This window comes from Streptomyces sp. Root1304 (assembly GCF_001426405.1).
In the GTDB taxonomy this organism is placed as follows: domain Bacteria; phylum Actinomycetota; class Actinomycetes; order Streptomycetales; family Streptomycetaceae; genus Streptomyces.
Genome location: NZ_LMEP01000005.1, coordinates 57,389 through 114,528, shown reverse-complemented (window position 1 = coordinate 114,528; position 57,140 = coordinate 57,389). Strand labels below are relative to the sequence as shown.

General features: G+C 72.3%; 49 protein-coding genes and 1 pseudogene (1 of these 50 cut by a window edge). 17 read left to right on the top strand and 33 right to left on the bottom strand.

All coding sequences use genetic code 11. The annotated features are described in order from the left end of the window. The first annotated feature begins 110 nt into the window (after window positions 1-110). Window positions 111-1,664 carry an MFS transporter gene (locus tag ASD33_RS09385; RefSeq protein WP_056556456.1) on the top strand — a complete coding sequence of 518 codons (1,554 nt, stop codon included), beginning with the start codon at window positions 111-113 and terminating at the stop codon, window positions 1,662-1,664. A 130-nt stretch (window positions 1,665-1,794) separates the two neighbouring features. Here the strand turns inward: ASD33_RS09385 and ASD33_RS09380 are convergent, their stop codons facing one another. Genes ASD33_RS09380 through ASD33_RS09370 form a run of 3 tightly spaced genes read right to left on the bottom strand, consistent with a single transcriptional unit; the run spans window position 1,795 to window position 5,019 of the window. After that, a complete protein-coding gene (locus tag ASD33_RS09380) occupies window positions 1,795-2,703 on the bottom strand; it encodes an ADP-ribosylglycohydrolase family protein (RefSeq protein WP_056556453.1) in 909 nt (302 codons plus the stop codon). A gap of 12 nt (window positions 2,704-2,715) precedes the next feature. Continuing rightward, window positions 2,716-3,375, bottom strand: coding sequence for a histidine phosphatase family protein (locus tag ASD33_RS09375; protein ID WP_056556451.1), 660 nt, complete (start codon window positions 3,373-3,375; stop codon window positions 2,716-2,718). Window positions 3,376-3,408: 33 nt separating this feature from the next. Beyond that, window positions 3,409-5,019: an ABC-F family ATP-binding cassette domain-containing protein gene (locus ASD33_RS09370; protein WP_347232269.1), complete on the bottom strand. Its 1,611-nt coding sequence runs from the start codon at window positions 5,017-5,019 to the stop codon at window positions 3,409-3,411. Between the two features lie 93 nt (window positions 5,020-5,112). Here ASD33_RS09370 and ASD33_RS09365 point away from each other — a divergent pair, with 93 nt between their 5' ends. Next, complete coding sequence (locus tag ASD33_RS09365; RefSeq protein WP_056556444.1) at window positions 5,113-5,742, top strand: TetR/AcrR family transcriptional regulator; 630 nt, start codon at window positions 5,113-5,115, stop codon at window positions 5,740-5,742. Window positions 5,743-5,748: 6 nt separating this feature from the next. Here the strand turns inward: ASD33_RS09365 and ASD33_RS09360 are convergent, their stop codons facing one another. Together ASD33_RS09360 and ASD33_RS09355 are read right to left on the bottom strand one after the other, a co-directional pair. Continuing rightward, a complete protein-coding gene (locus ASD33_RS09360; protein WP_056556439.1) occupies window positions 5,749-6,354 on the bottom strand; it encodes a YdbC family protein in 606 nt (201 codons plus the stop codon). 74 nt (window positions 6,355-6,428) lie between these two features. Further along, on the bottom strand, window positions 6,429-7,163 hold the full coding sequence (locus ASD33_RS09355) for an arylamine N-acetyltransferase (RefSeq protein WP_347232268.1): 735 nt from the start codon (window positions 7,161-7,163) through the stop codon (window positions 6,429-6,431). A 237-nt stretch (window positions 7,164-7,400) separates the two neighbouring features. Between ASD33_RS09355 and ASD33_RS09350 the strand changes: the two genes are divergently transcribed. Then, window positions 7,401-7,931: a TerD family protein gene (locus ASD33_RS09350; RefSeq protein ID WP_056556434.1), complete on the top strand. Its 531-nt coding sequence runs from the start codon at window positions 7,401-7,403 to the stop codon at window positions 7,929-7,931. 146 nt (window positions 7,932-8,077) lie between these two features. On the opposite strand, the gene ASD33_RS09345 is transcribed toward ASD33_RS09350, so the two are convergent. Both ASD33_RS09345 and nrdR read right to left on the bottom strand, forming a co-directional pair. Beyond that, window positions 8,078-10,972, bottom strand: a complete 2,895-nt coding sequence (locus ASD33_RS09345) for a vitamin B12-dependent ribonucleotide reductase (protein WP_056556430.1) — start codon at window positions 10,970-10,972, stop codon at window positions 8,078-8,080. Between the two features lie 171 nt (window positions 10,973-11,143). After that, entirely contained in the window at window positions 11,144-11,653 is a 510-nt protein-coding gene (nrdR, locus tag ASD33_RS09340; RefSeq protein ID WP_056556428.1) for a transcriptional regulator NrdR, read from the bottom strand. 437 nt (window positions 11,654-12,090) lie between these two features. Here nrdR and lexA point away from each other — a divergent pair, with 437 nt between their 5' ends. Beyond that, window positions 12,091-12,879: a transcriptional repressor LexA gene (gene lexA / locus ASD33_RS09335; RefSeq protein WP_056556425.1), complete on the top strand. Its 789-nt coding sequence runs from the start codon at window positions 12,091-12,093 to the stop codon at window positions 12,877-12,879. A gap of 194 nt (window positions 12,880-13,073) precedes the next feature. On the opposite strand, the gene ASD33_RS09330 is transcribed toward lexA, so the two are convergent. From ASD33_RS09330 to ASD33_RS09310, 5 genes are all read right to left on the bottom strand, one after another. After that, entirely contained in the window at window positions 13,074-15,047 is a 1,974-nt protein-coding gene (locus ASD33_RS09330; protein ID WP_056556422.1) for an ATP-dependent DNA helicase, read from the bottom strand. Between the two features lie 50 nt (window positions 15,048-15,097). After that, complete coding sequence (locus tag ASD33_RS09325) at window positions 15,098-16,969, bottom strand: IucA/IucC family siderophore biosynthesis protein (protein ID WP_079044667.1); 1,872 nt, start codon at window positions 16,967-16,969, stop codon at window positions 15,098-15,100. Between the two features lie 66 nt (window positions 16,970-17,035). Next, window positions 17,036-17,722, bottom strand: coding sequence for a GNAT family N-acetyltransferase (locus tag ASD33_RS09320; RefSeq protein ID WP_056556419.1), 687 nt, complete (start codon window positions 17,720-17,722; stop codon window positions 17,036-17,038). Between the two features lie 177 nt (window positions 17,723-17,899). Beyond that, window positions 17,900-20,104, bottom strand: a complete 2,205-nt coding sequence (locus ASD33_RS09315; protein ID WP_242426884.1) for an IucA/IucC family protein — start codon at window positions 20,102-20,104, stop codon at window positions 17,900-17,902. 38 nt (window positions 20,105-20,142) lie between these two features. Continuing rightward, entirely contained in the window at window positions 20,143-21,690 is a 1,548-nt protein-coding gene (locus ASD33_RS09310) for a diaminobutyrate--2-oxoglutarate transaminase family protein (protein WP_242426883.1), read from the bottom strand. Between the two features lie 321 nt (window positions 21,691-22,011). Between ASD33_RS09310 and ASD33_RS09305 the strand changes: the two genes are divergently transcribed. Together ASD33_RS09305 and ASD33_RS09300 are read left to right on the top strand one after the other, a co-directional pair. After that, complete coding sequence (locus ASD33_RS09305) at window positions 22,012-23,190, top strand: hypothetical protein (protein ID WP_199863488.1); 1,179 nt, start codon at window positions 22,012-22,014, stop codon at window positions 23,188-23,190. 118 nt (window positions 23,191-23,308) lie between these two features. Continuing rightward, a complete protein-coding gene (locus ASD33_RS09300) occupies window positions 23,309-24,475 on the top strand; it encodes a hypothetical protein (protein ID WP_056556416.1) in 1,167 nt (388 codons plus the stop codon). Window positions 24,476-24,692: 217 nt separating this feature from the next. Here ASD33_RS09300 and hflX read toward each other — a convergent pair whose 3' ends face one another. From hflX to miaA, 6 genes are all read right to left on the bottom strand, one after another. Next, a complete protein-coding gene (gene hflX / locus ASD33_RS09295; RefSeq protein WP_056556412.1) occupies window positions 24,693-26,186 on the bottom strand; it encodes a GTPase HflX in 1,494 nt (497 codons plus the stop codon). A gap of 148 nt (window positions 26,187-26,334) precedes the next feature. Further along, window positions 26,335-27,825 (bottom strand): M1 family metallopeptidase, encoded by a 1,491-nt coding sequence (locus ASD33_RS09290; RefSeq protein WP_056556408.1) that lies wholly within the window; start codon window positions 27,823-27,825, stop codon window positions 26,335-26,337. A 240-nt stretch (window positions 27,826-28,065) separates the two neighbouring features. After that, the gene (locus ASD33_RS09285) at window positions 28,066-30,294 is read right to left on the bottom strand and encodes an HD domain-containing protein (RefSeq protein WP_056556404.1); all 2,229 of its coding nucleotides are present in this window, start codon (window positions 30,292-30,294) and stop codon (window positions 28,066-28,068) included. 205 nt (window positions 30,295-30,499) lie between these two features. Then, complete coding sequence (gene dapF / locus ASD33_RS09280) at window positions 30,500-31,369, bottom strand: diaminopimelate epimerase (protein WP_056556401.1); 870 nt, start codon at window positions 31,367-31,369, stop codon at window positions 30,500-30,502. Between the two features lie 123 nt (window positions 31,370-31,492). After that, window positions 31,493-31,996: a hypothetical protein gene (locus ASD33_RS09275; RefSeq protein ID WP_056556398.1), complete on the bottom strand. Its 504-nt coding sequence runs from the start codon at window positions 31,994-31,996 to the stop codon at window positions 31,493-31,495. 108 nt (window positions 31,997-32,104) lie between these two features. After that, window positions 32,105-33,043, bottom strand: a complete 939-nt coding sequence (miaA, locus tag ASD33_RS09270; RefSeq protein WP_056556395.1) for a tRNA (adenosine(37)-N6)-dimethylallyltransferase MiaA — start codon at window positions 33,041-33,043, stop codon at window positions 32,105-32,107. 154 nt (window positions 33,044-33,197) lie between these two features. On the opposite strand from miaA, the gene ASD33_RS09265 reads away from it, so the two are divergent. Both ASD33_RS09265 and ASD33_RS09260 read left to right on the top strand, forming a co-directional pair. After that, window positions 33,198-33,428 carry a hypothetical protein gene (locus ASD33_RS09265; protein WP_056556393.1) on the top strand — a complete coding sequence of 77 codons (231 nt, stop codon included), beginning with the start codon at window positions 33,198-33,200 and terminating at the stop codon, window positions 33,426-33,428. Window positions 33,429-33,477: 49 nt separating this feature from the next. Further along, on the top strand, window positions 33,478-33,735 hold the full coding sequence (locus tag ASD33_RS09260) for an antitoxin (RefSeq protein WP_056556390.1): 258 nt from the start codon (window positions 33,478-33,480) through the stop codon (window positions 33,733-33,735). Between the two features lie 134 nt (window positions 33,736-33,869). Here the strand turns inward: ASD33_RS09260 and ASD33_RS09255 are convergent, their stop codons facing one another. From ASD33_RS09255 to ASD33_RS09240, 4 genes are all read right to left on the bottom strand, one after another. Continuing rightward, the gene (locus ASD33_RS09255; RefSeq protein ID WP_056556387.1) at window positions 33,870-34,601 is read right to left on the bottom strand and encodes a hypothetical protein; all 732 of its coding nucleotides are present in this window, start codon (window positions 34,599-34,601) and stop codon (window positions 33,870-33,872) included. A gap of 271 nt (window positions 34,602-34,872) precedes the next feature. Then, the gene (miaB, locus tag ASD33_RS09250; protein ID WP_063991916.1) at window positions 34,873-36,396 is read right to left on the bottom strand and encodes a tRNA (N6-isopentenyl adenosine(37)-C2)-methylthiotransferase MiaB; all 1,524 of its coding nucleotides are present in this window, start codon (window positions 36,394-36,396) and stop codon (window positions 34,873-34,875) included. A gap of 339 nt (window positions 36,397-36,735) precedes the next feature. Beyond that, window positions 36,736-37,386, bottom strand: coding sequence for a response regulator transcription factor (locus tag ASD33_RS09245; RefSeq protein ID WP_056556384.1), 651 nt, complete (start codon window positions 37,384-37,386; stop codon window positions 36,736-36,738). Beyond that, window positions 37,374-38,633, bottom strand: a complete 1,260-nt coding sequence (locus ASD33_RS09240; protein ID WP_056556381.1) for a histidine kinase — start codon at window positions 38,631-38,633, stop codon at window positions 37,374-37,376. Before ASD33_RS09240 ends, ASD33_RS09245 begins: the two co-directional genes overlap by 13 nt. A 135-nt stretch (window positions 38,634-38,768) precedes the next feature. On the opposite strand from ASD33_RS09240, the gene ASD33_RS09235 reads away from it, so the two are divergent. Further along, the gene (locus ASD33_RS09235) at window positions 38,769-39,266 is read left to right on the top strand and encodes a hypothetical protein (protein WP_056556378.1); all 498 of its coding nucleotides are present in this window, start codon (window positions 38,769-38,771) and stop codon (window positions 39,264-39,266) included. Between the two features lie 686 nt (window positions 39,267-39,952). Continuing rightward, window positions 39,953-40,528 carry a hypothetical protein gene (locus tag ASD33_RS09230; RefSeq protein ID WP_157870015.1) on the top strand — a complete coding sequence of 192 codons (576 nt, stop codon included), beginning with the start codon at window positions 39,953-39,955 and terminating at the stop codon, window positions 40,526-40,528. 418 nt (window positions 40,529-40,946) lie between these two features. Here ASD33_RS09230 and ASD33_RS35735 read toward each other — a convergent pair whose 3' ends face one another. The 6 genes from ASD33_RS35735 to ASD33_RS09195 all read right to left on the bottom strand — a co-directional run bounded on the left by ASD33_RS35735 (window position 40,947) and on the right by ASD33_RS09195 (window position 46,942). Further along, window positions 40,947-41,843 (bottom strand): hypothetical protein, encoded by an 897-nt coding sequence (locus tag ASD33_RS35735; protein WP_199863487.1) that lies wholly within the window; start codon window positions 41,841-41,843, stop codon window positions 40,947-40,949. A 346-nt stretch (window positions 41,844-42,189) separates the two neighbouring features. Next, window positions 42,190-42,891 (bottom strand): HAD family phosphatase, encoded by a 702-nt coding sequence (locus tag ASD33_RS09215; protein ID WP_056556366.1) that lies wholly within the window; start codon window positions 42,889-42,891, stop codon window positions 42,190-42,192. Then, entirely contained in the window at window positions 42,888-43,988 is a 1,101-nt protein-coding gene (locus tag ASD33_RS09210; protein ID WP_056556363.1) for an ABC transporter ATP-binding protein, read from the bottom strand. The genes ASD33_RS09215 and ASD33_RS09210 overlap by 4 nt, the downstream gene beginning before the upstream one ends. A gap of 1 nt (window position 43,989) precedes the next feature. Continuing rightward, window positions 43,990-44,919 (bottom strand): ABC transporter permease subunit, encoded by a 930-nt coding sequence (locus ASD33_RS09205; RefSeq protein ID WP_079044666.1) that lies wholly within the window; start codon window positions 44,917-44,919, stop codon window positions 43,990-43,992. Then, complete coding sequence (locus tag ASD33_RS09200) at window positions 44,907-45,821, bottom strand: ABC transporter permease subunit (RefSeq protein WP_056556360.1); 915 nt, start codon at window positions 45,819-45,821, stop codon at window positions 44,907-44,909. Before ASD33_RS09200 ends, ASD33_RS09205 begins: the two co-directional genes overlap by 13 nt. Continuing rightward, window positions 45,821-46,942: an extracellular solute-binding protein gene (locus tag ASD33_RS09195; protein WP_056556969.1), complete on the bottom strand. Its 1,122-nt coding sequence runs from the start codon at window positions 46,940-46,942 to the stop codon at window positions 45,821-45,823. The genes ASD33_RS09200 and ASD33_RS09195 overlap by 1 nt, the downstream gene beginning before the upstream one ends. 296 nt (window positions 46,943-47,238) lie before the next feature. Here ASD33_RS09195 and ASD33_RS09190 point away from each other — a divergent pair, with 296 nt between their 5' ends. The 4 genes from ASD33_RS09190 (at window position 47,239) to ASD33_RS09175 (ending at window position 50,731) form a co-directional block, all read left to right on the top strand. Next, window positions 47,239-47,991, top strand: coding sequence for a GntR family transcriptional regulator (locus ASD33_RS09190; protein ID WP_056556357.1), 753 nt, complete (start codon window positions 47,239-47,241; stop codon window positions 47,989-47,991). Window positions 47,992-48,147: 156 nt separating this feature from the next. Continuing rightward, window positions 48,148-48,837, top strand: coding sequence for a DedA family protein (locus ASD33_RS09185; protein ID WP_079044691.1), 690 nt, complete (start codon window positions 48,148-48,150; stop codon window positions 48,835-48,837). A 68-nt stretch (window positions 48,838-48,905) separates the two neighbouring features. Then, window positions 48,906-50,096, top strand: coding sequence for a histidine kinase (locus tag ASD33_RS09180; RefSeq protein ID WP_056556963.1), 1,191 nt, complete (start codon window positions 48,906-48,908; stop codon window positions 50,094-50,096). Beyond that, window positions 50,087-50,731 carry a response regulator transcription factor gene (locus ASD33_RS09175; RefSeq protein WP_056556354.1) on the top strand — a complete coding sequence of 215 codons (645 nt, stop codon included), beginning with the start codon at window positions 50,087-50,089 and terminating at the stop codon, window positions 50,729-50,731. Before ASD33_RS09180 ends, ASD33_RS09175 begins: the two co-directional genes overlap by 10 nt. 19 nt (window positions 50,732-50,750) lie before the next feature. Here the strand turns inward: ASD33_RS09175 and ASD33_RS09170 are convergent, their stop codons facing one another. Next, window positions 50,751-51,836, bottom strand: a complete 1,086-nt coding sequence (locus tag ASD33_RS09170) for a CaiB/BaiF CoA-transferase family protein (RefSeq protein WP_056556351.1) — start codon at window positions 51,834-51,836, stop codon at window positions 50,751-50,753. A gap of 151 nt (window positions 51,837-51,987) precedes the next feature. Between ASD33_RS09170 and ASD33_RS09165 the strand changes: the two genes are divergently transcribed. Further along, on the top strand, window positions 51,988-52,404 hold the full coding sequence (locus ASD33_RS09165; protein WP_056556348.1) for an organic hydroperoxide resistance protein: 417 nt from the start codon (window positions 51,988-51,990) through the stop codon (window positions 52,402-52,404). 77 nt (window positions 52,405-52,481) lie between these two features. After that, complete coding sequence (locus ASD33_RS09160; RefSeq protein ID WP_056556345.1) at window positions 52,482-53,750, top strand: IS30 family transposase; 1,269 nt, start codon at window positions 52,482-52,484, stop codon at window positions 53,748-53,750. Here ASD33_RS09160 and ASD33_RS36190 read toward each other — a convergent pair. The 4 genes and pseudogenes from ASD33_RS36190 to ASD33_RS09145 form a co-directional block, all read right to left on the bottom strand. Further along, window positions 53,725-54,072 carry a LysR substrate-binding domain-containing protein gene (locus ASD33_RS36190; RefSeq protein WP_242426882.1) on the bottom strand — a complete coding sequence of 116 codons (348 nt, stop codon included), beginning with the start codon at window positions 54,070-54,072 and terminating at the stop codon, window positions 53,725-53,727. The two genes, ASD33_RS09160 and ASD33_RS36190, sit on opposite strands and share 26 nt — an antisense overlap. 202 nt (window positions 54,073-54,274) lie before the next feature. Continuing rightward, a pseudogene (locus ASD33_RS36185) lies at window positions 54,275-54,379 on the bottom strand (LysR family transcriptional regulator); the annotation flags it as partial. Between the two features lie 56 nt (window positions 54,380-54,435). Continuing rightward, window positions 54,436-55,056 (bottom strand): LLM class flavin-dependent oxidoreductase, encoded by a 621-nt coding sequence (locus ASD33_RS09150; RefSeq protein ID WP_242426894.1) that lies wholly within the window; start codon window positions 55,054-55,056, stop codon window positions 54,436-54,438. Between the two features lie 12 nt (window positions 55,057-55,068). Then, window positions 55,069-56,322: an MFS transporter gene (locus ASD33_RS09145; protein WP_056556342.1), complete on the bottom strand. Its 1,254-nt coding sequence runs from the start codon at window positions 56,320-56,322 to the stop codon at window positions 55,069-55,071. Window positions 56,323-56,548: 226 nt separating this feature from the next. On the opposite strand from ASD33_RS09145, the gene ASD33_RS09140 reads away from it, so the two are divergent. Continuing rightward, window positions 56,549-57,140 carry the 5' portion of a glutamate--tRNA ligase family protein gene (locus ASD33_RS09140; RefSeq protein WP_056556338.1) on the top strand. The gene runs 1,058 nt beyond the window's last position, so only the first 592 of its 1,650 coding nucleotides appear in the window; it begins with the start codon at window positions 56,549-56,551; the stop codon falls past the right edge of the window.

The window sequence follows — 57,140 nt, the reverse complement described above, 5'->3', positions numbered from 1 at the left end:
ATCGTGTCGTCGGCGGTGCACAGTGAACGGTTGCGTTCACTGTGGGGGACTCACTACCGTGGTGGACAGTGAACGGGTGCGTTCACTAATTCTTCCGTGGGGGATCCATAGTGACAACTTCTCCGGTGGACACACAGACCAAGGGCGGGCCAGCTCGCGCCGGAGGCCGGCCAGGCATCGCCCTGGCCGTCATCGCCGCCTGCCAGCTGATGGTCGTACTCGACGCCACCATCGTGAACATCGCGCTGCCGCACATCCAGGACGCGCTCTCCTTCTCGACCACCGACCTGTCGTGGGTGCTCAGCGCCTACACGCTCACCTTCGGCGGTCTGCTGCTCCTCGGCGGACGGGCGGGGGACATCCTGGGCCGCCGCCGGGTGTTCATGGCCGGCATCCTGCTCTTCACCTTCGCCTCGCTGCTCGGGGGCTTCGCCCAGGAGCCCTGGCAGCTGCTCGCGGCGCGCGCACTCCAGGGGGTGGGCGGCGCCATCGCCTCGCCCACCTCGCTCGCACTGATCACCACGACGTTCCCCGAAGGGCCCGAGCGCAACCGGGCATTCGGCGTGTTCGCCGCCGTCTCCGCCGGTGGCGGCGCGGTCGGTCTGCTCGCCGGCGGCATGCTCACGGAGTGGCTCGACTGGCGTTGGGTCTTCTTCGTCAACGTTCCGATCGGTCTGCTGATCGCGTTCCTCGCCCCGCGCTACATCGCGGAGTCCCAGCGCCACCCGGGCCGGTTCGACCTCGTGGGCGCCGCCACCTCGACGCTCGGCATGGCCGCCCTGGTCTACGGGTTCATCCGGGCGTCCGAGAGCGGCTGGAAGGACGGGCTGACCATCGGCTCGTTCATCGCGGCCGTCCTGCTTCTCGTGGCGTTCGCGCTCGTGGAATCACGGGCCAAGGAGCCGATCACCCCGCTGCGGATGTTCGCCGACCGCAACCGCTCGGGCACGTACGTGATCATGCTCAGCCTGGCGGCCGCCATGTTCGGCATGTTCTTCTTCATCGTGCTCTGGGTCCAGGGCGTCCTGGGCTACACACCGATCCACTCCGGGCTCGCGTTCCTGCCGGTCACGCTGGCGATCGGCTCCGGTGCTGCACTCGCGCAGAAGCTTCTGCCGGTCCTGGGCCCCAAGCCGTTCATGGTGAGCGGTGCGGCGATCACCGGCACCGGTCTGTTCTGGCTGACCTTCCTCTCGTCCGACAGCTCCTACGCGGGCGGCGTCCTCGGCCCGATGCTTCTGTTCGGCTTCGGCATGGGCCTCAATTTCGTGACGCTCACGCTCACGGCCGTCTCCGGTGTGGCCCAGCACGAGGCGGGCGCCGCGTCGGGCCTGCTCAACGCCACCCAGCAGGTGGGCGGTTCGCTCGGCCTGTCCATCCTGGTCACGGTCTTCGGCACCGCCAGCCGCGAGGAGGGCGAGAAGCAGCTGCCGGACTTCCTCGCGCACGCCACGCCCGAGCAGCAGGCCGAGGCCCTGAAGACCAAGGAACTGCCCGCACCCTGGGGCCACGAGGTCCTGACCTCGGGCATCTCCTCGGCCTTCACCGCCGGTGTCGCGATGGTGCTGATCGCGCTGCTCACCGCCGCGCTGGTGATCCGGGTCCGCAAGAGCGACCTGGAAGCACTCAGCGGCCGCGCCGAGGCCGCCGGGCCGGCGGCCTGAGGGCGAACGGTCCGAAGGCAGGCGAGCCACAGACACGCGATCCGGGGACCCGCCAGGCCGAGACCGGGTCTCCGAGAGGGCGCTGACGGCCCCCGAACCCCTCACCGGGTCCGGGGGCCGTCGTGCCGTATCAGGCCACCTCGACCGGGACCCACTCCGGAAGGTCCTCGGTCTGCCGCAGCCAGTCCGCCGGCGGCGCGCCGTTCGCCGCGGAGGCCACGACGCCTCCGGCGATGGCGCAGGTCGTGTCGACGTCCCCACCCACCTGCGCGGTCGTCCAGAACACCCGCTCGTAGTCGCCGAGGCCACGCGCCGCCGACCAGAGCGCGAAGGGCACCGTGTCGTGCGCGCTGGTCCGCCGACCGCTGCCGAGAACCGCGGCGACCGTACCCACGTCGCCGTAGTCGAGCATGTCGCGAGCCCGGCGCAGCCCTGCCCCCACCGCGCTGCGCGGCACGAGGGCGATGACCCCGTCGAGCAGCGCCTCGGGCGTGGGCGGCCCCGCCGGGTCGGCCGCCAGCGCGGCCGCGGCGGCCACGGCCATGGCGCCGACCACGGCCTCACGGTGCTGATGGGTGGTGTACGCGGAGATCTCGGCCTGGTGCGTCGCCTGCTCCGGGTCGTCCGCGTACCAGGCTCCGAGCGGGGCGATCCGCATGGCGGCACCGTTGCCCCAGGAACCCTGTCCCTGGAAGAGCGCGGCGGCCAGCTCACGCCAGTCGCCGCCCTCCCGGATGAGCCGGAGCATGCGGTTGACCGCAGGGCCGTAGCCCCGGTCGAAGTCGTGGTGGTGGGCGAAGGACAGGGCCAGGGCGTCCTGGTCGATCCGGTGGTGGGCGACGAGGACGGCGAGGACGGAGCACGCCATCTCGGTGTCGTCGGTCCACTGCCAGGGGCCGTCGGGCAGCTCGCGCCGCTTCAGCAGGGGATAGTGGGCGGGGACGAAGAACTGGGAGCCCAGTGCGTCTCCCACGGACAGCCCGCGCAGGCTGCCCAGGGCGCGGTCGAAGCGCCGGTCGAATGCGGAGTCAGCGGTCATCGGTCTGCCACTCTATCCGGTGGGGCCGTACGGTTCCGGGGTACGCCAGCGTTCGAACGGCCTGTCCAGGCGGTATCTCCCGTCCTCGTCGAGCAGGAGGACGCGGGTCTCGGCGTTGCCGGGATTCGAGAGCGACTCGAAGTCCGCGACCGTCCAGTGGAACCAGCGCATGCAGAACAGGCGCATGGTCAGCCCATGGGTGACGAGCAGGACGTTGGGCGGGTGGTCGGGCGCCTCGAAACTGCGGTACAGGCTCTCCAGGAACGCCCCGACCCGGTCGTACACGTCCGCCCCGGACTCTCCCTGGGCGAAGCGGTAGAAGAAGTGCCCGTACGCGTCCCGATAGGCCTTCTGCAGGCGTACGTCCTCCCGCTCCTGCCAGTTGCCCCAGTCCTGCTCCCGCAGCCGGGGCTCCTCGCGCACGCGGACCTGCTCGGCGGGCAGCCGGAAGGCGCCGAGCGTCTCGTGAGTGCGACGGTACGGCGAGACATAGACGCTGACCGCCTCGTCACCGAAGAGTTCCCGCAGCCGTTCCCCCGTCTCCTCCGCCTGCCTCCAGCCGGTCTCGGTGAGACGCAGCGCGTGGTCGGGCTCCCGTTCGTACACCGTGTCATCGACATTGCCCTCGGACTCTCCGTGCCGTACGAGGACGATGCGCCGCGGTCGTGCCATACCCCGACCCTAGATCGCCGGTCCCGGGCAGGCTCAGCCGAGGAGGCGCCCGGAGTCCATCCGGCGTATCCGCCCGGTGAAGCGGCGGCGCAGCGCACGGTCGTGCGAGACGACGACGAGGGCTCCCCGCCACTGCTCCAGGGCCTCCTCCAGTTCCTCGACGAGCCCTGGCGCCAGGTGGTTGCCCGGCTCGTCGAGCAGCAGGAGATCGGCGGGCCGGGCCAGGATCCGGGCGAGCGCCAGCCGGCGGAACTGGCCCGCGGAGAGCCCGCCGACCGGCACGCCGAGGTCGGCCGGCCGGAACAGTCCGTACGACAGGAGCAGTTCGGCCTGCTCCTCCTCGGGTATGCCGAGCCCCCGCCCGAACGAGGCGAGCAGTCGCTCCTCGGGGCGCCGGACGGTGGTGTCCTGGGCCAGGTACCCGATGCGTCCGGTCCGTCGGACGTCCCCCGTGTCGGGCCGGACGGCTCCGGCGATGACCTTGAGCAGCGTGGACTTCCCCGCACCGTTGCCGCCGTGGACGAGCAGCCGCTCCCCCGCTCCGACGGTGAGCGTCTCGACGGCGAGACGGTCGGCGACCCGCACGCCGGCGAGGGTGACGAGCTCCCCTTCGGCGGCGCCGGCGAGGGGGCGGGCGGTGAAGGAGAGGGGCGGAGGCGGCTGGAGAACCGGCTTCTCGCGGAGTCTTCTCAGCCGCTCCCCGGCATTGCGGACGCGCCCGGAGACGGAGGCCTGGACACGTCCGGCCGCCCGGTCGAACGCCATCTTGTTGTTGTCCTTCATCTCCCTGCCCGGTGCGACACCGCGGGCGGTGGTCGACACGTACGTCTCCAGGCGCTCCGTCTCCGCGCACCACTCCTCGTACGCCTCCTCCCATCGCCGTCGGGCGGCCTCCCGCGCCGCGCGATATCCGGCGTACCCGTCGCCGTACCGGACGAGAGCCCGCCGGTCTCCGTCCACCTCGACGATCGCGGTGGCGATCCGCTCCAGGAAGGTCCGGTCGTGGGAAACGGCCACGACCGTGCCGCGGTGCGCCAGGAGCGCCCCCTCCAGCCAGTCGAGCGCGGACGCGTCCAGGTGGTTGGTCGGCTCGTCGAGCAGGAGCACCTCGGGGCCCGCCGCAATCGCGCAGGCGATGCCGAGCCGGGCCTGCTCGCCGCCCGAGAGGCTGCCGAGCCGGCGGTCCCGCCCGGTCCCGGCGAGGCCGAGTCCGTACAGCGCTTTGTCGACCCGGGCATCCGCCTCGTACCCGCCCCGCGCTTCAAAGGCGGTGAGGAGGTCGCCGTAAGCGGTGAGCTCGATCTCGCTCGCCCCGTCGAGTCCCGCTTCGAGTGTGCGCAGCCGACGCTCCATGGAGCGGATGTCGGCGAGCGCGACGTCGACGGCGTCGCCGACGGTGGCCTCGGGCGGCAGCTCCGGGGTCTGCGCGAGCATCCGCACACCGCCTTCGGCGAGGGCGACGACGTTGCCCTCGTCGGGTTGCTCCGCCCCGGCGAGGAGGCGCAGCAGGGTCGACTTGCCCGCGCCGTTCTCCCCCACGATCCCGATCCGCTCTCCGGGGCGCACGGAGAGCGAGACCTGATCGAGGAGAAGTCGGTCGCCGCGGGTCATGACGATGTCGTGCAGTGAGATCTGAGTGGGCAAGGGCGCCTCCATGAAGGGATCATTCAAATGCAACCTGGGTAGCATTAATGCGAGTGTGACACACTCGATCACCTAACGCAACAGGAGTAGCAATTGAACGACTCGATCGAGGATGCGCCCGCCCCGGCCCCCGGGAGCGCCCGCCCCGGCGGGCGGACCGCCCGCACCCGGGCCGCCGTACGCGACGCCGTCCTGACCGGCCTGTCGGAGCACGGCTACCCCGCGCTCACCGTGGATTACGTGGCGGAACACTCCGGGGTCCACAAGACGACGCTCTACCGCCGCTGGGGCAGCGTCGAAGGTCTTCTCGCCGACGTGCTGGACCTGGCCGGCGAGGACACGTGGACGCCGCCGGACACCGGCAGCCTCGCGGGAGACCTGCGCGCCCTCGCGCATGAGGTCGTCGACGCGTTCGGAGATCCCGCCCAGGCCGCCGCGCCGACCGCGTTCGTCGGCGCCGCGTTCCAGTCACCACGGGCGGCCGAGGCCCTCCACGCCTTCTACGCCGAGCGGTTCCGCCGCTGTGAGACCGTCGTCACCCGAGCCGTCGACCGGGGCGAGGCACCTCGGGGCACCGACCCGGGTGCGGTGGTCCGGGCCGTCTCGGCACCCTTGTTCCTGCGGTTGTTCGTCACCCGGGAGCCGATCGACGGCGCGCTCGCGGACCAGGCGGCACGGACGGCGTGCGCGGCAGTCGAGTCGGGCGCGTTCATCCCGGCGTAGGAGGCCTCAGACCGTCCAGCCCGATTCGAGCTGCACCACGTCACCGGCGAGCGCCGCCACATCGGCCGCCGTACGGGCCCGCAGTCCGAGCCGTTCGATGCGCTCCACCCGGTACTTCCCGTGCTCCGCCGCGGACTTCCACATCGACAGCACCAGGAACTCGCTGCCCGGCGCCTCCCCGAACAGCCCCCGCAGCATGCCCGGGGACCCGGCCATCGCCGGGTTCCAGACCTTCTCCTGCATGAGCGCGAAGTGCTCGGCACGGTCCTCGTGGACACGACAGTGCGCCACCCGGGCCACGTCGGCGTCGGTGAACCGCGGCTCGAACCCCGTCTTCACATCGAAGCGGTGGTCGAACAGCTTGACCTGGGCATCCTTGAACGTGCCCGCCTGCGCGGCCGCGAGCCGGTCGTGCGAGCGCGCCATGAACGAGTCGTAGAACGCCCGGCTCTCCCAGAACGCGAAGACATGGGCGACGTCCGGACGAGACCGGCTCCACCCGCCGCCCTGCCCCCGGAAACCCGGCTCACCGAGCAGCCCCGCCCATTTCCGCTGCCCCCGCTCGAACCCTCGACGGTCCATCACGGTGCAGCGAATCCACTTGACCAGCACCGCGCCATCGTACGGGCCCGAGGAGCGCCCCGGCAGACCCTCTCGGCCCTCGCCAGGACCCCATCAGGCCCCCGTCAGGCTCCGGCGGGGTGCAGTCGCAGCAGCCCCGCGCGCTCGCCCTCGTCCAGTTCGATTCCGAATGCGGACTCCAGCACCGCGATCAACTCGCCCGCGCCCACGACCCTTTCCTCGACGGACCCGTCGGCACGCACGGTCGAGAGCGTCTCGCGCACCAGCGCTCTTCGTGCGTCCGCCCCGGGCTTCTGGGCCACGACCTGGCCGAGGAATCGCGACTGCGGGTGGCTGGAGCTGTAGTGGTTCATGACGGTGAAGTCGCCCGGGTAGAGGCTCTGCGGGGCGAACGCGTACAGATCGATCCAGCCTTCCGGCCGGCGGGAACGCAGCACGTGGACGCCCTCGTCCTCGACGTCGATCCCGAAGGTCCAGCCGCTCTGCTCGACCCGGACCCCGTCCCTCAGGGGCACGGGCTCCAGGGGCCCCTGCCAGCCGAACCCGACGTCGGCGAGCCACTGTTCGCCTTCGACCGTGACGACGAGCAGCGCGTGCGTGACGGGCGGCAGCGTCGCTCCTCGCGAACGGTTGCGGGCCCCGCGCGCGGACACCGTGAATCCGATCCGCTCAAGAGCGGCGGCGAACAGGGAGTTCTGCTCGTAGCAGTAGCCTCCCCGACGGCGCCCTACGAGCTTGGCCTGAAGGCTCTTCAGGTCCAGAGGTATCCGCCGCCCGAGGGCCACATCGAGGTTCTCGAACGGAACGGCACCGACGTGCGCCCGGTGAAGGTTCGTCAAGGTCCGTAGATCAGGGGCGAGTTCCCCTTCCCGTCCGGAGTCGTATCCGATTCGAGCCAGATATCCGTCGAGATCCAGCTCGTCACCACTCCACACGCCAATCTCCCCCTCAACCCCCGGGTCCACTGTCGGAGCCCCATGACACCATGAGTGATCGGCCCACGACCACGGGCTTTCGAGCGGTCGACGGTACGACGCGAGGCGTGCGCGGGGGCGTACGCGGAGAGGGGAAGCACCATGAGCGGACTCAGCAAAGGGGTCGGACGGGTCGAGGTCGAGCTCAGGTGGGACCCCGCGCCCGCCGGCGCACCCGCCCACGACCTGGACCTCGTCGCCGGTGTCTTCGCGGCGGACGATCCGACCGGAGCGCCGGTCCAGCTGGTGCACTTCGGCAGCCGCTCTCCGGACGGCACCATCACGCTCCACCGCGACAGCCGTACGGGGCAGGGGTTCGGCTACGACGAGGCCATGACCATCGAACTGGACCGGCTGGCACCGCGGTACGCGCGCGTGGTGGTGGGCGTCGCCATACAGCAGGGCGGCGGACGGCGGGCCTTCGGTGACATAGCGAACACGGGCATACGGATCCGCGAGGGCTACGACGACCTGCTGGTCCACGACTTCGCGGACGTGCCGGACGCGCTGTCGGCGACGGTCGTCGAGTTCGTCCGCGACGGGGCCGAAGGGTGGACGCACCGCCCCCTCAGCCGCGGCTTCGACGCCGACCCCCAGGCCTTCGCGACGGTACTCGGCTCCGCGCGTCCCTGACGTTCCGGTCGGGCCGTTCCGACGTCCCTGACCTGCCCGGAAACGACGTGGGGACCGGCCCGAGGCCGGTCCCCACGTGAGGCGCCGTGTCAGTCACCAGCGGGAACCGCGCCGGGGATCAACCCCCGGCGCGCTCCCGTCCGGTGTCAGCTGCAGCCGCTGGTCGAGCCGCAGCCCTCGCAGATGTAGCAGGAGCCGGCGCGCTGCATCTTCGTGCCGCAGGAGAAGCAGAGCGGGGCGTCGGCACTGATGCCGAGCTGCATCTCGACGAGTTCCGCCGAGGTGTGGGCCTGCTTCGAGGCCGGGACCTCGGTCTTCGGGGCCGGGGCGGCGACGGCCTTCAGCTCCTGGGCGCGGGGCGCCGACTGGGCGAGGGTCTCGATGTCGACCTCGTCCTCCTCGGACTGCTCGTACGAGCCGGTGTCCAGGTGGCGCTGGCGCTCCTCGGCCGAGTGGATACCGAGGGCGGAGCGGGTCTCGAAGGGCAGGAAGTCGAGCGCCAGGCGACGGAAGATGTAGTCGACGATCGACTGCGCCATCCGCACGTCCGGGTCGTCCGTCATGCCGGCCGGCTCGAAGCGCATGTTGGTGAACTTCGAGACGTACGTCTCCAGCGGGACGCCGTACTGCAGACCGACGGAGACGGCGATGGAGAAGGCGTCCATCATGCCGGCGAGCGTCGAACCCTGCTTGGACATCTTGAGGAAGACCTCGCCGAGACCGTCGTCCGGGTAGGAGTTGGCGGTCATGTAGCCCTCGGCGCCACCGACGGTGAAGGAGGTGGTGATCCCCGGACGGCCCTTGGGCAGACGCTTGCGGACCGGGCGGTACTCGACGACCTTCTCGACGGCCTCGCGGATCGTCGCCTCGGACTTCGCGGTGACCTCGGCCTTCTCGTCCTCCTTCTTCTTGGCGGAGAGCGGCTGGCCGACCTTGCAGTTGTCGCGGTAGATCGCGAGCGCCTTGACGCCCATCTTCCAGGCCTCGAAGTAGACCTCCTCGACGTCCTCGACCGTGGCCGTCTCCGGCAGGTTCACGGTCTTGGAGAGGGCGCCCGAGATCCACGGCTGGATGGCGGCCATCATGCGGACGTGGCCCATCGCGGAGATGGAACGCTCGCCCATGGCGCAGTCGAAGACCTCGTAGTGCTCGGCCTTCAGGCCGGGGGCGTCGATCACATTGCCGTGCTCGGCGATGTGGGCGACGATCGCCTCGATCTGCTCCTCCTGGTAGCCCAGGCGGCGCAGGGCCTGCGGAACGGTGCCGTTGACGATCTGCATCGAGCCGCCGCCGACCAGCTTCTTGAACTTGACCAGGGCGAGGTCGGGCTCGAGGCCGGTGGTGTCGCAGGACATCGCGAGACCGATGGTGCCGGTCGGGGCGATGACCGAGGCCTGGGCGTTGCGGAAGCCGTTCTTGGCGCCGAGGCGGATCACGTCCTGCCAGGCCTCCGTGGCGGCGGCCCAGATCGGCGAGTCGAGGTCGTCCACGCGGACGGCCTTGGTGTTCTCGTCGGCGTGCTGCTGCATGACGCGCTGGTGCGGCTCGGCGTTACGGGCGTAGCCGTCGTACGCGCCGACGACCGCGGCGAGCTCGGCGGAGCGCTTGTACGAGGTGCCGGTCATCAGGGAGGAGATGGCACCGGCGAGGGCGCGGCCGCCGTCGGAGTCGTACGCGTGGCCGGTCGCCATCAGCAGGGCGCCGAGGTTGGCGTAACCGATGCCGAGCTGACGGAAGGCGCGGGTGTTCTCGCCGATCTTCTCGGTGGGGAAGTCGGCGAAGCAGATGGAGATGTCCATCGCGGTGATGACGAGCTCGACGACCTTGGCGAAGCGCTCGACGTCGAAGGACTGGGTGCCCTTGCCGTCGTCCTTGAGGAACTTCATCAGGTTCAGCGAGGCGAGGTTGCAGGACGTGTTGTCCAGGTGCATGTACTCGCTGCACGGGTTCGAGCCGTTGATGCGGCCGGACTCGGGGCAGGTGTGCCAGTGGTTGATCGTGTCGTCGTACTGGATGCCCGGGTCGGCACAGGCCCACGCGGCCTCGGCCATCTTGCGGAAGAGCGACTTGGCGTCGACCTCCTCGATGACCTCGCCGGTCATACGGGAGGTGAGGCCGAACTTCCCGCCGGACTCGACGGCCTTCATGAACGTGTCGTTCACGCGGACGGAGTTGTTGGCGTTCTGGTACTGGACGGACGTGATGTCGTCGCCGCCCAGGTCCATGTCGAAGCCCGCGTCACGGAGGGCGCGGATCTTCTCCTCCTCCTTGACCTTGGTCTCGATGAAGTTCTCGATGTCGGGGTGGTCGACGTCGAGGATGACCATCTTGGCCGCGCGACGGGTCGCACCGCCCGACTTGATCGTTCCCGCGGAGGCGTCGGCACCGCGCATGAAGGAGACCGGGCCGGAGGCGTTGCCGCCGGAGGAGAGCAGCTCCTTGGAGGAGCGGATGCGGGAGAGGTTCAGGCCGGCGCCGGAGCCGCCCTTGAAGATCATGCCCTCTTCCTTGTACCAGTCGAGGATCGACTCCATGGAGTCGTCGACGGACAGGATGAAGCAGGCCGAGACCTGCTGGGGCTGGGGCGTGCCGACGTTGAACCAGACCGGCGAGTTGAAGCTGAAGATCTGGTGCAGGAGGGCGTACGCCAGCTCGTGCTCGAAGATCTCGGCGTCGGCGGGCGAGGAGAAGTAGCCGTGCTCCTCGCCGGCCTTCGTGTACGTCTTCACGATCCGGTCGATGAGCTGCTTGAGACCGGTCTCGCGCTGCGGGGTGCCGACGGCCCCGCGGAAGTACTTGCTGGTGACGATGTTGACCGCGTTCACCGACCAGAAGTCGGGGAACTCGACGCCACGCTGCTCGAAGTTGATCGAGCCGTCGCGCCAGTTGGTCATGACGACGTCACGGCGCTCCCAGGCCACCTCGTCGTACGGATGCACGCCGGGGGTGGTGTGGATGCGCTCGATGCGCAGGCCCTTGCCCGCAGCCTTCGTCCCCTTGGAACGAGAACCACGTGCCGGACCGCTCGCCGTCTCTGTCATGCCGCCTCCCATATACGGGCAAAACACACTTTGGCGCCCAGATAGTCCCAGGGCACCGTCTTCTGTACGTACTTCTGTACTGCTGCCACAAGCGCCACAGGGGTCGCTCGGGGCACGTCTGCCGGGCCGCACGGCGGCCGGTCGCCGGAGCCTGTCGGCCCGGACCGCCGATCAGTCGGCGGCGATGGCGGGAACGGGGACCTCGGGGGTCGCTCCGGTCCCACGGTTCTCAGCGGGAGGCCGCACGCGGAGTTCCACGATGGCGGCCTCGAAGTCTTCGAGGCTGTCGAACGCCTTGTACACGGACGCGAAGCGCAGGTACGCGACGAGGTCGAGCTCCTGCAGCGGGCCGAGAATGGCCAGGCCCACGTCGTGGGTGGTCAGCTCGGCACTACCGGTGGCGCGCACCGCCTCCTCGACCCGCTGGCCGAGCTTGGCGAGGGCGTCCTCGGTGACCGGCCGCCCCTGGCATGCCTTGCGCACGCCGGAGATGACCTTGGTGCGACTGAAGGGCTCGGTGACACCGGACCGCTTCACCACCATGAGCGAGCACGTCTCGACCGTCGTGAAACGACGGGAGCAGTCGGGGCACTGGCGACGACGCCGGATCGACGTCCCGTCGTCGGTGGTGCGACTGTCGACGACGCGGCTGTCGGGGTGCCTGCAGAAGGGGCAGTGCATAGGTTCCGACCCTCCTTCATGGCACGACTGGTGAACCTCACCCGGCCCCTGAGGGCCCTGCGAAGCGACCACCAGCATAGGCGATGCGAGCTGCCCCGGGAGACCGGGGACCACAACCCCTGGGTGGCCGCAGACATACAACCACTAGATCTTGGGTTGTGGGCGATTCCGGGCCCTGCGCGTGTCGCGGCGCGGCGGCTCCCGCGTTTCGGGGCTTCCGGGTGCGACACTGGGAGGGCGCACCGGATCCCGCGGCCCAGCGGCGAGGTTACCGTAATGACCGAATTGGGTCGGCGGAGTGAGAGTGCTCATACACCCCTCTACGGACAGGCGTAAGGCAATCTGCGAATTTTCACTCGAACGTGTGTTTGGCGCAACCTTTCGAAAGCTACTACCGTTGTGCCAGCGAGGGACACCATTCGAGAGGGGCCGACGACGTGACCACCACCGCAGACAGTGCCACCATCACCGCCCAGGACCGCTCCCAGGGCCGACTCGAGCCGGTGCATGCCATGAATGAGATCAGCATGAACGGCGAGGACCCCGGGCGGCCCGCCCGCGCCCTTCCCGGACGACCTCCAGGCATCAGGGCGGACAGCTCCGGCCTCACCGACCGCCAGCGCAGGGTCATCGAGGTCATCCGCGACTCGGTCCAGCGGCGCGGCTACCCGCCGTCGATGCGCGAGATCGGCCAGGCGGTGGGCCTCTCCAGCACCTCCTCGGTCGCGCACCAGCTGATGGCCCTGGAGCGCAAGGGCTTCCTCCGTCGTGACCCGCACCGCCCCCGTGCGTACGAGGTCCGCGGATCCGACCAGCCGAGCACCCAGCCGACGGACACCACGGGCAAGCCCGCCGCGTCGTACGTCCCGCTGGTCGGCCGCATCGCCGCCGGCGGTCCGATCCTGGCCGAGGAGTCCGTCGAGGACGTCTTCCCCCTCCCCCGCCAGCTGGTCGGTGACGGCGAGCTGTTCGTTCTCAAGGTCGTCGGCGACTCGATGATCGAGGCCGCCATCTGCGACGGCGACTGGGTCACCGTCCGCCGTCAGCCCGTCGCGGAGAACGGCGACATCGTCGCCGCCATGCTCGACGGCGAGGCCACGGTGAAGCGCTTCAAGCGCGAGGACGGTCACGTCTGGCTGCTCCCGCACAACGCGGCGTACCAGCCGATCCCCGGCGACGAGGCCACCATCCTCGGCAAGGTCGTGGCGGTCCTGCGGCGGGTGTGACCCCACCTCGTCGGCTCTGACCGGGCCCCTGGACCCACTGCGCCGGTCCAGGGGCCCTGCCGTGTCCTGGCGAAGGCGTCGCGAGGGGAGCCCGGGCCGCCGCGTCCAGCAAAGCGTCGTGAGGGAGCCCGAGGTGCACGAAGGAGCCCCCGGGATGTCCCGGGGGCTCCTTCGTCAGCGCAAGGCCTGAAACGTCAGGTGCCCGACGCCTTCGACGTCGCGTCGATCGCCGCCAGCGACTTCCGTACCTGATTACGGTCCGTCGTGAACCAGAAGTCGGGCAGCGAGGCCTTGAGGTAGCTCCCGTACCGGGCGGTGGCCAGCCTCGGGTCGAGCACCGCCACGACGCCCCGGTCCCCCGTGGCCCGTACGAGCCGGCCGGCGCCCTGGGCCATCAGCAGCGCCGCGTGCGTCGCCGCGACCGCCATGAAGCCATTGCCCCCGGCCTCTTCCACGGCCTTCTGCCGGGCGCTCATCAGCGGGTCGTCCGGGCGCGGGAACGGGATCTTGTCCATGACGACCAGCTGACAGCTGGGGCCGGGGACGTCGACGCCCTGCCAGAGCGACAGCGTGCCGAAGAGGCAGGTCTTGGGATCGGCGGCGAAGTTCTTGATCAGCTCGCCCAGCGTGTCCTCGCCCTGGAGCAGGATCGGCAGCTCCGGAATCCGGGTCCGCAGCTCCTCGGCCGCCTGCTGCGCCGCGCGCATGGAGGAGAAGAGACCGAGCGTCCGCCCGCCGGCCGACTGCATCAGCTCGGTCAGCTCGTCGAGCATGTCGCCGCGGTCCCCGTCCCGCGCGGGGCGGGAGAGGTGCTTGGCGACGTACAGGATGCCCTGCTTCGGGTAGTCGAACGGGGAGCCGACGTCGATGCCCTTCCAGACGGGCAGGTCGTCGCCCGTGGTGCCCTCCGGGGCCAGCCCGAGCGAGGCACCGACGCCGTTGAAGTCACCGCCCAGCTTGAGCGTGGCCGAGGCCAGCACCACGGAGCGCTCGGTGAAGAGCTTCTCCCGCAGCAGGCCCGACACGGTGAGCGGGGCGACCCGCAGCGAGGCGCCGAAACGGTCGTGGCGCTCGTACCAGACGACGTCGTATTCGGAGCCCTGGGTGATCCGCTCCGCGACTCCGTGGACGGTCTCCACCGAGGCCATGGCCTGCTTCCGCACCGCGTCCTCGTCCTGCACGGACCGGTCCCGGGTGGAACCCAGGGCCGTGATCACCGCGCGGGCCGCGTCCCGCAGCGCCATCAGGGCGTACGCGAGGTCCTCCGGGATCTCCTCCAGACGACCCGGCAGAGCCAGCTCCATCACCCGCTCGAAGCCCTCGGCCGCGGTCTGCAGCTGGTCGGCGACCTTCTCGTCGACGAGCTTGGCGCACCGCCGGACGGCGCGGTTGACCTGGCCGGGGGTGAGCTCGCCGGTGGCGACGCCGGTGACCCGGGACACCAGCTCGTGGGCCTCGTCGACGATCAGCACCTCGTGCTGCGGGAGCACCGGGGCGCCCTCGATGGCATCGATGGCGAGCAGGGCGTGGTTGGTCACCACGACATCGGCGAGCTTGGCGCGCTCGCGGGCGGCCTCGGCGAAGCACTCCGGACCGTACGCGCACTTGGTGGCACCGAGGCACTCCCGGGAGGAGACCGAGACCTGGGCCCAGGCCTTGTCGGAGACGCCGGGCGTCAGGTCGTCGCGGTCGCCGGTCTCCGTCTCGTCCGACCAGTCGCGGAGCCGGATGAGGTCCTGGCCCAGCTTGCTGGTGGGCGCGGCCGCCTCGAAGGGGTCGAACAGTCCTTCTTCCTCGTCCTGCGGGACCCCTTCGTGGAGCCGGTGCAGGCAGAGGTAGTTCGACCTGCCCTTGAGCATGGCGAACTGGGGGCGGCGGCGCAGCTGCGGGTGCAGCGCGTCCACCGTGCGCGGCAGGTCGCGCTCGACGAGCTGGCGCTGCAGCGCCAGGGTGGCCGTGGCCACCACCACCCGCTCGCCCTGGGCCAGCGCCGGCACCAGATAGCCGAGCGACTTGCCCGTGCCGGTACCGGCCTGGACGAGGAGGTGGGAGTTGTCGTCGATGGCCTCGGCCACGGCCTCGGCCATGGTGACCTGGCCGGGTCGCTCCGTGCCGCCGACGGCGGAGACGGCGGCGTGGAGGAGGTCGGGGAGGGATGGCTTCGTCATAGCCCTTCCACCCTACGGGGCGCCACTGACAGCCGGAGCACGCGCGCGCGTCACGCGAGCGGGTTGGGGACGGTCCCGTGTACGGCGGCATGGGGACGGTCGGGCCGGTCGCGGTAGCCGTCCAGGTGCAGACGGTTGCGGTTGAGGCAGAGCCGCTCGATGCGGGGGGTGAGGAGGTCGAAGAGCTCGAACCGTTCCTTCAGCTCGGGGAAGCGTGCCTGGTGGCGCAGGATCTCGGCGCGGACGAGGGACCAGAAGTCCTGCTCGGGTACGTCGAGTTGTTCCTCGCAGAGCGGGGCGAGGTAGCGGAAGACGCCGACGAAGAGCCCCGAATGGATGAACTGGACGAGGAAGTCTGGTTCCTCTGTCAGGAGGACGGCGCGGACGTCGTCGGGCAGGGTGTCGTGCTCGGGGAGGGGGTGGGCGCTGATGTTCACGTCGTCGACGAAGTCCTTGATCGCCAGGCGTACGGGGACGTCCTGGTCGTCGTGGACCACGATGGCGTTCTCGCCGTGCGGGGAGAAGACCGTGCCGTACTGGTAGAGGAAGTGCAGCAGCGGGGGCAGCAGCGCGGCGAAGAGGTGCTGGAGCCAGACGGCGGGCGCGAGTCCGGAGCGGTCGACGAGTTCGGCGACGAACGCCCGGCCATTGGGATCGGTGTGCAGCAGCGAGGCGAGGGTGCGGGCCCGCTCGCCCGGAGGGAGGCGCAGCGGTTCGCGCCAGATGGCACCGAGGAGCTCCTTGTACTGGTACGGGACTTCGGGGAGCCGGTCGTACAGCGGGTGCTCGACCGTGACGGAGGCGACCTCGCCCAGGAGGATCACCCCGCATTCGTCGCGCAGGAACGGGTCCGCGTCGCGCAGGCCGTGGACCCAGGCGGTGACGGCGGGGGCCGCGAGGGTGCGTTCGGTGGGCAGTCCGCGCCAGACGAGGGTGTTGAGCACCGAAAGCGGGAGTTTGACGGTGTGCCGGTCAGGGCGGCTGGTGTTGAGGAAGGTGCGGACCGACTGTTGCGGCAGCCGGAGGTCGCCGTCGGTGGAGAGCGGGACGACGGCCCCGGCCGCGATGGCGGGGGCGTAGAGGGGGAGCAGGATCTCGTCCCACTGCCAGGGGTGGACGGGCAGCAGGAGGTAGCCGTCGGGCTGGTGACCGCGGGCGGTCAGTTCTGCGCGGAAGGCGGCGTGGACCTCGGGGTCGAGCTCGCGGGCGTAGAGACTGTCGGGGGTGTCGAGGCCACTGACTCCCCGGTAGGCGGCGATGCGGTTGCTGACGGCGATCCATGGCAGCCGGGTGGCGCGGCGGGCCTCGGGGGCCCAGCGGGCGGTGTCGGTGGCAGAGAAGCCGATGCGGCCCTTGTTGAGGACCAGCCAGGGGTGGCCGGTCTGGTGGCCTTCGAGTTCGGCGTACGAGAGTTCGGCGAGCCGGTCGGCCGGGAGCGCGGTGTGGTCCAGGCGGGCGTCGGCGGCGAGGGTCGCGGAGAGCTCGCGGATGAGATGGCCGAGGGTGGCGCCGTCGAGGCCGAGGAGGTGGCGTGCGCGGACCAGGAAGTCGAGGGGGTCGGTCAGGGGCCGGCCCTCGTGGGCGATCGAGTCGGCGTCGACGTACCAGCCGTCGTAGGCGCCGCGCCGGGCCCGGAAGGTGAGGCCGGTGCCGTCGTCGAGCCGCAGCGCGTACTGATCGTTGTCACTCTCCGCGACGGGCGTGGGTTCGAGGATCTCCTCGTAGGCGAACTCGGCGAGGGCCTTGGCGAGGAGGCGCGAGGAGGCCCGGGTCCAGGCGGCGGCGTTCAGTTCGGGGGGCGCGAGCAGGGCGTATTCCTGGGCCGGATCAGGGACGGGACCAGCGGTGTTGGCGGATGCGGGGGCGGAAAGAACAGGGTTGACCTGGGCGGGAGGTGCGGAGTCGTGGGGTGCAGGGGACATCGACACAAAGACTCCTCGAAGTGGGAACCGCTGGGGAATCAGCGGCGTTCAGATGACAGAGAGTGTTCACAGAACGTGACGGAGGGCGCGGTCACGGAGCATGAGCGCCGCTTGTTTGTCGGGTAGGTCGACTTCCGCCGCGTAGCGGAAGCCGCCGCTGAGGAAGGCCGAGACGGAGGGGGTGTTGCGGATGTCGGGTTCCGCCACGACGCGGGTACAGCGGGGACGGTGGTCGAGGACGAGGTCGGCGACGGCGCGCAGGAGCGTGGTACCGACGCCCCGGCCCCGGTCGGTGACGCCTCCGATCAGCAGATGGATACCCGTGTCGTGGGGGCGGGCCGGGTAGTGCCGGGCGAGCGGGTCGAGGTCGGCGCGGTAGATCTCGAAGTAGCTCATGGGCGTGCCGTCGAGGACTCCGACGCAGGGGACGCTGCGGCCGTCGCCCTCCAGTTGGGCACGGATGTGGTCGGCGGTCACGGTGTCCGGGCCGGCGAGTTCCCAGAAGGCCGAGACGGCGGGGTCGTTCATCCACCGGGTCAGCAGCGGTAGGTCTCGTTCGAGCTGTACGGGGACGAGCCGGAAGATACCGACGGGGGTGTCGGCGAAGCCCCAGGAGGCCACGGAGTCCAGGAGGTCGCCGTCGAGCAGCTCGGCGTCGAGGTGACCGCTTTCGAGGAGGGCGACGAGGTCGTCGAGCCTCAGGTCGAGGGTGTCGTCCCCCGGCGGTTCGACCGGTGGGCGGGCGGGTGACACGGTGTCGCTCTCCTCTCGGCGGTGCGGTCGGGGTGGTCCCCGGGGAGGTGGGGCGGTTCGAGTGGGGTGGCGCGAGCCGGGGCGGTTCGGGCCTGTGTGGCTCGGGCCGGGCGGCTGAGGTCGCCGGAGTGACTCGGTCGCCCGGGCGGCTGAGGTCGCCGGGTAGGGCGGACGGGATCAGTTGCGGAGGGGGTTGGTGACGGTGACGTACACGGACTGGGTGTCGACGGGGCCGACGAGTTCGTCCATACCGTGGAGGCGGGTGAGCAGGTTGGCCTTGCTGCGCAGGGTCGCTGCTTCCAGGAGACGGTGCGGCAGGGGGGAGCCGAGGCCGGTCGCGGAGGTCAGGAAGCTGCGGAAGGCGGCCAGCAGCACCCGCTCGTCGGCGAGTTGCTGGGAGCCGAAGGCGCCGATGAGACCGAGGACGTTGTTGATGCCCAGGTAGTAGGCGAAGCGTTCGTCGGTGACCTGGTCGGAGACGAAGGTGTCGCTCTCGTCGCCGACGCCGGGGAGGCGGCTCTCCAGCTCGCTGCGGTGGGACTCGCGGAAGTAGTAGCCCTGGTTGTCGCGGTAGCGGCCGCCGACCGGCCAGCCGTCGGGGTCCAGGAGGACCAGGGTGTTCTGCTGGTGGGCTTCCAGGGCGATGCCGGCGTGTCCGTCGAGCCAAAGAATGGGGCGGACGACCTGGTCGAGGTAGCGGAGGAACCACTCGGTGGCGACGGCCGTGGTGGGGCGGGCGGTGCGCTCGGCGAGCCGGCCGATGATGTCGGCGAGCCGGGAACGCATCGCGGTGGTGCCGGGCCAGGGACGGGGGGCGGTCAGGGAGGCGATGCAGACGGCGTCGTCGCCGGGCCCGAAGGGGTTGTGGCGGATCATGACGTCGAGTCCGGTGACGGGGGCGCCTTCCGGGTTGTCGACGGCCAGCCAGGCGGGGTCGCGGACGATGTCGAATCCCGGGTGGACCGCCTGCCATTCGTCGACGAGGCCGGTACGGAGCAGCCGGTGGACCTCGACACCGCGGTGCAGCTCCTTGCGGAGGTTCTCGCGGCGCGAGTTGGTGATGCGCAGGCCGAGGGAGAGTTTGAGCATGGCCCGGGCGCCGGGGCGGTGCACGGTACGGACGGAGGAGGTGGGGTGCCAGGGGCTGCCGTGGAGACCGAGGTCGTGGAGGAGGCCGGCGTCGAGGAGGGCGCGGACCTCGGGGCGGTGCAGGAGTTCACGGGCCTGCCAGGGGTGTACGGGCAGGGGTGCGGTGCCGGGGGGGAGCGTGAGCCCCTCGGCGAGGGCCGCGACGATCTGTTCCGCGCTGACCGGACGGCCCTGTTCGGTCCAGGCGGAGTCGGAGGCGAGGAGGCAGTGGTCGACTGCGATCCAGTGCAGCGGGAAGGAGCCGTGCAGTTCGGGTGAGTAGAGCCGGGACTCCGACTCGGAGAGGCCTTCGCGGCTCTTGGGGGTCGGGTGCAGGGGGTGGCCGAGGAGGAGGGACTGTTCGGCGGCGAGGAAGAGGTCGGCGTCGGGGTGCGGGTGAGGCCTACGGCGACGCTCCTCCAGGAACTCGGCGGTGCGGCGGGTGGAGTCGGCGACCCTGCCGACGAGTTCGGTGCCCTCTGAACGGCTGGTCTCCCGGCTGAGCAGGGCTGCCGCCGTCACGGCGTCGACGGCGGGAGCCGAGGCGGGGAGTCCTTCGAGGGCGGGGGCGCCGAAGCGGTGCCAGCCGGTGGGTGACCAGTAGCGGACGGGGACGAGGAGGGCGGTGCCACTGGCGTCGAGGGGGACGCGCAGGGTGGTGGAGCCGGGGGCGGGCAGGTTCTTCTCCCGGACCCAGCAACGGAGCAGGTTCTCGACGGCCGCCGCGTCGGCGGCGCGCTGCGGGTCGGGGTCGTCCAGGGGGTCGACGGCCGCGACCGGGCGGTGCGGGCGGGAGTCGTAGGGCCCGATGTGCTGGCGCGGGACGGTGGGATCCGCGGGGTCGGGTACGGGGGTGCCCCACGCAACGGAATCGGCGGAGCCCAGGAGGGGGGTGTGAGGCGCGGCGTGTTCCACGGAGCGCGGAGTGACGGAGCCGGGGGCGGACGTGCGGGCGTATCCCAGGGAGCCCGGTGTGGCGGAGCCGGGCGCGGGGGTGCGGGACGCGGTGTCTTCCCCGGAGCGGTGGGCGGCGGAGCCGGGCGCGGGGGTGCGGGGCCCGGTGTCTTCCGCAGAGCCCGGTGTGGCCGAGCAGGACGCGGGGGTGTGGGGCGGCGTGGCCGCCTCGGTGGTGGTCGTGCCGGGAGTCGCGGTGCTGGTGGGGGGTGCTTCGGTGGGGGGTGGAGGGGTGTCGAGACGGTCGACGGCGAGGGGTGCCTCGGTTTCGGGTCCCGGGGAGGTGGGGGTGGCGTTCACGGGGGCTTCCTTGGGGTGGGGCCGGGGGCGGTCCGGGTTCAGTGGGACGGCCCGGTGTCGGTCCGGGGGGCCAGGGCCCGGGGAGTAACGGGCGGGTGGGGGGTGTGGGCCCGTTCGGCCGCGGCGAGGGCGTCGGCGAAGCGGTCAAGGACGGCGGTGGCCTGCTCGTCGGTGAGGGTGAGCGGGGGCAGGAGCCGGACCACGGCGGAGTGGCGGCCGCCGAGTTCGACGATGAGCCCGCGGGCGAGGCATTCCTGCTGGACGGCGAGGGCCAGCGCGGGGGCGGCCGGCGGGACGAGGTCGTCCGGGCCCGCCGCGTCGGGGTCGACGAGTTCGACGCCGATCATCAGGCCCCGGCCGCGGACCTCGCCGACGCAGGGGTGGTCGGCGGCGAGGTCCTGGAGCCGGCCGAGGATGCGGGCGCCGAGGGCGCCGGCCCGTTCGGCGAGCTTGTTCTCGCGGACGTACGCGAGGGTGGCGGTGCCGGCGGCCATGGCGAGCTGGTTGCCGCGGAAGGTGCCCGCGTGGGCGCCGGGTTGCCAGGCGTCGAGCTCGGACCTGTAGACGATGACGGCGAGGGGGAGGGAGCCGCCGATGGCCTTGGAGAGGACCATCACGTCGGGCACGACGCCGCTGTGCTCGACCGCCCAGAAGGCGCCGGTGCGGCCGACGCCGGTCTGGACCTCGTCGACGACGAGGGGGATGGAGCGGTCGGCGGTGATGCGGCGCATGCGGCGCATCCAGTCGTCGGGGGCGGGCAGGACACCGCCTTCGCCCTGGACGGCCTCGACGATCATTCCGGCGGGGGTGGCGACGCCGCTCTTGGGGTCGTCGAGGAGGTTCTGGGTCCAGTGGGCGGCCAGTTGGGCGCCGCGTTCGCCGCCGACGCCGAAGGGGCAGCGGTACTGCTGCGGGTAGGGCAGCCGGGTGACCCGGACGCCGGTGGCTCCCCCGGAGGCGTCGAGGGCGCCGGCGGTCATGCCGTGGTAGGCGCCGGTGAAGGCGAGGAGTCCGTCGCGGCCGGTGGCGGTCCTGACGAGTTTGAGGGCCGCCTCGACGGCGTCCGTGCCCGCGGGGCCGCAGAACTGGATGCGGGCGTCGTCGGCGAGTCCGCTCGGCAGGGTGGCGAACAGCTCGGTGGTGAAGGCGTCCTTCACCGGGGTGGCGAGGTCCAGGACGTGGAGCGGTGCACCCGAGTCGAGGACCTTCTTGACGGCTTCGAGGACGACGGGGTGGTTGTGGCCGAGGGCCAGCGTCCCCGCCCCGGAGAGGCAGTCCAGATAGCGGCGGCCGTCGGCGCCCTCGATGGTCAGGCCGCGGGCGCGCACGGGGACGATCGGCAGGGATCGGGCGTAGGTGCGGGCGGCGGATTCCCGCAGGGACTGGCGGCGCAGGATGCCTTCGTACCCGCCGCCTCCGCCTCCCGGAGTCCGGGGCTCCCGTTCCGGAGCACGGCCGGCCGCCGGGGTCCGGTCGTCGGGGCCGGCGGCATCAGTGCCGGCGGCGTCGCTGCCGGGGGCGTCGGTCGTCCGGGTCTGGGTCCGCGCGGCCGGTGGAACGGCCGGAGCTGATTCGGTCACGGCCACGGCTCGGTGTCCTCCCGCTGTAACAGTTGCGTTGCACATCGGGGCGTCGTGGAGCCGCCGCAAGGGCCGCTCCGCACGCCACCGTTGTGTCCCCCGTCCGTACCAACGACGCGGCCTGCCCGGGATCACGGGCCGGAGGGCAGGAACTTGGCGTGTCCCGGATCACGGCACGGCAACGGCCGAACGATGACCGGAACCGCCGACCGGCCGCGTACCGTCCCCTCCGGCACCGGCATAGTGGGGGCCGTCGGCCGCTGTCCGCGCGGGCACGGCCGCTGTTGACCCAAGCACAAGTAGACGTAGTCCCAGGGGGATCACGAGATGCGATCGATTCGTCCGCTGCTGACGGCGGCTTCCGCCGTCGCGGCGCTGGCGCTCACCGTTACGGCCTGTGGACCGAGTGAGGACAACGCGGGAGACAAGCCCAGCGCGCCCGCGACCGCCCAGAACCCGGTCGACAAGATCAAGATTCCGGAGGACCTGAAGGAGCGCCTGAAGGAGCACGGGATCGACGTCGACAAGTGGCGCGACGGCGAGTGGAGGAACTGGGACCGGGACAAGTGGCTGCGTGAGGCCAAGGACTTCGTCAACCCGATCATCGAGGACCTCTGGAACCCGGACCGGATGCGGGAGGCCGAGCGCCCCGACAAGCCGGTCGAGGAGGAGGACATCTCGGGCGACAAGGGCGTGACCGACCCGACGCCGGACCCGGTGCGTGCGAAGGCCGTGGCGGCGAAGTACCACGCCAACGCCCCGGAGTCCGGGAAGGTGTTCTTCGACGGGCCCGAGGGTTCGATGGTCTGCTCGGCCACGGTCGTGAAGGACCCGGCGCACCCCGGCAAGTCGAACATGGTGTGGACGGCCGGCCACTGCGTGCACAAGGGCAAGCAGGGCGGCTGGTACCGCAACATCGCCTTCGTGCCCTCGTACAACGACGCGGCGATGTCGACCTCCGACCTGGAGAAGGCGACGCGGGAGCAGATCGCGCCCTACGGCGTGTGGTGGGCGGACTGGGTGAAGACCTCCGACCAGTGGATCGCCCAGGGCGCGTCCACCGGCGGCGCGGGCGCTCCGTACGACTTCGCGGTCATCCAGGTGACCCCGGAGAAGGGCGGCTCGGGCAAGTCCCTGGAGGAGACCGTCGGTTCGGCGCTTCCGGTGGAGTTCAACGCTCCGGCGGTGCCGAAGATCGCGAGCCTGAAGGCGACCGGCTACCCGGCGGCGCCGCCGTTCGACGGCCAGAAGATGTTCCAGTGCGAGGACAAGCCGGGCCGGCTGTCCCTGAAGGCGGAGCAGCCGACGATGTACCGCATCGGCTGCACGATGACCGGCGGTTCGTCCGGTGGCGGCTGGGTCGCCCAGGGCGGTGACGGCAAGCCGGCGCTGGTGTCGAACACCTCGATCGGCCCGTCGACGGCGGGGTGGCTCGCCGGTCCGCGCTTCGGACCCGAGGCCAAGGCCGTCTTCGACGAGGTCAGCAAGAAGTACGCCGGCCGATAGGCGGGCGTCGGTACGGAGGCGGGTCCCTCGGGTCCCGCCTCCGTGCTTGTTTCGCACGACCGGCATACTGTGCACCGCTCATGACACGTCCATGGCAAATCCAACGGGGAATCGATTCATGCGTTCCATACGAATACTGCCCGCCGCCCTCGGCCTGGCCGCCGCGCTCGCGCTGACCGCCACGGCCTGCGGCCCCACCGAGACGCCCGCCGCCGACAAGCCCGCCGCCGGGGCGAGCAGCTCCGCGCCGGCCACCGACGGCGGTGACACCGACCTTTCCAAGGACCTCGCCGACAAGCTCAAGAAGCACGGCGTCGACCTGGACAAGTGGAAGGACGGCGAGTGGAAGAACTGGGACAAGGACACCTGGCTCCGTGAGGCCGAGGACTTCGTCAACCCGGTGATCGACGGGCTCTGGAACCCGGCGCGGATGCAGTCCGCGAAGAGCCCGGACCAGACGATCACCGCGCAGGCCGGTGGCGGCGGCACCGACCCGACGCCCCGTCCCGTCAGGGCGCAGCGCGAGAAGACTCCGTACCACCGCAACGCGGCCCCGGTCGGCAAGATCTTCTTCGACGCGCCGCAGGGCCACATGGTCTGCTCGGGCACGATCGTGAAGGACCCGCGCCGGCCCGGGAAGTCCAACCTGGTGTGGACGGCCGGCCACTGCGTCCACGCGGGCGGGAAGGGCGGCTGGTACCGCAACATCACCTTCGTCCCGGCCTTCAACGACCTGGGCAAGTCCCCGGCCGCGCTGAACAACGCGCAGCCGCACGAGATCTACCCGTACGGCCAGTACTGGGCCGACTGGGCCGTGACCTCGGGTGAGTGGATCAAGTCCGGCGGCACCAACCAGGCCTGGCCGTACGACTACGCCGTGCTGCACGTGCAGCCGCAGCGGGGCGGCAAGTCGCTGGAGGAGACCGTCGGCGTCGCGCTGCCGGTCGACTTCTCCGCGCCGGCCCCCGCGCAGTCCGGGACGGTGGGCGCCTGGGGGTACCCGCAGGCGCCCCCGTACAACGGCGTGATCATGCACAAGTGCCTCGACCGCGCCACGCGGCTGACCACGGCTCCGGCCACGCCGACCATGTACCGGATCGGCTGCACGATGACCGCGGGTTCCTCGGGCGGCGGCTGGTTCCGGGTGCTGCCGAACGGCAGGACGGCCCTGGTGTCGAACACCTCGATCGGCCCGGCCGGCAGCAACGGCTGGCTCGCGGGACCGCAGCTCGGCCGGGGCGCCAAGGCGGCCCACGAGATGGTCAGCAAGAAGTTCGCACGCTGAAGCCGGTGAGGCGGTGACGCGCCGAGTCCGGTGAACACCGGGCCGGTGACGGTCGATGCCGGTGCGCGCCGAGGCCGGTGCGCACCGAGCCACCGAGACCGGTGACGCGCCGAGGCCGGTGACCACCGGGCCGATGACACGTCGCGCCACGCCAGAGGGCGCTGTCCCCCTCCCGTCTCGGGAGGAGGACAGCGCCCTCTGTTCGTTCAGCGGCCGGTCAGTGCGCCGCGGGGACGTACGGCGCGAGCATCGCCGCCAGTTCCTCGTGCACCCGGGCCTTGAGCAGGGTGCCCTCCGGGGTGTGCTCCTCGGATTCGACCTCGCCCTCGGCGTGCACCCGCGAGACGAGCCCGCCCTGCGTGTACGGCACGAGGGCTTCGAGCTCGACCTGCGGGCGGGGCAGTTCGGAGTCGATCAGGGCGAGCAGCTCCGCAATGCCCTGGCCCGAGCGGGCCGAGACCACGATGGAGTGCTTCTCCGTCCGCAGCAGCCGCTGGAGCACCAGCGGGTCGGCCGCGTCCGCCTTGTTGATGACGACGATCTCCGGCACGTTCACCGCGCCGACGTCCCGGAAGACCTCGCGCACGGCGGCCAGCTGCTCCTCCGGGGCGGGGTGCGAGCCGTCCACCACGTGCAGGATGAGGTCGGAGTCGCCGACCTCCTCCATGGTGGAGCGGAACGCCTCGACCAGGTGGTGCGGCAGGTGCCGGACGAAGCCGACCGTGTCGGCCAGGGTGTAGACCCGGCCGGTGGGCGTCTCGGCCCGGCGGACGGTCGGGTCGAGCGTGGCGAACAGAGCGTTCTCCACGAGGACGCCCGCGCCCGTGAGCCGGTTGAGCAGGGAGGACTTGCCCGCGTTGGTGTAGCCGGCGATGGCGACCGACGGCACCTTGTTGCGGCGCCGCTCCTGCCGCTTGATGTCACGGCCGGTCTTCATCTCCGCGATCTCCCGGCGCATCTTCGCCATCTTCTCGCGGATACGACGCCGGTCGGTCTCGATCTTGGTCTCACCGGGACCACGGGTGGCCATGCCGCCACCGCCGCCGCCACCCATCTGACGGGAGAGCGACTGACCCCAGCCGCGCAGTCGCGGCAGCATGTACTGCATCTGCGCGAGCGCGACCTGCGCCTTGCCCTCTCGGGACTTGGCGTGCTGGGCGAAGATGTCGAGGATCAGGGCGGTCCGGTCGACCACCTTGACCTTGACGACGTCTTCGAGGGCGATGAGCTGGCCGGGGCTGAGCTCACCGTCGCAGACGACGGTGTCGGCTCCGGTCTCGACGACGATGTCACGCAGTTCGCGCGCCTTGCCGGAACCGATGAAGGTCGCCGGGTCCGGCTTGTCACGACGCTGGATGACGCCGTCGAGCACGAGGGCGCCCGCCGTCTCGGCGAGGGCCGCGAGCTCCGCGAGGGAGTTCTCCGCGTCCTGGACGGTCCCGGAGGTCCAGACACCGACCAGCACGACGCGCTCGAGGCGCAGCTGGCGGTACTCGACCTCGGTGACGTCCTCGAGCTCGGTGGAGAGGCCCACGACACGGCGCAGGGCCGCGCGCTCGGAGCGGTCGAACTGGTCGCCGTCCCGGTCTCCGTCGATCTCGTGGCTCCAGGCGACGTCCTCTTCCATCAGGGCATCGGCCCGAAGGCTCTCGGTACGGCTCGTCTCCGCGAAGCTCTGCTCGTCCTGGGAAGGGGAAGAAGAGGAGGTCATTTGATCCTTACGTCGATTGCTTCACGTCGATTCCTCGGTGAAGCGATGAGTCTGATGTCGTCACAACGTGTGAGGGCACCGGAAGATTCCCGGTTTCCCGCGGCCGCGTCGCCGACCCGACGATGGTGACACGGCCCGGCCGGGCCCGTCACCCGGGTTTCGGGGCGGTCCGCCCGGTCCCGGCCGGGCGGCTGCGCCAGTCCGGGTGCCCCGGCATCGCCGGGGTCTTCGCCTCGTACAGCCAGGCGTGGAAGAAGGCGGTGAGGTCACGCCCGGCGACCTCGCCGGCCAGGGCGGTGAAGTCGGCGGTGGTGGCGGTGCCGTCCCGGTGCTCGGCCACCCAGCGCCGCTCCAGGCGCCGGAAGGCGCCGGTGCCGATCTCCTGGCGGAGCGCGTAGAGGACGAGGGCGCTGCCGTCGTAGACGACGGGGCGGAAGAGGCTGATCTTGTGGGTGGGCGAGGGGGGCTCGGGCGCGGCCGGCGGGCCGCCGTCGGCGCGCCAGCCGTCGGAGGCGGCGTAGGCGGCCTTCATGCGCCGCTCCAGGGGCTTGCCTGCGGTCTCCTCGGCGTACAGCGCCTCGTACCAGCTGGCGTGCCCCTCGTTGAGCCAGAGGTCGGACCAGCGCCGAGGCGAGACGCTGTCGCCGAACCACTGGTGGGCCAGCTCGTGGACCATCACCGAGTCGACGTACCACTCGGGGTACGCCGGTTCGGTGAAGAGGCCGCGCTCGAAGAGCGAGAGGGTCTGGGTCTCCAGCTCGAAGCCGGTGTCCGCGTCGGCGATGAGAACCCCGTACGTCTCGAAGGGGTACGGGCCGACCTGCCGCTCCATCCACTCCAGGTGTCCGGGGGTCTTGCGGAGCCAGGGCTCCATGAGCTTCCGGTCGGCGGTGCGCACCACGTCGCGGACGGGCAGGCCGTGGGGGCCCTCCCGGTGCACGACGGTGGAGTCGCCGATGGAGATCTGGGCGAGCTCGGTCGCCATGGGGTGACCGGTGCGGTACGTCCAGGTCGTCGTGGGGCCGTGGGTGACCCGGCCGGTGGGCAGGCCGTTGGCGACGACGGTGAGCTTCTTGGGGGCGGTGACGCGGAAGGTGAAGTACGCCTTGTCCGCCGGGTGGTCGTTGGACGGGAAGACCCGGTGGGCGGCGTCGGCCTGGTTGGCCATGGCGAGGCCGTCGCTGGTCCGCACCCAGCCGCCGGTGTCGGCGGGGCCCGAGGGGTCGCTGGTGTGGGTGACGGTGACCTCGATCCGCTCCCCCGCGTCGACCGGCACGGCCGGGGTGACGACCAGGTCCTCACCGCTGCTCGCGTACGTGGCGGGCAGGCCGTCGACGGTGACGGCGGAGACCGTGCCGTGGGTGAAGTCGAGGTTGATCCGCTCCAGGTCGGCGGTGGCGACCGCGTCGATCCGGGTCACGGCGGCCAGCGGCTGGGTGTTCACGCCGGGGTAGGTGACGTCGAGGTCGTACGCGAGGACGTCGTACCCGGGGTTCCCGAGCTGCGGGAAGAGCGGGTCCCCGATGCCGAGGGGTTCCGGGGCGGGCAGCGCGGCGGCCACGAGCCCGGCCGAGGCGGCGACGAGGACGGCGGAGCGGAGCCACCGCGCGCGGGGCAAGGGGGTTCGGACGAGCGGCATGGGCCAGGCCTTTCCGGAGGACTGGCCCTACGGCTACCAGGGCTTCCCCCGCTCCCCCGGGCGGCGCGCTCGGCCACCACCCGAAGGGGGTCGTGCCGTCACACCCGGCGTAGTCCCGGCGCGCCGCGCGCACGGCGCACCCGTACCCCCGACTTCACGCCGGGCGCACCCGTACCCCCGTCCTCACGCCCGGCGCACCCGAACCCCGTCCTCACGCCCGGCGCACCCGTACCCCCGTCCTCACGCCCGCCGGGGCTCCTGGCTCGGGCGGTGGCGGGCGCGGCTCACGTCGTACACGCCGGGGACGTCCCGCATGGCGCGCATGAGGGCGGAGAGGCCCGCCGCGTCGGGCAGATGGAGGGTGTACGTGTGGCGGACCCGCTGTTCGCTCGGCGGTTCGACGGTCGCGGAGACGACGGCCGCCCCGGCGACGGCGATGGCCTCGGTGAGGTCGGCGAGGAGGCCGGGCCGCCCGAAGGACTCGGCGACCAGCGTGACCCTGCCGTGGGCGGTGTCGCCCCAGCGGACGGTGACGGGGTCGCGGCCCAGACCGCGCATGGTGTCGACGGCGGCGCAGCCCGAGCGGTGGACGGTGACCGATCCGCCGCGCACCTTGAACCCGGTGATCTTGTCGGGGGGCACCGGGGTGCAGCAGCCGGCCGGGCGGACGGCCGAGGGCCGCTCCCCCTCCAGGTCGGCGTGGAGTTCGGCGCCGGAGCGGCGGTCCGCGACGAGGCCGGCGGCGGGGCGCGGGCCGGCGGCGGCTGCCGGTGCGGCGCTCTCGGGATGGGCCGCGAGCCAGCCGCTGATCGCGATCCGGGCGGCGGGGGTCCGGGCGTGGTCGAGCCACTCGGGCGACGGGCCCGACACGGCGTCGTGGGCCAGGAGCAGCTGGACGGTGTCGCCGTCGCCGAGGACGGTGCTCAGCGGGGCGAGGCGTCCGTTGACGCGGGCGCCGAGGCAGCCGTGGGCGGCCTCGCCGTGCTGCGCGTAGGCGGCGTCGACGCAGCTGGCTCCGGCGGGCAGGCTGAGCGTGCCGGGGGCGCTGCCGTCGGCGCGGAAGACGGTGATCTCGTCGTCCTCGGCGAGGTCGGCGCGGAGCGAGGTCCAGAAGGTGTCCGGGTCGGGCGCCGCCTGCTGCCAGTCCAGGAGCCGGGAGAGCCAGCCGGGGCGGGTGGGGTCGACGCGCTCGCCGTCCTCGGCGGGGCCCGCCGCCGTGTCCTGGAGGTCCTCGGCGGCCGACGCGGGGGCGGCGCCGGAAGCGGGCTCGGTGCCGGACGGTGCCGCGGCCTCCTGTCCGACGTGCGGATTGCCGAGGGCGACGACGCCGGCCTCGGCGACCTTGTGCATCCGGTGGGTGCGGATGAGCACTTCCGCGACGGCGCCGTCGGGGGCGGCGACGGCGGTGTGCAGGGACTGGTAGAGGTTGAACTTGGGGGCCGCGATGAAGTCCTTGAACTCGGAGATCACCGGGGTGAAGCAGGTGTGGAGCTCGCCGAGCACCCCGTAGCAGTCGGCGTCCTCGGTGACCAGGACGAGGAGCCGTCCGAAGTCGCAGCCGCGCAGTTCGCCGCGCTTGAGGCGGACCCGGTGCACGGAGACGAAGTGCCGGGGGCGGACGAGGACCTCGGCGCCGATGCCGGCCTCGCGGAGTACCGCCGACACCTGTTCGGCGACGGCGTCGAGCGCGTCCCCGGCTCCCGGTTCGGCGGCGATGAGCGCGCGCGTGGTCTCGTACTCCTCGGGGTGGAGGATGGCGAAGACGAGGTCCTCCAGCTCGGTCTTGAGGGCCTGGACCCCGAGCCGTTCGGCGAGCGGGATGAGGACGTCCCGGGTGACCCTGGCGATCCTGGCCTGTTTCTCGGGCCGCATCACGCCGAGGGTGCGCATGTTGTGGAGCCGGTCGGCGAGCTTGATCGACATCACCCGGACGTCGTTGCCGGTGGCGACGAGCATCTTGCGGAAGGTCTCGGGCTCGGCCGCGGCGCCGTAGTCGATCTTCTCCACCTTGGTGACGCCGTCGACCAGGTAGGCGACCTCGTCGCCGAACTCCTGGCGGACCTGATCGAGGGTCACCTCGGTGTCCTCGACGGTGTCGTGGAGGAGGGAGGCGGTCAAGGTGGTGGTCTCCGCGCCGAGTTCGGCGAGGATGAGGGTCACCGCGAGCGGGTGGGTGATGTACGCCTCGCCGCTCTTGCGGAACTGGCCGCGGTGCGAGGACTCGGCGAGTACGTACGCCCGGCGCAGCACCGTCAGGTCGGCCTCGGGATGGTGGGCGCGGTGCGCCTCCGCGACATGACTGATGGCGTCCGGCAGCCGGTCGCGCGGCGCCGGTCCGGCTGTGGCGCCGAGCAGGGCGGCGCGGCCGAGCCGGCGCAGGTCGATCCGGGCGCGTCCGCGTCTGCGGACGGTCACATCGGTGTCGGCGGACTCCGCCGCGCTCACAGGGTTGGTGGCCTCTGCGCTCATGGGGCACCCTCCGGCAACGTCGACCGGCGGTGGGCGGGCCAGGCGTGCCCTGGGGGCCGGTGCTTGATGCTACCGACCCCACCACGTGGCGCAGTCGCGCTCTCGCTCAGCGTGAATCGGATCACCCATTCGAGCGACAAATCAGTCGTTGACTGTTTCGATTCCGTCGCTTCCTTCGATTCCGCGCCGCTGCGGGGACCTGGTCTCAGCCGAGCCAGGCGGGGTCGACGGTGCCCTCGGCGACGATCACGGCGGGGCCGGCCATGTCGATCCGCCCGTCGGGGTGCTCGGTGATGACGAGGGTCCCGCCGAGCACGTCGACGGTGTACGTCACGGGAGTGCCGGTCTCGGCGGGGTCGGCGCCGTCCCTGCGGGCGGAGGCGACGGCGACGGCGCACGCGCCGGTGCCGCAGGAGCGCGTCTCGGCGGCGCCGCGCTCGTGGACCCGCATGGCGACGTGGCGGGGGCCCCGGTCGACGACGAACTCGATGTTCACGCCGTCCGGGTAGACCGCGGCCGGAGCGTACGGCGGCTCGGTGAAGAGGTTGCCCGCGTGGTCGAGGTCCTCGACGAAGGCGACCGCGTGCGGGTTGCCCATGTTCACGTTCCGCGCGGGCCAGCTGCGGCCGTCGACGGTGACGGTGACCCCGTCCTCGGGGAGGGCCGCGCGGCCCATGGCGACGGTGACGGATCCGTCCTTGTCGAGGTGGACGTGCTTGACCCCGCCCCGGGTGGCGACGGCGACCTCGCCGGCGGTGATGTGCCCGGCGTGCTCCAGGTAACGGGCGAAGACCCGGACCCCGTTCCCGCACATCTCGGCGACCGAACCGTCGGCGTTCCGGTAGTCCATGAACCACTCGGCCTCGTCGGCCAGGTGCCGCGCCTCGGGGTGGGCGGCGCTGCGCACGACGTGCAGCAGCCCGTCGCCGCCGATCCCGGCCCGGCGGTCGCAGAGCCGCGCGACGACGGCGGGCGGCAGGTCGACGGCGTTCTCCGCGTCGGGAATGATCACGAAGTCGTTCTCGGTGCCGTGGCCCTTGAGGAACGGGAGCGATGAGGTCTGCGCGTTGGTCACGAGATCAACTGTACGGGTCGGCCCCGAACGGCGGCCGGGTTGTCCACAGGGCGACCCGGGCCGGTCCTCCACAGGGCGCCGAGCGACGCGGACGGCCGACAGGTCGGTACGCCGGGCCCCCGCTCAGCGCAGGCGGGCGACGCGCCAGACCGCGAGGGCCACCAGGGCCGTGATCGTCGACACGTACAGGACGAGGACGCGCCAGTCGGGGCGCTCCCCCGAGCCGCGCTGCGGGAGGCCCGGCCAGGTGTAGCCGACCTTGCGGGCGGCCATCATGCCCCAGCCCGCCGCACAGGAACTGATGAGCAGTCCGAGCATGGCGACGACGGCGCCGCCGTCACCGGAGCCGAAGGCGAGCGGGAAGGCGAACATCAGCGAGCCGATGGCGGCCAGGCCCACGATCGGGGCGAGCTGCCAGATCCTCAGCCGCCGCTGGGGGCGCAGCTCGACCTCGACCTCGTCGGCGTCCACCTCCAGGGCGGTGCCGACCGCGTCGTCGGGACCGTCCGCGGCGAGACCCGAGGGACCGACGGGGACGCCGCCGTCCGTCGGACCGCCCGGGATTCCGCTCGTCGGCTCATCCGGGGCCGCTTCGTGCTGTTCTCTGTCGCGAGGGCCGGCCTCCATCGCCACGCGCCCTCCCCACTCGGACTCCACTTGGTCGATCGATGCTCGATGATGGCACGCTCCCGACCGCCGAAATGACGGGCAGTGCGTCCCGATGCCATCACGTGATCAGGCTGTAACCGCTCGTTCGACCAACGAGAGCGCCTCAGCCGGGAGTTCCCCGCGGTGATCGGCGGCTCCGCTGAGCCAGTGCACGCGCGGGTCGCGGCGGAACCACGAGTCCTGGCGGCGGGCGAAGCGCTTGGTGGCGCGCACGGTCTCGGCGCGGGCCTCGTCCTCGGTGCACTCCCCCGCGAGCGCGGCGAGGACCTGCTGGTAGCCGAGGGCGCGGGCGGCGGTGCGCCCCTCGCGCAGACCGCGCGCCTCCAGGGTGCGCACCTCGTCGACGAGACCGTCCTCCCACATCCGGTCCACCCGGGTGGCGATCCGTTCGTCGAGCTCGGGGCGGGCCACGTCGACGCCGATCTGCACGGTGTCGTAGACGGAGTCGGGACCCGGGAGGTTGGCGGTGAAGGGCTTGCCGGTGATCTCGATCACCTCGAGGGCGCGGACGATGCGGCGTCCGTTGCTGGGCAGGATGGCGCGGGCCGCCTCGGGGTCGGAATCGGTGAGCCGGGCGTGCAGGACGCCGGAGCCGCCCTCTTCGAGTTCGGCCTCCAGCCGGGCCCGGACGGCGGGGTCGGTGCCGGGGAACTCCAGGGCGTCGACGGCGCCCCGTACGTACAGGCCGGAGCCGCCGACGAGGACCGGGGTGCGGCCGGCCGCGAGCAGCCGGTCGATCTCGGCGCGGGCGAGCCGCTGGTACTCGGCGACGCTGGCGGCCTCCGTCACGTCCCAGATGTCGAGGAGGTGGTGCGGGATGCCGCCGCGTTCCCCGGGCGTCAGTTTGGCGGTGCCGATGTCCATCCCCCGGTAGAGCTGCATCGAGTCGGCGTTGACGACCTCGCCGCCGAGCTGCTGGGCCAGGAATACACCCAGATCGGACTTTCCGGCCGCTGTGGGGCCGACGACGGCGATGACCCGCGGGGCGGGAGCTGCGCTTCTCACCGCACCAGTCTCGCAAACCTCCCGGGCTGTCCCCGAATGAGCTACGTGACGGGCCGCGTCCGGCCTTCGTTGGCCGCTGCGGGGTTCCGGCCCCGTTCGCCACGGAACCCGACCCGTCCGAGTACGCTATGGAGTGAATATGGGCGTTTTTTCAATGTTTCGCCGCAAGGGTGCGGATGCCTCGTCGGAGGACGTCGAGGCCGCCACGGCGGCGGAGGAGGCCGCGACCGAAGCGGCGGACGCGGACGGTTCCGACGGCGTGGACGGCACGGACGGGGCGGTGGCGGAGTCGGCTCCCGTCGCCGCGGTCGTCGACATCCCGAAGCAGCAGTCGGCCGAGGCCGCCGCCGACAGTACGGCCGGCGAAGGCGCCGGCAAGGAGTAGCAGGACACGGAACGAGGACTCCTCGGGGTCCACGGAGGGAAGGTGCCCCATGGGTCTCCTGGATTCGCTGAAGGCAAAGCTCGCCCCGGCCAAGGACAAGGTCGCCGACCTCGCGCAGCAGCACGGGGACAAGATCGACCACGGCATCGAGAAGGCCGCGAAGCTGGTCGACGAGAAGACCAAGGGCAAGTACAGCGACAAGATCCATTCCGGTACGGACAAGGCCAAGGACGCACTGGACAGGATCGGTCACAAGGACGACGGCACGCCCGGGAGCGGCGGCACGACACCGCCGCCGACCGTCTGACGTCCGGCGTCACCCGACAGTCCCTCCGCACGGCGGACGGCCGCGGAGCACCTCGCTCCGCGGCCGTCCGCCGTTCGCCGTTCGTCGTTCGTCGTTCGTCGTTCGTCGTTCGTCGTGTGTCGCCCGTTCCGTCGTCAGGACCAGGCGGCCACGAAGTAGCCCACGCCGTACGGGGCGTCCTCGAAGAGCAGCCGGCCGTCGAGCCCCGCGCCCTCGGCGGCGCCCGCGAGGACCTGCCAGGGGGCGCGGCCGGCCGCCTTCAGCTCGTACGCGAGTTCCGGGTCGAGGGCGAGCAGCGCGGCCGCGTCGGCCGCGCCCAGCGCGCGGGCGGCCTCGGCGTCGAAGGCGGCGGCCCGCTCGTCCAGGTAGCCGGGGGCCTTCACGGTCCGGCAGGCGCTGCCGTCGCCGGTCACCAGGAGAGCGACCCGCCCGGCGGAGTCGGCGAGCCCGCGGCCGAGCCCGGCGCAGACGTCCGGGGTGGCGGCGCCGTCGACGGCGAGGCCCTCGATCGGCGCGTCGGCCCAGTCGGCCCGTTCCAGGAGCCAGGCCCCGACGGCGAGGGAGACGGGCAGCGGCCTGCCGGTGTCCGTTCGGCCCGGTTCTCCTGACCCGGCCGGGTCCCCCAGGCGTACGGAGAGGTCGACGCCGAAGCCCGCGAAGGAGCCCGTCGAGCCGGCCGGGAAGACACCCTGGGCGCCCTCGTCGGCGGGTCCGACGACGTACAGCCGGTCGGGGCGGGCGGCGGCGAGCAGCCCGAGGGCGTCCGCGCAGGCCACCCGCGCGGCGTCCAGCTCGGGGGCGGCACCGGTCGCGACCTCGGGCACGAGGAGCGGGGGGCAGGGGCAGACTGCTGCGGCGACAAGCATGATCCGCAGCCTACTGCGCCCCACTCACGGTGCGGCGGTGACCGGCGCACCCACCGTCACCGGCGGGGCGGGGGCGGATTGCACCGGCACGGCGTACGAGGGCACGGGGCGCGAGACGGCTCAGTGGCCTGTGGCGTACGCGGCCCGGGCGCGAGGCGACTCAGTGGCCCGTGGCGTACGCGGCCCGGGCGCGAGACGTCTCAGTGGCCCGGCGCGGGGCGGGACGGCGCAGGGCCCGATGGGTTGGTCCGCGTCGCCCGCCCCGTGATCCTCAGTGGCTTCCGCAGGCCGGAGCGTCGGCCGTCGGGAGCGGGGCCGGGACGCCGATCTTCGGGAGGCCCAGCAGGACGCCCTTCGGCTTCTCGGCGGTGCGCTTCTCCCAGGCGTCGCCGGCGCGGGTGCGGCGTACCGCCGACACCTGGCCCTCGGCGAGCAGGTGGTGCGGGGCGGCGTAGGTGATCTCGACGGTCACCACGTCGCCGGGGCGGACGTCCTCGGCCGGCTTGGTGAAGTGGACGAGCCGGTTGTCGGGGGCACGGCCCGAGAGTCGGTCGGTGGCGCCGTCCTTGCGGCCCTCGCCCTCGGCGACCATGACCTCCAGGGTGCGGCCGACCTGCTTCTTGTTCTCCTCCCAGGAGATCTCCTCCTGGAGGGCGACGAGGCGCATGTAGCGCTCCTGCACGACCTCCTTGGGGATCTGGTGGTCCATCTCGGCGGCCGGGGTGCCGGGGCGCTTGGAGTACTGGAAGGTGAAGGCGTTCGCGAAGCGGGCCTCGCGGACGGCGTGCATCGTCTGCTCGAAGTCCTCCTCGGTCTCGCCGGGGAAGCCCACGATGATGTCGGTGGAGATGGCGGCGTGCGGGATGGCCGCGCGGACCTTCTCGATGATCCCGAGGAAACGCTCCTGCCGGTACGAGCGACGCATCGCGCGCAGGATCGAGTCCGAGCCGGACTGCATCGGCATGTGCAGCTGCGGCATGACGTTCGGGGTCTCGGCCATCGCCGCGATCACGTCGTCGGTGAAGTCGCGGGGGTGCGGGGAGGTGAAGCGGACGCGCTCCAGGCCCTCGATGGTCCCGCAGGCGCGCAGCAGCTTGGAGAAGGCCTCGCGGTCGCCGAGGTCGGAGCCGTACGCGTTGACGTTCTGGCCGAGCAGGGTGATCTCGGAGACGCCCTCGGCGACCAGCGCCTCGATCTCGGCGAGGATGTCGCCGGGGCGGCGGTCCTCCTCCTTGCCGCGCAGGGCGGGCACGATGCAGAAGGTGCAGGTGTTGTTGCAGCCGACGGAGATCGAGACCCAGGCCGCGTACGCCGACTCGCGTCGGGTCGGCAGGGTGGAGGGGAAGGCCTCCAGGGACTCGGCGATCTCGATCTGCGCCTCCTCCTGGACGCGGGCGCGCTCCAGGAGGACGGGGAGCTTGCCGATGTTGTGCGTGCCGAAGACCACGTCGACCCAGGGAGCCCTGGAGACGATGGTCTCGCGGTCCTTCTGGGCGAGGCAGCCGCCGACGGCGATCTGCATGCCGGGGCGGGTGGTCTTCATCGGGGCGAGCCGGCCGAGGTTGCCGTACAGCTTGTTGTCGGCGTTCTCGCGGACCGCGCAGGTGTTGAAGACGACGACGTCGGCGTCCCCGTCCGAGCCCTGGGGAGCCCGGACGTACCCCGCCTCTTCCAGTAGACCGGAGAGCCGCTCGGAGTCGTGGACGTTCATCTGACACCCGTAGGTGCGGATCTCGTAGCTTCGAGTAACGCCCACTTCGTCCACCGCTCCGGCCCGGTCACTGCTGCTGGTCATGCCCCAAGGGTAAGGGTGGCCGGCGACATCCCCTCCATCGCGGACCTGGTGCCCCTACTGGCCACCCCCGTCACAGCTGCCGAACTCGACGAGTGCTGTCGGGCCCGTTCGCCTGGCGACGGCCGATGGCTGCGCCGACGAGCTGGTGCGTGAGAGCGGTGGAGGCGTGTTTCGCCCGGTCGTGGCCTGGTCTCAGGTGTGGGCGGTGCGGACGGAGACGAGGCCGGCGATGGCCCGGTAGGTGCCGGGCTTCCTCTCTGGCTGTGTGCACGGGCGGGAGGGCGATCTTGTTTGGCCTTCTGGGCGGCGTTCGACCGGGCATGCGGGCGTGATCGCGCGCTATGCGGTCGCAACGCCCAGGAAGCGCAACACCGCCAGGACGCGGCGGTGGTCGGCGTCGGCCTTGGGCAGGTCGAGCTTGGTGAAGATGCTGTTGATGTGCTTGGCGACCGCGCTCTCGCTCACGACCAGCTCGGAGGCGACGCCGGAGTTGGACCGGCCGCCCGCCATCAGCTCCAGCACCTCCCGCTCGCGCGGCGTCAGCCGGTCGAGCGGATCGCTGTGCCGGCGCACCAGCAGCTGCGCGACGACCTGCGGGTCGAGCGCGGTGCCGCCGGCAGCCACCCGGCGTACCGCCTCGGCGAACTCCTCGACGTCGGCGACCCGTTGCTTGAGCAGATAGCCGACGCCCGAGGTGTGGGCGGCGAGCAGATCGGCGGCGTACCGCTCCTCCACGTACTGCGACAGCAGGAGCACGGCGGTACCCGGGTACTGGCGGCGGATCACCAGCGCGGCGCGCACTCCCTCGTCGGTGAAGCCGGGCGGCATGCGCACGTCGACCACGGCGATGTCGGGCCGGTGCTCCTCGACGGCTGCCAGCAGCCCTTCCGCGTCGGCGACTTGCGCGCACATCTCGAACCCGGCCGCCTCCAGCACCTTGACCACGCCGATGCGCAGCAACAGGGAATCCTCGGCGATCACGGCGCGCACGGCAGCTCCACGGTGATGACGGTCGGGCCCCCGGCGGGGCTGCGGCAGGAGAACGTGCCGTCGACGGACGCGACGCGCTTGGCGAGCCCGGCAAGCCCGGTGCCACCGCCGGCCACCGCGAGATCCGCGCCGCCCGCTCCGTCGTCCGCGACGACCACCAGCAGTGTCTCCCCGATCCGCTCCACGGTCACGTCCGCCCGGGTCGCCCGGGCGTGTTTGACCACGTTCGTCAGGGCTTCGGAGACCACGAAGTACGCGACGGCCTCGACCGTGGGTGAGGGGCGCTGCGGCAGGTGCACCGCCACACCCACCGGGATCGGGAGGCGGGCGGCGACCCCGGACAGCGCGGCGTCGAGGCCGCGGTCCTCGAGGACGGCCGGATGCAGGCCGCGCACCAGGTCGTCCAGCTCGGCGATCGCCTCCTTCGCCTCGCGGTGCGCCTCGTCGATCACCTTGCGGGCCTCCTCCGGCAGGTCGCCGAGGGTGGCCCTGGCCAGGCCCAGGTTGACGGCGAGTGAGACGAGGCGCTGCTGTACGCCGTCGTGCAGGTCGCGCTCGATCCGCCGCCGCTCGGCGTCGGCGGCGTCGAGCGCGTCGGCCCGGCTCTCGGCGAGGTCGGCGACCCGGCGGGCCAGCTTCTCCGTGCGGCTGGGGCCGAGCAGAACCTCGGCCGCCCTCTTCTCCAGCCGCACCAGAGCGCCGGTCAGACGGGGCCCGAGGAACAACAGGGCGAGGCCGCCGGCGGTGATGTACGCGGCCTGCATGGTGTAGCCGAGGTCGGCGACCCGCCACTGCTGGGGCAGCGCCCAGATCCACACGTAGAGGGAGGCGGCCACGACAGCGGCGGCCCAGACGGCGAGGACGCCGAGGTCCAGGACGGCGAGCAGCGGTCCCGCCACGGCGTGGTAGCAGACCTGCCGCCACGAGGCCCGGCCGGTCAGCCGGCGAACCACCGACTTCCCGGTGACGGCGGGGCGCGGGAGGTCCTTGCCGACGAGCGCCCGGTAGCGCCGCCGCTGCCCGGCGGTCAGCAGGGGTGTCACCACGAGCGTGAGCAGCACGGGCAGCGGAGTCACGGCCACCGCGCCGGGCGTGCGCACCAACGCCGCCATCGCGCCGAGCAGCCAGAGCCACAGTGGCACCACGGCGAGGTGGAGCGGCAGGCCGGCGGCGACCAGCGCGGTCCGATGTCCTGCCCTGCGGAACGGCGGGCCCGGCAGCAGCCGCAGCCACGTGGTGAGTTGCATGCGTCAGACGGTAAAGCCGCAGGCCATCCCCGTGCCATGACGTTCTCGCCCGGTTCGGGGGTGCACTTTTCTCCACCCCAGGTCGGAACCCTGGGTGACCGACGGCGCCCTGGTGTGCGGCGGAGGGTGGAGCCCATGAAGGGACGAACCGATGGCGAGCGGGAGAAGACGATGCGTCAACTGGTGTGGTGCGATGAGGATGTGGCGGGTGCCGAGGTCATCCCGCTCCACGAAGAGGCGGAGGAGCCGCGCCCCGCGCGGGGCATGCGGCGCGCCGAGTGGCTGCTGGTCGTCTGCGGGCTCGCCCTGCTGCCGTGGCTGTACGTGCTGGCCACCGGCCTGTCGGCCACCGCGACCGCGGTGCACTGGCCGGTCGCCTGGGTCGGACTCGACGCGCTGGAAGCGCTCGGCCTGATCGCCACCGGCCTCCTCGCCGCACGCGGCGACCGGCGGCACGCCCTGGCAGCCGCCGCGACCGCGACGCTGCTGGTGGTGGACGCCTGGTTCGACACCACGACCGCGGCCCCGGGCGGCGACTTCGCCACCGCAGTCGCCATGGCGCTCGGCGCCGAGCTGCCGCTCGCTGCGCTGTGCGGCCGGCTGGCGCTGCGGGCGCTGAGCCGGCCCGCGTGACGCCGACCGCCCAGCCAGGTCAGGGACTTCGGCTCGCCGAGTGCGCCGAGCTTGCTGCGTGCAATCCGCGCGCTGTCCTGGTGTCACGATCGGAGAGAGCGGGCGGCAGCGGCCGTCCGCGCTCAGGTGGAGCTCGGTGGTGAACCCGCCCCGCGAGCGGCACCGTTCGGGCAGGTCACGGCGGTTACGTGATCAACCGGGCAAGTCCTTGGAGTTCTGGGACCCCTGAAGACGTCGGAGCTGATAGATCCTGCGCACCCCCTCGACGAGCAAGCCGGTTCCCGCCAGGACGGCGAAGATCGAATATGGGGACGGAAGGGCCTCGGACACATTGAGGCCGAGCAGCACTGCACCCACTGCGATGACCCCACAGGCTGTCCATTTGTTCACGATCACTCCTGCGGTACGTGAGGGCACAAAGGGTGCATAGCGCTTTCCGGGTGTCTGCCGCCAGAGGAAAGCCGGCGCGGGCAGCCTCCAAGAGGCGGAACCGAATGTACAGGCGGTCAGCCACCAGACCGCGCTCCCGCCGGCTGGAGCCGCCCGCTCCCGGTCTCGCACCGCGCAGCCCCTATTCTCCGGTGGTGCTCAATCGACTGCAAGGGGAGGACGTGGGCAGGCAGGAGATGCGTCGGAAGGTCTTCGAGCCGCTGAGGCGGGCGGGCTTGGAGGTGCTTGAGGGAGGCGTGCCGGACGCTCCCCTGCCGGTGTTCGCCGTGGTCCAGACGGTCGGCTGCGGTCAGGAGACGGGTCGGCGGGACGCTTACGTCGGCTTCGACGAACCGGACCTCATCGGCCGGGCCAACCGGGGCTGGTACGAGCTGGCGACCTCCTTCGGCCTGTTCGGCGCCGACCGCGAGTTCCTGCTGGCCCTGCCGGCCCACCGCTACAACCCGAGGGTGGACCTGCACCGGCCCTACGTCTGGCGTCGGGTACGCCTGCTCGACGACTGGGACATCATGGGCGCGGCGGCCGGAATCCGCCGGGGAAGGTCCGTGCTCGGATTCGACGACTGTCTGCTCGGCTCGCGAGCCGGACGTCCCGAGTTCTCGATGCTCTCCCTCGACAGCACGGTCTCCGTGGTCGGGACGACCTGGCAGGGCGGTATCAGCTCTCTGGCGGTGCCCGACCCGGGTGACACCGAGCCCGTACGCAGGCTGATCGACTACGAGGCGAACCAGGCCGAGGACATTTCGGAGCACCGCCTGGATGCCGAAGCGTGGCTGCGGCGCGAGGCACCGGCCGCGGCGGACGGGGCGTGAACGATCGGGGCCGGCTCTCGCCCCCGCTCATCGACAGGCGGGGCCGCGACCTCGAAGCCGCCCGCTGCCCCTACCCCGGGGCTTCGGCCTTCGCTCGGCCTCAGGGCGGGCTGGGTGAGCGGGGGATGATGACGGGCGAGGTAGACGGCGGGGCCTTTCCGGAGGACCTCGCCGTGGGCCCCAGGGCCTGGCCAATTCGCTCGGTGAGGTCCGGGGTCGGGATCTTCTCGCCAGTGAAGACCCGGCTGATGTACCTGGCGGAGTCGTTCACGCGCTTGCTGACCGCGCGCAGCGGCAGGCCGCTGCTGCGGTGGAGCTGGGAGAGCGCGGGGGGCGAGCTGGTTCGAAGCGCTGCGGGAAGGAGTCGGGTGATGCCACGACCGTCACGGGCGGTCGCGGTGCCGGCCCAACCCGAGGGTCAGGCGCTCGGCTTCCAGAGGGTGACCTTGAGAGTGATCTGATCCGGAGGCAGGGCGAAGGCCTCGTTCTCGTCTTCTTCTCCGCCGATGAAGTTGACGATCACGACCCGGGCGAGGTTGCCCTGATCCGTGAGAACACAGAAGACCGTCTTACGGGGAAGCTGCCAGTCACGCAGTCGCGCCTCCGAGAAGCCGCCCACCTGTGCCGCCGCCGCACAGTCCTCGGCCTTCTCAGACGGGTCTGAGGGCTGTAGTTGGGCGGCGGTCCGGCCCTCGGTGAGGACGAGGTCCCCTGATCCGGTGTTCTGGTAGGTCAAGTCCGGCTGAAGTGCGCTGCCGGCCTCTGCCGCCTTCTCCTTCTCCGCGGCCCACGCACTGTCGAGGTAGCGACGAGCGGCCGGTGCGTCGAAGTCGAGAGAGCCCGTCATACCCGACCCGATGGTGTCGCCACGAGACATGCTCAGCGACATGGTGCGGTCCTTGTAGGCGACCGTGTACGACTTGGGGGCCGGTGGCACAGACGCGGTTGTCGGCTCCTGCGAGGGGTCGGTGCTGGTCGGGTCCGGCTCCTGTGTCACCTCTTGCGAGGGCTCACTGCTGCCAGGACCCGGTCCCTGTGTCGGCGTCCGGGACTGCGTCTGTGCCGGGGGCTTCGCCTCGCCCGTCGCTTTCCGGTCGTCGGAGGACAGGAGGGAGGGAAGGACGGCGGCGGCCAGGGTGGATATGCCGACGATCGCCGAACCGATCACTGTGACCTTGCCGCCCTCGCTCAGGCTCCCGAACCAACCTTGACGCCTCGGCGGCTGAGGCGGGTACAACGGCGGAGGCGGGCCGGCCGGTGCACTCGACGGAGGCTGCTGAGGCGGATTGTTCGGTGGCGTGGGCGCCGTGGACACCGTTACTCCTTGCTCCCGAAGATCGCGATCGCGCGTGGTGAAGGGACTCTACCCCGCAGCAGAGTCTGATTGCCGTGCCCCCGAACAGGCGCTCTTCGTCTGAGAGTTCACCATCTGGCGCTTGCGGTCCGCCGTCCGGCGAGAGCGCCCCCCGCGGTCGCTTCCCCGAATGAAGACAGCCATGAGGGATGTCGACGAGCTCCCGGCCGAGGCAGTCGCCCGGGCGCTCGACAAGCGCCTGCCCAACACCGAGCCCAAGCTCCGCGCGCTCTTCACGAATCCGAACCCTCCTCCGCCCGGTAGCTTCCCGGGGCCCTGCCGTCGCGCTCCCGGGGGGCCCGCCGGCTCAGGGCGCGCCCGGAAGGTCCTCCGTGAGGTGCAGGCAGTCGCGCAGCCGGTCCACGTCGACGTCTTCGAGGCTGTCGGCGAAGGCGCGGCGGGGGGAGGCGGGCACGGGCAGCAGCGAGGGGACGACGAGGACCGCGCAGCCGGCCGCGTCGGCGGAGGCCGCGCCGTCCGGGGAGTCCTCGACGGCGACGCAGGCGGTGACCGGCAGCCCGAGCCGGGCGGCGGCGGCCCGGTAGGGGTCGGGGTGCGGTTTGGTGCGCGGGGTGTCGTCGGCGGAGAGCGTGAAGGCGAACGGGACGTGTCCGAGGGAGCCCTGGGTGACGCTGTCGACGACGGTCCGAGGCGAGGCGCTGACCAGGGCGTACGGGATTCCGGCGGCGTCCAGGCCGTCGAGCAGCCGCTGCGCTCCGGGGCGCATCGGCGCTCCGGCCTCGACGCGCAGGAAGAACGCGCGGCCGAGGCCGGCGGCGATCCGGCCCGGGTCTCCCGTACCGGTGACGCGGGCGAGGTGTGCGGCGGTGTCCTCGACGGCGCGGCCGACGACGTGGGGGGCGTCGGCCCCGGTGAGACGGTGGCCGAGGCCCGCGGCGATCTCCTCGGTGACCTGCCACCAGAGGCCCTCGGTCTCGACGAGGGTGCCGTCCATGTCGAAGAGGACGGCGCCGAGTGCCGCGCGCGCGGTCCGTGCCGGGGCCGTCACGCGGCGGTCCTGGGGACGACGAGGACGGGCTGCGGGGCGAGGCCGACGCGGGCGCGGGCGCCGACGGTGAGTGCGGTGGCCTCGCGCGAGGCCAGGTCGGCCTTGATCTCGGTCCCGCTCGGCAGGGTCAGCCGGACGCGGGTGACGGCGCCGAAGAAGGAGGTGCCGACGACGGTGGCGTCCCCGGCGGCGTCGGGGGTCGCGGTGACGTTCTCGGGGCGGACGAGGACCTCGACCTCGCCCCCGGCGGGGACGCCGGCCGGCGTACCGCCGTCGACGGGCAGCGTCTGTCCCGCGACCTCGACGGCGCCGGTGCCGGTGAGGCGGCCGGGGAGCCGGTTCATGGTGCCGACGAACTCGGCGACGAAGGCGGTGGCGGGGCGGGCGTACAGCTCGGCGGGCGCGGCGCACTGTTCGAGGCGGCCGGCGTGGAGGACGGCGACCCGGTCGGCCATGGAGAGCGCCTCCTCCTGGTCGTGCGTCACGAAGACGGTGGTGACGCCCAGCGAGAGCTGGAGTCGGCGGATCTCCTCGCGCAGGCTGAGCCGTACCTTCGCGTCGAGGGCCGAGAGGGGTTCGTCGAGGAGCAGGACACGTGGTTCGAGGGCGAGGGCGCGGGCGAGGGCGACGCGCTGCTGCTGGCCGCCGGAGAGCTGGTGGGGGTAGCGGTCGCCGTGCTGCGGCAGGCCGACGAGGTCGAGGAGTTCCGCGGCGCGTTCCTTGCGGCGGGCGGCGGGGACCTTGCGGATGCGCATGCCGAAGGCGACGTTGTCGCGGACGGTCATGTGGGGGAAGAGGCTGTACGACTGGAAGACCATGCCGGCGTCGCGGCGGTTGGCCGGGACGTCGGTGATGTCCTCGCCGTCGACGAGGACGGCTCCGGAGTCGGGGCGCTCGAAGCCGGCGACCATGCGCAGGGCCGTGGTCTTGCCGCAGCCGGAGGGGCCGAGGAGGGCGATCAGCTCGCCGGGTTCCACCGTGAGGTCGAGGCCGTCGAGGGCGACGGCGGAGCCGAAGGCGCGCCGCAGGGAGCGGAACTCGAGCCTGGCTCCGGTGCCGACGGCGGGGGCGACCCGCTCAGCGGTTGCCGATGACATGTCAGGACTCCTTACGGGAGGGTGCCGAGGCGCCGTTGGCCGTTCCCGCGCGGGACAGCACGAGGAGCAGCACCCAGGTGATGACGAGGCTGAGGATGGAGACCGCGACGGACATCCGGGCGTGGGAGCCGGAGATCGACACGATCCAGACGGCGAAGGGCCGGAAGCCGAGCAGCGAGGCGATGGTGAACTCGCCGAGGACGAGGGCGAGGGTGAGGAAGGCGGCCCCGGCGAGGGAGGCGCGCAGATTGGGCAGCAGGACCCGCAGGACGGTGTGGGTCCAGGTGGCGCCGCAGCTGCGGGCGGCCTCCACCAGGGTCGGTACGTCGATGGCGCGCAGTCCGGCGTCGAGCGAGCGGTGGACGAACGGCAGCGCGAGCACGGTGTACGCGAGGACCAGGACGACCGGGAACGACTCGTCCTGCACCGCGATGAACGTCCGGTACAGCGGGGTGCGCGACAGGTGTTCGGGTCCCCAGCGGAGCACCGTGGTGATGCCGGTGACCAGCGCGATGGGCGGGACGACGAGGGGCAGCATGCAGACCACCTCGACGACCGGCCGCAGCCGCGGCGAGCCGATCCGTACGGCGATCAGCGCGGGCACCACGAGCAGCAGCGAAAGGACGATGGTGGCGGCGGCCAGGCCGAGGGAGAGCAGCAGGCTCTCGGTGAAGCCCTCGGCGCCGATCAGCTGGGTGTACGCGTCGAAGGACACGCCCTGGCCGGGCACGTGCACGGTGAAGACGAACGAGGCGAGGAGCGGCAGCAGGAAGTACGCGCCCGCGAGGGCGAGGACGAGTCCGCGCCAGATCCGGGGCCGCGGCCGGCGGCGCGTCCGGGCCTTCCCTTCGGCGTGGGGCTCCGCGGCCGAGGGCGCGGGGGCGGGCGCCGCCGGGGCGGCGTCCGCGGTGCTCGGGGTCATCGCAGCCATCGGGCGCTCCGTCGCGTCAGGGGCAGGTAGACGGCCATCACCAGGGCGGCGACCAGGATCATGTCGAGGCCCAGGGCGAGCGCCACGTTCTCCTGGCCGGTGAGGACGTTGCCGGAGAGGGCGTCCGCGATCTTCAGGGTGACCAGCGGGACCGATCCTCCGACCAGGGCGGCGGCCGTGGCGTGCGCGGCGAAGGCGGTGCCGAAGAGCAGGACGAGGCCGCCGAGGAGGGAGGGGGCGAGCACGGGCAGGCCGACGTGGCGCCAGAACTGCCAGGGGGTGGCTCCCGCGTTGCGGGCGGCCTCGCGCCACTGGGGGCGCAGGCCGTCGAGGGCAGGGACGGTGACCAGGACCATGAGCGGGATCAGGAAGTACAGATAGACCACGGTCAGGCCGGTGAAGGAGTACAGGTCCCAGCCGAGGGCTCCGAGGTCGCCGAGCTGGGTGACGACGCCGGAGATGCCGAGGGTGGCGATGAAGGCGAACGCGAGGGGCACGCCGCCGAAGTTGGCGAGGACGCCGGAGGCGGTGAGGGTCGCGCTGCGCAGGGCCTGGGACCGGGAGGTGACCACGGCCTGGGCGACCAGAACACCGAGGACGCCGCCGATCAGGGCGGTGAGCGCGGAGAGCTGGACGCTGCCGATCAGCGAGCCGAGGTACGGGCCCCGGAGCGAGAGCGCCAGGTGGTCACCGGTGAGGGACGTGGTGGCGGCGGCGCCGGCGGTGGCGGGGGCCGTCCGGGTCACCGCGCCGATGAGGAGCGCGGCGAGCGGGAGGCCGAAGAAGACGCCGGTGAAGAGGAGGAGCGGGAGGACGGCCGGCCAGGTGCGCGGGCCGCGCCGCCGGCGGCGGGTGCCGCCGGCGGTTCCCGTCCCCGCGTGGGGGGTGAGGGATGCGGTCATCAGGAGACGGCCTTGTCCCACTTCTCGGCGAGGGTGGCCTTGGCCTTGTCGAGCTCGGCGGAGGCCGGGAAGGCGGGGGTGCCCTCGACCTCGGGGAGCTTGGTGACGAAGGACTTGTCGGCGGTGCCGTCGGCGGTCATCGCGGGCAGCAGGACCGGGCGGGCGTACCCCTTGAGCCAGAGGTTCTGGCCCTCGGCACTGTAGAGGAACTCCATCCACAGGCGGGCGGCCGCCGGGTGCGGGGCGTCCTTGTTGACGGCCTGCGAGTAGAACTGGGCGTAGACGCCGTCGGTGGGGACGGCGACCTTCCAGTCGACGCCCTTGGAGGCGAACTGGTCGGCGTAACCGGCGTTGAGGTAGTCCCAGTCGATGGAGATGGGCGTCTCGCCCTTCTCGACCGTGGCCGGGGTGGACTCGACGGGGATGAAGTTGCCGCTCTTCCTCAGCTTGCCGAAGAAGTCGATGCCGGGCTGGATGTCGCCGAAGGAGCCCTTGTTGGCGAGGGCCGCCGCGTAGACGCCGCCGAAGGCGGAGCCGGACTTGGTGGGGTTGCCGTTGAGGGCGACCTTGCCCTTGTACTCGGGCTTGAGGAGGTCCGCGAAGGTCTGCGGGCAGTTCGGGATGCGCTTGGCGTCGCAGCCGATGGAGACGTAGCCGCCGTAGTCGTTGTACCAGCGGCCGTCGGCGTCCTTCTGCGCGGCGGGGATCTTGTCCCAGGCCTCGACCTTGTACGGGGCGAAGAGGCCTTCCTCGGCGCCGCTGCGGGCGAAGGCGATGCCCAGGTCGAGGACGTCGGGGGCGCGGTCCTGGCCCTTGCGGGACTTCACGGCGGCGATCTCGTCGGCGCTGGCGGCGTCCGGGTTCTCGCTCTGGATCTTGATCTTGGGGTACTTGGCCTGGAAGGCCTTGATGATCTCGCCGTAGTTGGCCCAGTCCGGCGGCAGGGCGATGACGTGCAGCGCGCCCTCCTTCTCGGCGGCCGCGACCAGCTCCTTCATCCCTCCGAAGGCGCTCGCGGAGGTGGCCTTGGCGGCCTCGGCCCCGGAGGCGCCGGCGGCCGGGCCGTCGGGCGCCGCGCCGCAGGCGGCGGTGAGGGTGGTGAGGACGGCGGCGCCGAGCAGGGCGGCGGCACGACGGCCGGAAGGTCTGGGCACGGTCACTCCTGGAGCGAGAGGGTGGCACTTGTCTGAACAAGTTGGGCTCCAGTTCGCCCGTGTCCCGCGACGCGAAGATGAACGGGACATGACCACCCGGGGAGGAGTGCGCGAAGACCCGGAGCGCGTGAACCCCTGGTGAACGCCGGGGAGTTGACCCTGCCCGAAAGTGGACCGATCGCCACCTCGCAGGGTTACAGTGAACCTTCGGCCGGAAACCCAGGGTGACCGGCTGCGCACAGGAACGGACGGAAGAGGGGCACGTGGGGACGGCACGCTATCTGGAGATCGCCGAGGCCGTCCGGCAGGCGATACTCGAAGGCGAGTACGCCGTGGGAGCGCAACTGCCCTCCGAGGCCGAGCTGGTGGCCCGCTGGTCGGCCTCCCGGGGGACGGTCCGGCAGGCGGTCGCCGTCCTGGAGTCCGAGGGCCTCGTCGGCTCGCGCCAGGGAGCCCGCCGCATCGTCCTGCGCCAGGAGCGCCGGCACAGCTTCGCCGAGCTGAACAGCTTCGCCCAGTGGGCGCACGGCATGGGCCTGCGGGTGACCAGCCGGATCCTGCTGCGCTCACGGCGGACGGCCACGCCCGAGGAGGCGCGGCGGCTCGCCGTCCCGGCGGAGAGCGAGGTCCTGCACGTGCTGCGGCTGCGCCGCCTCGAAGGGGAGCCGGCGATGATCGAGCGGACCGCGTACGCCGACTGGGCGGCGGCGGCCGTCGAGGCGCTGCCCGAGGACTGCGTCTCGATCATGGAGAGCATCGCCCAGGAGGCGGGCATCGTCGCCCAGTACGGGGAACACCTCATCGACGCGGTGGCGGCGGGCTCCCGGGACGCGGAGCTGCTGCACATCCGGCGGGGCAGCCCGCTGCTGCGCCAACGGCACGTGAGCTGCGACCAGTCGGGGCGGCCCATCGAGTGGACCGACGACCGCTACCGCCCCGGCAGCGTCACCTTCAGCGTGACGAACTCCTCCACGACGACCCCGCTCGAACGGCACCGGGGGGCGCCGACGGGCTGAGGGGAGACCCGGGGGGCGGGGCCGACCCTGCGGTTTTCCGCAGGGTCGGCGGGAGGGAAGCCGCGTACCGGCGCCGACCTGGCCTTCCTAGGTTGAGGGGGTGCCGGCGAGCCGCCCGGCCGCCGCCCTCCGAGACCGGGAGAACCCGCCGTGCCCCTGACGACCCTGACCTCGTCGGCCCTCATCTCCTCACCCCTGCCCCTGGCCGCCCAGGAACCCGCCGGCGGGGTCGCCGGATGGGCCGCCGGGCTCGTCGACACGATGGGCGGGCCCGGCGCGGGACTCGCCATCGCGCTGGAGAACCTCTTCCCTCCGCTGCCCAGCGAGGTGATCCTGCCGCTCACCGGCTTCGCCGCCGGGCAGGGCGTGCTCAGCCTGGCCTCGGCACTGTTCTGGACGACGCTGGGCTCGGTCGTCGGGGCCGTCGCGCTGTACGGGATCGGCGGGCTGTTCGGACGGCAGCGGATGCACGCGATCTGGGCGCGGCTGCCCCTGGTGAAGGTGTCCGATCTGGAGCGCACCGAGAGGTGGTTCGCCCGGCACGGCACGAGGGCGGTGTTCCTGGGCCGGATGGTGCCGATCTTCCGCAGCCTGATCTCGGTGCCCGCCGGGGTGGAGCGGATGCCGATGCCGGTCTTCCTGCTGCTCACCACCCTGGGCAGCCTGATCTGGAACAGCGTGCTCGTGATGGCCGGTTACTGGCTCGGCGACGGCTGGGACGTGGTCGAGGGGTACGTGGGCGTGCTGTCCAAGGCCGTGCTGGTGCTCGCCGTCCTCGCCCTGGCCGCCTTCCTCGCGGTACGGCTCCGGGGGCGCGGGCGCGCCCAGCACCGCCGCACCTCGTGACCGGCGGGCGGACCCCCGGACCGTACGTCGCGGGGCCGGAGCGGGCGCACCCGCTAGGCTCGGTGACCGTGCGAGGGGACGAACAGGGCGGCGCGGTGGCCCACTTGGCGATCCGCCGGTCCGCCGGCGTCCTCCTCGGGTGCCTGACCGCCCTCCTCGGCGCCGGGTACTTCCTGGTCGCGGGGGCGGCCCTCGGCGCCTTCCTGCTGTGGCCCCGGACCCGTGCGTACGCCCGGGAGGTCCTGGTGGCCGGCGCCCGGCGGCTGGCCGCCGTGGAGCGGGGCCGCCGCGCGGTCTTCTTCGGCGACCGCTTCCCCGAGGAGCGGGTGCCCGGCGCGTACGAGGTCTCCGACCTGCGGCTGCTGCGCTATCTGGCCGCGCGGAGCTGGACGGGCCTGGTCTGCGGGGTCGTCCTCGGGCTCCTCGCCTTCGGTGCCGTCCTCGCCGGGCTGCTCGCCCGGGGCGTGGTGCGCGGCACGCTCGGCTGGGACGAACTGCTCACCCAGCTGCTGCTCGGCGGGGTGCTGCTCTTCCTCGACGTCCAGGGCCTGTACGCGCTGACCGCCCTGGACGCCCGGCTCGCCCGCGCCTTCTTCGGGCCCTCCGAGGCCGAGCTGCTGCGGCGCCGGATCACCGAACTCGCCGTCAGCCGGGCCCAGATGGTCCAGGCCGTCGACGCCGAGCGGCGCCGCATCGAACGGGACCTCCACGACGGCGTGCAGCAGCGCCTGGTGGCCCTGGCGATGCTCCTCGGCCGCGCCCGGCGCGGCCGCGAGCGGGACCGCGACCCCGAGCTGACCGGCGTCCTGCTGCTCCAGGCGCACCAGGAGGCCCAGGACGTGCTGGCCGAACTGCGGGACGTGGCCTGGCGGGTGTACCCGTCGGCGCTCGACAGCCTGGGGCTGGAAGAGGCGCTCGGCGGGGTCGCGCAGCGCTGCGCGATCCCGCTGCGGGTGCGCTTCGAGATCGGGGACGCGCCACTGCCCCGGCCGGTGGAGACGGCCGCCTACTTCGTCGTCTCCGAGGCCGTCACCAACGCCGCCAAGCACTCCTCCGCCTCGGCCGTCGCCGTCCGGCTGACCCGGACCGGCGCACTCCTGACCGTACGGGTGGAGGACGACGGCACCGGCGGCGCGGACCCCTCGGGCGGCGGGCTGACCGGGCTGCGCAGCCGGGTCGCCGCGCTCGACGGGGTGCTGCGCGTCGACAGCCCCGTCGGGGGACCCACCACTCTCGTGGCGGAGCTGCCGTGCGTGTGATCCTGGCCGAGGACTCGACCCTGCTGCGGGAGGGTCTCGTCCGGCTGCTCGTCGAGGAGGGCCACGAGGTGCTCACGGCGCTCGGCGACGCGACGACCCTGGTCGCGGAGGTGGAGGCGCGGCGGCCGGACGTCGTGGTCGTCGACATCCGGATGCCGCCGACGCACACCGACGAGGGGCTGCGGGCCGCCGTGGAGATCCGGGAGCGGCTGCCGGAGACCGGGGTGCTGGTCCTCTCGCAGCACGTCGAGCGGAGTTACGCGGCCCGGCTCCTCACCGCCGGGGCGGAACGCGTCGGCTACCTCCTCAAGGACCGGGTGGCCCAGGTGGAGGAGTTCCTCGACGCGCTGGAACGCGTCCACGCGGGCGGGGCGGCGATCGATCCGGAGGTCGTACGGCAGCTGGTCGTCCGCAGCGCGCACGCGGACCCGCTGGCCCGGCTCACCCCGCGCGAGCGGGAGGTCCTGGAGGTGCTGGCGCAGGGGTACACCAACGCGGCCATCGCCCGGCAGCTCCATCTGTCGCTGAGCGCGGTCGAGAAGTACCTCAACGCCGTCTTCGACAAGCTGGAGCTGCACAGGACCGACGGCTACAGCCGTCGCATCCTGGCCGTACTGCGCTACCTGGAGTCCTGAGCCCGGCGGGCCCGGGGCCTCAGGCGCGCCACTCCGCGAGGACCTCCTCGGTGTGCTCACCGGGGAGCGGGGCGCGGCCCGGGGCGTCGGCGGGGGTGCGGCCGAAGCGGGAGGCGGGAGCGGGCTGGACGCTGTCCCCGACGGCCACGAAGGCCTCACGGGCGGCGAGTTGGTGGTGGCGGGCGGCCTCGGCGGGGGTCAGGACCGGGGCCACTCCGGCGTCCACGGCGTCGAAGACCTTCACCCAGTGCTCGCGGTCCCGGGCGGCGAAACGCTCCGCGATCAGCGCGCGCAGCGCGGGCCAGGCGGCCGGGTCGGTCCGGTCGGGCACCTCCTCCGCACCGGCCAGGCCCAGCTGCTCCAGGAGGTTCGCGTAGAGCCGGGGCTCGATGGCGGCGACCGCGAGGTGGCGGCCGTCGGCGGCGCGGTACAGCGAGTAGTGCGGGGCGTCGGTGACGGTGTGGTTGCCGGGGACCTCCCGCCACTGGTGGATCAGGGTGGCGATCAGGGCGGCGCCGTCCGCGAGCGCGGTGTCGACGACCTGGCCGCGCCCGGAGCGCTCCCGCTCGTGCAGGGCGGCGAGCAGGGCGTGGACATGGGCGTGGGCGCCGCCGGCGAAGCTGGAGAGGTACGCGGTCGGGGGCGCCACCGGGCCCCCGGTGGCCGGGTCGGTGTCCAGGGCGCCGGTCAGGGCCAGGACCGCGAGGTCGTGCGCGGCGCGTCCGGCCCATTCGCCCCGCTGGCCCCAGCCGCTGACCCGCCCGTACACCAGGCGCGGATTGCGGGCGAGGACCGCCTCGGGGCCGATGCCGAGGCGGTCGGCGACGCCGGGGCGGAAGCCCTCGACCAGGATGTCGGCGTGCTCGGCGAGCGCGAGGGCCCGCTCGACGCCCTCCGGGCTCTTGAGGTCCAGGGCGACCGAACGGTGGCCACGGGACAGCGGGTTCTCCGGGGGGCGCGCGGCGTCGGGCGCGGGCGCTTCGGCGGGCGCCCGGTCGACGCGTACGACATCGGCGCCGAGACCGGACAGGACGGTGCCGACGAACGCCGTGGGCGCCGAACCCGCGAATTCCAGTACGCGCACTCCGGTCAGCGGTCCCGCCATGGCCAACTCCCTTGAATTCATGGGCCTGTGATGCCCTTGACGCTAGAGCGCGCACCGACGGAACGGACTGCGGAGATCCGTAGCGCCGGGAATTCGGCCGCGCCGGAGACTGGGTGAATTCCCTTTTCTCCGCTCTCGAAAGGCATCACGAATGGCCGTCGTCTACACCGCCGAGGTCGCCTCCACCGGAGACGGGCGCAACGGCGCCGTGCGCTCCTCCGACGGGCTCCTCGACCTTCCCCTGTCGAGCCCGAAGGCCGTCGGCGGCTCCGGCACCGCGACCAACCCCGAGCAGCTCTTCGCCGCCGGCTACGCCGCCTGCTTCCACAGCGCGCTCCGGGCCTCGGCGCGCGAGTCCCGGACCGCGCTCACGGGCGACTCGGTCACCGCCGAGGTGGCGCTGCACAAGGAGGAGAGCGGCTTCCACCTGTCGGTGGTGCTCACCGTGGAACTGCCGGGTCTCGACGCCGCCGAGGCACGTCGGCTCGCCGACGCCGCCCACGGCCGCTGCCCGTACTCGAAGGCGATCCGGGGAAATGTGGAGGTGAGGATCGATCTTCCCGCATGAGGCGCCCGAAGAGCGGAAAGCCCCCGGCATCGCTTTAGTTCTAGTGGTCGTTGCAACACCCCAGCTCAAGGGGTGCGATGGACTTCGAGGTCCGCAAGAACAGGAAGCCGCAGGGGCCCCGGAAGTTGGTCCGCGAGCGGGCCGCATACTTCCAGCTCATGGAGCAGGGTTACAGCACCCGGGAAGCGGCCCGGATCGTCGGCATAGACCGGCGCACGGGCATGAAGTGGCGTAACGGTCACCATGCGCCCGGGAACCTTCGCAAGGCGGTTCCTCCGATCTACCAGGAGCAGGGGCAGACCCCCGGCAACCTGCACGATCCGGAGGAACCGCCCGCCCGGTCGTCGCGGTATCTCCAGGAGCACGACCGCATCCACATCGCCGACCGGCTGCACGAGAAGGCATCGGTCCGGCAGATCGCCGCCGAGCTGGGTCGCAGCCCTTCGACGATCAGCCGCGAGATACGCCGCAACCGTCGCTCGATGCCCAGGGGCGGTTTCATCTACCGCCCGTTCGAGGCGGACCGCAGGGCCACAAGACGCCGCGCACGGCCGGAGACCGGAAAGATCGGCCAGAACCCCGAGCTGCGGGACTTCATCCAGCACCACCTCGCGATGCGGTGGAGCCCCGAGCAGATCTGCCACGCTCTGCGGGCACGCTTCCCCGACCGGCCGGAGATGCACGTGACCCACGAGACGATCTACCAGGCCCTCTACGTCCAGGGCCGCGGTGAACTCCGCCGGGAAGTGACCCGCGCCCTTCGCACCGGCCGGGCCCGCCGGCGCCCGCACCGCCAGGCCCACAAACGCACCTCCCGCGCCATCAAGGACATGGTCCTGATCAGCGAACGGCCCGCCGAAGCCGCCGACCGGGCTGTCCCCGGGCACTGGGAAGGCGACCTCATCATCGGCAAGGACGGCCGCTCAGCCATCGGCACCCTGGTCGAGCGGGCCACCCGCTATGTGATGCTCGTGCACCTGCCGATCGGCCACAGCGCGATGGCGACCCGCAACGCGCTCACCACCACGGTCCAGACCCTTCCACCACATCTGTGGCGGTCCCTGACCTGGGACCAGGGCTCGGAGATGGCCGCCCACCGCAGCTTCACCGTCGCCACGGACATCCCGGTCTACTTCTGCGACCCGGCCAGCCCCTGGCAGCGCGGCTCGAACGAGAACACCAACGGCCTGCTGCGGCAGTACTTCCCCAAGGACACCGACCTGGCCGTTCACACGCCCGAGGACCTGACGGCCGTCGCCGCCGAACTGAACAGCCGACCACGCAAAACGCTCGGCTGGGAAACCCCAGCCGAGCGCCTCGCTAAGCTCCTGGCGACAGCCAGTTGATCACTGTGTTGCTACGACCCCTGGAATTCGCTGTGGCGAAGATCCAGGTCTCGTCGGCGAGGTCGGCGAGGACGAGCCGCTTGCCGGAGAGCAGCCGGTGTCCCTCCGGCAGGGCGATGTCGAAGAGGTCCTCGCAGAGCGCGACCCGGTGGAACCGCCCGTCGGAGCGTCCCTCGTCACCGGCGGGGCCCGGGGTGCCGACGGTGTCGGCGGAGATGACGACGTCCGTCTCGCCGCGGTGCAGCAGCGAGAAGCTCTCGGGCGGGTCGACCTCGGCGAGGGAGGTCCGCAGCAGCGGCCGGGTCTCCCGCAGCCGGGCCACGGCGGGGCAGGATCAGGGCCGAGAGCGTGGTGGAGAAGCCCGCGACCGCGACCTCCCCGCGCTCGCCGCTCCGGTGGGCGGCGAGTTCCGCGCGCATCTGCTCGACCTGGGTGAAGACGGCGTCGGCGTGCCGGAGCACGATCCGCGCCGCGCCGGTGAGCCGCAGGCGGCGCCCGGACGGTTCGGTGAGCGGTACGCCCAACTCCCGTCCCAGGGCGCTGATCTGCTGGGAGACGGCCTGCGGGGTGAGGTGGAGCGCCTGGGCGGCCGCGCTGACGGTGCCGCGCTCGCTGAGCTCCCGCAGCACGCGCAGCTTCCGCAGGTCCGGATCGACCACGTCTCGCCCCCTCCGTCACGGCCCGGTCATCGTACGCAGCCGGCGTCCACGTCGATGACCTCCTTGACGAGTGTCTCCAGGACGTCGAGGTCCCGCGCGGTGCGGCCGGCCTCCCGCCGGTCGCCCGGGTAGGTCGGGTCGAGGACGACGGCCCGCGCGCCCAGGTCCTGGAGGAATCCGAGGTCGTCGGCGATCTGCGCCCGGGTGCCCTCGCCGAGGAGGCGCCCCGGGCCGAGCGGCCGGGCGGTGACCCGCAGTTTGATCCGGGGGCAGACGTCGGGGACGGGCCGTTCCTGCTCCCCGGCCACCTGGCGGAGGGCGGGAAGGCCGACGCCGAGCAGCCATTCGCCGGAGACGGAGGTGGGGTGCCAGGCGTCACCGAGGCGGACGGCCCGGCGGAGCGCGCCGCGGCTGTGGCCGCCGACCCAGACGGGCGGGCCGGGCCGCTGCACGGGCAGCGGCCCGGTGTGCACCTCGCGGAAGGAGACGTGGGCGCCGTCGAAGGAGGCGACCTCGTCCGCCCAGCAGGCCTTGATCGCGGCCAGGTACTCGTCGCTGATCGCGCCGCGCCTGCGGTACGGGACGCCGAGGACGGCGAACTCGCGGGCGGCCCAGCCGGCGGCGGCGCCGAAGACGAGCCGGCAGATTGACGCCGAATTTCATGGCGCGTTCCTTTCCAGGGCCTCGGCCGCGGTCGCGTCCGCGGCTCCGGTCCCCTTGGCGTGTCCGGTGGTGCGCCCGGTGGTCCGGGCCGGGTCCGCGGTGCGCCGGGCGAGCACGCGTACCGCGGTGAGGTGGAGGAGGACTCCCGCGCACGCGACGCCGGCGGCGGGCAGCGGGAGCCAGCGGGCGTCGAGCCCCCGGGCGAGGGCGAGGCCGCCGAGCGCGGAGCCGACGGCGCCGCCGAGGTAGGTGGCGGAGCTGTTGAGGCCGATGGCGGCGGCTCCGCCTTCGCCGTCCCCGCCGAGCAGCCGGTGCTGCTGGGGTACGACGAAGGCCCAGCCGACGGCGCCCCAGACCAGTAGGGGCAGCATGATCAGTCCGGGCGGGCCGCCGGCCCACGGCAGCGCGAGCAGCGCGGCGCCGAGGGTGCCGAGCAGGACGACGGCGAGGAGGGCGGGTCTGCCGCTCCGGTCGACGAGGGTGCCCGCGAGGAGGCTGCCGCAGACCCCGCCGATGCCCCAGACCCACAGGTACGGCACCGCGCTGCCGATGTCGGCGGACCGGCGGAGGACCGGTTCCAGATAGGTGTAGAGCCCGAGGCTCGCGACGGTCTGGGTGAAGGTGACGGCGACGACCACCGCGACCCGGGGCCGGGCGAGGGCGCGGGCCCTGGCCCCCAGGGAGGGCGCGGTGGCGCCCCGGACGGCCGGGAGCCGGGTGGCGACACCGAGCAGGGCGACCGTGCCGAGTCCGGTGATCAGCCAGAGGGCGGTGCGCCAGCCGGAGTGGCCGGCGACGAGCAGCCCGAGCGGGACGCCGAGGACGGTCCCCGCGCTCATCCCGCCGAGGACCAGGCCGAGGGCGCGGCCGCGCCGCTCGGGCGGGACGAGCGCGCCGGCGGCGGTGGCCGCCGCGGGGGTGAACAGTCCGGCGCCGGCTCCGGCGAGGGCGCGGGTGCCGAGCAGTCCGGCGTACGAACCGGTCAGCGCGGTACCGGCGTTGGCGAGCACGAAGACCACGAGGGCGGTGACCAGGACGGTCCTGGTGCCCCAGCGGGCGAGGACGGCGGAGAGCAGCGGGGCCGCCAGGGCGTAGCAGAGGGTGAAGGCGGTGACGGACTGGCCCGCGAGGGAGACCGGGACGTGCAGGTCGGAGCCGATGGCGGGGAGCAGGCCCGCCATCGCGTAGGCGTCGGTGCCCATGGCGAAGGAGCCGAGCGCGAGCAGGGCCACGGCGCGTGTGCCGCGCATCGCACCTCCTTGTCTCCTGGTCCGGGGACCTCGTACGGAACGGTTCCGGGGACGCTACTGACCGTGTGCGGCGTCCGGTGGCCACAACGCCGAAGTGGGTTCGGGGTTCCGCAGCCTCGCGCCGCCGCGCCGCTCGGATCGGCCGGTCACCTGCCTACGGTGGGTCGCTCGGGGAACCCGGGGAGGGAGTCCCTGATCGACCGAGGAACCCAGGAGGGAGTCCACCGTGCTCGACCTGTCCGTCATCAACGCGATGTTCCCGCCCGATCTCCCGGAACCGGCCGACTGGGAGCGGCGGTTCGGGCCGCGCGCCCTGCCGGAGGGCGCCGAGGTGACGCGCTTCGCCCCGAGCCCCACCGGCCATCTGCACATCGGCGGCCTGTACACGGCGGCCGTGGCGCGCGCCGTGGCCCACCAGTCGGGCGGCGTGCACCTGCTGCGCGTCGAGGACACCGACCGGTCCCGCCAAGTGGCCTGGGCCGCAGAGGGGTTCACCCGGCTGCTGGGCGCCTTCGGGCTCGCACCGGACGAGGGCGGGGTCGCCGGGGACGGCGCCTGGGGCCCGTACCTCCAGTCGGAGCGCCGGGACGTCTATCTCAGCCATGTGCGCGAGCTGGTGCGGCGGGACCGCGCGTATCCCTGCTTCTGCGCGAAGGACCGGCTGGCCCGGAGCGCGGAGGAGCAGCGCGCGGGCCGTTCGCCGCTGGGCTACTACGGGCGGTGGGCGCCGTGCCGGACGCTCGCCCCGGAGGAGGCGGCGCGGCGGCTCGCGGCCGGCGAGCCGTACGTGGTGCGGTTCCGCTGCCCGTACGAGTTCC

Excerpts from the sequence above, each read along its gene's own strand:
- ASD33_RS09170 (WP_056556351.1), bottom strand. The coding sequence starts at position 51,836 with ATGGCGGGACCGCTGACCGGAGTGCGCGTACTGGAATTCGCGGGTTCG.
- ASD33_RS09210 (WP_056556363.1), bottom strand. The coding sequence starts at position 43,988 with ATGTCATCGGCAACCGCTGAGCGGGTCGCCCCCGCCGTCGGCACCGGA.
- ASD33_RS09240 (WP_056556381.1), bottom strand. The coding sequence starts at position 38,633 with ATGCAACTCACCACGTGGCTGCGGCTGCTGCCGGGCCCGCCGTTCCGC.
- ASD33_RS09345 (WP_056556430.1), bottom strand. The coding sequence starts at position 10,972 with ATGACAGAGACGGCGAGCGGTCCGGCACGTGGTTCTCGTTCCAAGGGG.
- ASD33_RS09200 (WP_056556360.1), bottom strand. The coding sequence starts at position 45,821 with ATGACCGCATCCCTCACCCCCCACGCGGGGACGGGAACCGCCGGCGGC.
- ASD33_RS09145 (WP_056556342.1), bottom strand. The coding sequence starts at position 56,322 with ATGCGCGGCACACGCGCCGTGGCCCTGCTCGCGCTCGGCTCCTTCGCC.
- ASD33_RS09265 (WP_056556393.1), top strand. The coding sequence starts at position 33,198 with ATGTTTCGCCGCAAGGGTGCGGATGCCTCGTCGGAGGACGTCGAGGCC.
- ASD33_RS09165 (WP_056556348.1), top strand. The coding sequence starts at position 51,988 with ATGGCCGTCGTCTACACCGCCGAGGTCGCCTCCACCGGAGACGGGCGC.
- ASD33_RS09350 (WP_056556434.1), top strand. The coding sequence starts at position 7,401 with ATGAGCGGACTCAGCAAAGGGGTCGGACGGGTCGAGGTCGAGCTCAGG.
- ASD33_RS09300 (WP_056556416.1), top strand. The coding sequence starts at position 23,309 with ATGCGTTCCATACGAATACTGCCCGCCGCCCTCGGCCTGGCCGCCGCG.
- ASD33_RS09260 (WP_056556390.1), top strand. The coding sequence starts at position 33,478 with ATGGGTCTCCTGGATTCGCTGAAGGCAAAGCTCGCCCCGGCCAAGGAC.
- ASD33_RS09205 (WP_079044666.1), bottom strand. The coding sequence starts at position 44,919 with ATGGCTGCGATGACCCCGAGCACCGCGGACGCCGCCCCGGCGGCGCCC.
- hflX (WP_056556412.1), bottom strand. The coding sequence starts at position 26,186 with ATGACCTCCTCTTCTTCCCCTTCCCAGGACGAGCAGAGCTTCGCGGAG.
- ASD33_RS09305 (WP_199863488.1), top strand. The coding sequence starts at position 22,012 with ATGCGATCGATTCGTCCGCTGCTGACGGCGGCTTCCGCCGTCGCGGCG.
- ASD33_RS09380 (WP_056556453.1), bottom strand. The coding sequence starts at position 2,703 with ATGACCGCTGACTCCGCATTCGACCGGCGCTTCGACCGCGCCCTGGGC.
- nrdR (WP_056556428.1), bottom strand. The coding sequence starts at position 11,653 with ATGCACTGCCCCTTCTGCAGGCACCCCGACAGCCGCGTCGTCGACAGT.
- ASD33_RS09330 (WP_056556422.1), bottom strand. The coding sequence starts at position 15,047 with ATGACGAAGCCATCCCTCCCCGACCTCCTCCACGCCGCCGTCTCCGCC.
- ASD33_RS09290 (WP_056556408.1), bottom strand. The coding sequence starts at position 27,825 with ATGCCGCTCGTCCGAACCCCCTTGCCCCGCGCGCGGTGGCTCCGCTCC.
- ASD33_RS09235 (WP_056556378.1), top strand. The coding sequence starts at position 38,769 with ATGAAGGGACGAACCGATGGCGAGCGGGAGAAGACGATGCGTCAACTG.
- miaB (WP_063991916.1), bottom strand. The coding sequence starts at position 36,396 with ATGACCAGCAGCAGTGACCGGGCCGGAGCGGTGGACGAAGTGGGCGTT.
- ASD33_RS09255 (WP_056556387.1), bottom strand. The coding sequence starts at position 34,601 with ATGCTTGTCGCCGCAGCAGTCTGCCCCTGCCCCCCGCTCCTCGTGCCC.
- ASD33_RS09160 (WP_056556345.1), top strand. The coding sequence starts at position 52,482 with ATGGACTTCGAGGTCCGCAAGAACAGGAAGCCGCAGGGGCCCCGGAAG.
- ASD33_RS09285 (WP_056556404.1), bottom strand. The coding sequence starts at position 30,294 with ATGAGCGCAGAGGCCACCAACCCTGTGAGCGCGGCGGAGTCCGCCGAC.
- ASD33_RS09275 (WP_056556398.1), bottom strand. The coding sequence starts at position 31,996 with ATGGAGGCCGGCCCTCGCGACAGAGAACAGCACGAAGCGGCCCCGGAT.
- ASD33_RS09375 (WP_056556451.1), bottom strand. The coding sequence starts at position 3,375 with ATGGCACGACCGCGGCGCATCGTCCTCGTACGGCACGGAGAGTCCGAG.
- ASD33_RS09325 (WP_079044667.1), bottom strand. The coding sequence starts at position 16,969 with ATGTCCCCTGCACCCCACGACTCCGCACCTCCCGCCCAGGTCAACCCT.